At 25.6% G+C, this 57671-nt stretch carries 72 protein-coding genes (1 of these 72 running past the window's edge); 39 read left to right on the top strand and 33 right to left on the bottom strand.

Translation table 4 applies throughout. The annotated features are described in order from the left end of the window. Positions 1-125 precede the first annotated feature (125 nt). The 13 genes from AAHM88_RS01980 to AAHM88_RS01920 are packed head-to-tail and all read right to left on the bottom strand — an operon-like array spanning position 126 to position 6736. Complete coding sequence (locus AAHM88_RS01980) at positions 126-617, bottom strand: hypothetical protein (protein ID WP_342263081.1); 492 nt, start codon at positions 615-617, stop codon at positions 126-128. Positions 618-669: 52 nt separating this feature from the next. Further along, the gene (locus AAHM88_RS01975) at positions 670-2844 is read right to left on the bottom strand and encodes a hypothetical protein (protein WP_342263080.1); all 2175 of its coding nucleotides are present in this window, start codon (positions 2842-2844) and stop codon (positions 670-672) included. Between the two features lie 15 nt (positions 2845-2859). Then, positions 2860-3066 (bottom strand): hypothetical protein, encoded by a 207-nt coding sequence (locus AAHM88_RS01970; protein WP_342263079.1) that lies wholly within the window; start codon positions 3064-3066, stop codon positions 2860-2862. Positions 3067-3109: 43 nt separating this feature from the next. Next, entirely contained in the window at positions 3110-3730 is a 621-nt protein-coding gene (locus AAHM88_RS01965) for a hypothetical protein (protein WP_342263078.1), read from the bottom strand. 3 nt (positions 3731-3733) lie between these two features. Continuing rightward, positions 3734-3982 carry a hypothetical protein gene (locus AAHM88_RS01960; RefSeq protein ID WP_338968164.1) on the bottom strand — a complete coding sequence of 83 codons (249 nt, stop codon included), beginning with the start codon at positions 3980-3982 and terminating at the stop codon, positions 3734-3736. Positions 3983-3984: 2 nt separating this feature from the next. Continuing rightward, entirely contained in the window at positions 3985-4368 is a 384-nt protein-coding gene (locus AAHM88_RS01955) for a hypothetical protein (RefSeq protein ID WP_342263077.1), read from the bottom strand. A 3-nt stretch (positions 4369-4371) separates the two neighbouring features. Beyond that, entirely contained in the window at positions 4372-5358 is a 987-nt protein-coding gene (locus AAHM88_RS01950) for a hypothetical protein (RefSeq protein ID WP_342263076.1), read from the bottom strand. A 24-nt stretch (positions 5359-5382) separates the two neighbouring features. Continuing rightward, a complete protein-coding gene (locus AAHM88_RS01945; RefSeq protein WP_342262240.1) occupies positions 5383-5625 on the bottom strand; it encodes a hypothetical protein in 243 nt (80 codons plus the stop codon). 19 nt (positions 5626-5644) lie between these two features. After that, positions 5645-5779 carry a hypothetical protein gene (locus AAHM88_RS01940; RefSeq protein WP_338968593.1) on the bottom strand — a complete coding sequence of 45 codons (135 nt, stop codon included), beginning with the start codon at positions 5777-5779 and terminating at the stop codon, positions 5645-5647. Positions 5780-5790: 11 nt separating this feature from the next. Next, positions 5791-6021 carry a hypothetical protein gene (locus AAHM88_RS01935; protein ID WP_342263075.1) on the bottom strand — a complete coding sequence of 77 codons (231 nt, stop codon included), beginning with the start codon at positions 6019-6021 and terminating at the stop codon, positions 5791-5793. Positions 6022-6024: 3 nt separating this feature from the next. Beyond that, positions 6025-6186, bottom strand: a complete 162-nt coding sequence (locus AAHM88_RS01930) for a hypothetical protein (RefSeq protein WP_339024447.1) — start codon at positions 6184-6186, stop codon at positions 6025-6027. Beyond that, positions 6186-6407 (bottom strand): hypothetical protein, encoded by a 222-nt coding sequence (locus tag AAHM88_RS01925; protein WP_342262239.1) that lies wholly within the window; start codon positions 6405-6407, stop codon positions 6186-6188. Before AAHM88_RS01925 ends, AAHM88_RS01930 begins: the two co-directional genes overlap by 1 nt. Positions 6408-6409: 2 nt before the next feature. Beyond that, positions 6410-6736, bottom strand: coding sequence for a hypothetical protein (locus tag AAHM88_RS01920; RefSeq protein ID WP_342262238.1), 327 nt, complete (start codon positions 6734-6736; stop codon positions 6410-6412). A 581-nt stretch (positions 6737-7317) separates the two neighbouring features. Here AAHM88_RS01920 and rpmB point away from each other — a divergent pair. Then, positions 7318-7506: a 50S ribosomal protein L28 gene (gene rpmB, locus AAHM88_RS01915; RefSeq protein WP_342263074.1), complete on the top strand. Its 189-nt coding sequence runs from the start codon at positions 7318-7320 to the stop codon at positions 7504-7506. Between the two features lie 18 nt (positions 7507-7524). On the opposite strand, the gene AAHM88_RS01910 is transcribed toward rpmB, so the two are convergent. The 7 genes from AAHM88_RS01910 to rsmD form a co-directional block, all read right to left on the bottom strand. Continuing rightward, complete coding sequence (locus AAHM88_RS01910; protein WP_342263073.1) at positions 7525-8175, bottom strand: thiamine pyrophosphokinase; 651 nt, start codon at positions 8173-8175, stop codon at positions 7525-7527. After that, positions 8168-8839, bottom strand: a complete 672-nt coding sequence (rpe, locus tag AAHM88_RS01905) for a ribulose-phosphate 3-epimerase (RefSeq protein WP_342263072.1) — start codon at positions 8837-8839, stop codon at positions 8168-8170. Before rpe ends, AAHM88_RS01910 begins: the two co-directional genes overlap by 8 nt. Positions 8840-8842: 3 nt before the next feature. Then, positions 8843-9730, bottom strand: coding sequence for a ribosome small subunit-dependent GTPase A (gene rsgA / locus AAHM88_RS01900; RefSeq protein WP_342263071.1), 888 nt, complete (start codon positions 9728-9730; stop codon positions 8843-8845). Continuing rightward, positions 9718-10746, bottom strand: a complete 1029-nt coding sequence (locus AAHM88_RS01895) for a protein kinase domain-containing protein (RefSeq protein ID WP_342263070.1) — start codon at positions 10744-10746, stop codon at positions 9718-9720. Before AAHM88_RS01895 ends, rsgA begins: the two co-directional genes overlap by 13 nt. 13 nt (positions 10747-10759) lie before the next feature. After that, entirely contained in the window at positions 10760-11491 is a 732-nt protein-coding gene (locus tag AAHM88_RS01890; protein ID WP_342263069.1) for a protein phosphatase 2C domain-containing protein, read from the bottom strand. Between the two features lie 88 nt (positions 11492-11579). Beyond that, positions 11580-12161 (bottom strand): guanylate kinase, encoded by a 582-nt coding sequence (gene gmk / locus AAHM88_RS01885; protein ID WP_215826308.1) that lies wholly within the window; start codon positions 12159-12161, stop codon positions 11580-11582. Between the two features lie 9 nt (positions 12162-12170). Further along, positions 12171-12740 carry a 16S rRNA (guanine(966)-N(2))-methyltransferase RsmD gene (gene rsmD, locus AAHM88_RS01880; protein ID WP_342263068.1) on the bottom strand — a complete coding sequence of 190 codons (570 nt, stop codon included), beginning with the start codon at positions 12738-12740 and terminating at the stop codon, positions 12171-12173. Positions 12741-12822: 82 nt separating this feature from the next. Here rsmD and def point away from each other — a divergent pair, with 82 nt between their 5' ends. Then, on the top strand, positions 12823-13401 hold the full coding sequence (gene def, locus AAHM88_RS01875) for a peptide deformylase (RefSeq protein WP_342263067.1): 579 nt from the start codon (positions 12823-12825) through the stop codon (positions 13399-13401). A 159-nt stretch (positions 13402-13560) separates the two neighbouring features. Beyond that, positions 13561-15336 (top strand): ribonuclease J, encoded by a 1776-nt coding sequence (locus AAHM88_RS01870; protein WP_342263066.1) that lies wholly within the window; start codon positions 13561-13563, stop codon positions 15334-15336. A gap of 62 nt (positions 15337-15398) precedes the next feature. Here the strand turns inward: AAHM88_RS01870 and AAHM88_RS01865 are convergent, their stop codons facing one another. Both AAHM88_RS01865 and AAHM88_RS01860 read right to left on the bottom strand, forming a co-directional pair. Then, positions 15399-16961, bottom strand: coding sequence for a hypothetical protein (locus tag AAHM88_RS01865; protein WP_342263065.1), 1563 nt, complete (start codon positions 16959-16961; stop codon positions 15399-15401). 332 nt (positions 16962-17293) lie between these two features. Further along, entirely contained in the window at positions 17294-18049 is a 756-nt protein-coding gene (locus tag AAHM88_RS01860; RefSeq protein ID WP_342263064.1) for a UPF0236 family transposase-like protein, read from the bottom strand. A 353-nt stretch (positions 18050-18402) separates the two neighbouring features. Between AAHM88_RS01860 and AAHM88_RS01855 the strand changes: the two genes are divergently transcribed. From AAHM88_RS01855 to AAHM88_RS01760, 20 genes are all read left to right on the top strand, one after another. After that, complete coding sequence (locus tag AAHM88_RS01855; RefSeq protein ID WP_342263063.1) at positions 18403-18705, top strand: replication/maintenance protein RepL; 303 nt, start codon at positions 18403-18405, stop codon at positions 18703-18705. 481 nt (positions 18706-19186) lie between these two features. Then, positions 19187-19339, top strand: a complete 153-nt coding sequence (locus AAHM88_RS01850; protein WP_342263062.1) for a hypothetical protein — start codon at positions 19187-19189, stop codon at positions 19337-19339. A 258-nt stretch (positions 19340-19597) separates the two neighbouring features. After that, positions 19598-20026 (top strand): hypothetical protein, encoded by a 429-nt coding sequence (locus tag AAHM88_RS01845; protein ID WP_342262828.1) that lies wholly within the window; start codon positions 19598-19600, stop codon positions 20024-20026. A gap of 26 nt (positions 20027-20052) precedes the next feature. Continuing rightward, a complete protein-coding gene (locus AAHM88_RS01840) occupies positions 20053-20586 on the top strand; it encodes a hypothetical protein (RefSeq protein WP_342262827.1) in 534 nt (177 codons plus the stop codon). Between the two features lie 21 nt (positions 20587-20607). Next, positions 20608-21132 (top strand): hypothetical protein, encoded by a 525-nt coding sequence (locus AAHM88_RS01835; RefSeq protein ID WP_342262826.1) that lies wholly within the window; start codon positions 20608-20610, stop codon positions 21130-21132. Positions 21133-21135: 3 nt separating this feature from the next. Continuing rightward, entirely contained in the window at positions 21136-22038 is a 903-nt protein-coding gene (locus tag AAHM88_RS01830; RefSeq protein WP_342263061.1) for a DNA (cytosine-5-)-methyltransferase, read from the top strand. A gap of 590 nt (positions 22039-22628) precedes the next feature. After that, positions 22629-22955 carry a hypothetical protein gene (locus AAHM88_RS01825; RefSeq protein WP_338967359.1) on the top strand — a complete coding sequence of 109 codons (327 nt, stop codon included), beginning with the start codon at positions 22629-22631 and terminating at the stop codon, positions 22953-22955. 2 nt (positions 22956-22957) lie between these two features. Next, positions 22958-23179 carry a hypothetical protein gene (locus AAHM88_RS01820; protein WP_342223528.1) on the top strand — a complete coding sequence of 74 codons (222 nt, stop codon included), beginning with the start codon at positions 22958-22960 and terminating at the stop codon, positions 23177-23179. Next, entirely contained in the window at positions 23179-23340 is a 162-nt protein-coding gene (locus tag AAHM88_RS01815; protein ID WP_342262538.1) for a hypothetical protein, read from the top strand. Before AAHM88_RS01820 ends, AAHM88_RS01815 begins: the two co-directional genes overlap by 1 nt. 3 nt (positions 23341-23343) lie before the next feature. Next, positions 23344-23574: a hypothetical protein gene (locus tag AAHM88_RS01810; protein WP_342262537.1), complete on the top strand. Its 231-nt coding sequence runs from the start codon at positions 23344-23346 to the stop codon at positions 23572-23574. 11 nt (positions 23575-23585) lie between these two features. Then, positions 23586-23720 (top strand): hypothetical protein, encoded by a 135-nt coding sequence (locus AAHM88_RS01805; RefSeq protein ID WP_342262536.1) that lies wholly within the window; start codon positions 23586-23588, stop codon positions 23718-23720. Positions 23721-23739: 19 nt separating this feature from the next. Then, complete coding sequence (locus AAHM88_RS01800) at positions 23740-23982, top strand: hypothetical protein (protein ID WP_342262535.1); 243 nt, start codon at positions 23740-23742, stop codon at positions 23980-23982. A 24-nt stretch (positions 23983-24006) separates the two neighbouring features. After that, a complete protein-coding gene (locus AAHM88_RS01795) occupies positions 24007-24237 on the top strand; it encodes a hypothetical protein (RefSeq protein ID WP_342263060.1) in 231 nt (76 codons plus the stop codon). Between the two features lie 134 nt (positions 24238-24371). Next, entirely contained in the window at positions 24372-24989 is a 618-nt protein-coding gene (locus AAHM88_RS01790; RefSeq protein ID WP_342263059.1) for a hypothetical protein, read from the top strand. Between the two features lie 6 nt (positions 24990-24995). Next, entirely contained in the window at positions 24996-25280 is a 285-nt protein-coding gene (locus AAHM88_RS01785) for a hypothetical protein (protein WP_338968736.1), read from the top strand. Positions 25281-25282: 2 nt separating this feature from the next. Beyond that, positions 25283-25531, top strand: a complete 249-nt coding sequence (locus AAHM88_RS01780; protein ID WP_215826579.1) for a hypothetical protein — start codon at positions 25283-25285, stop codon at positions 25529-25531. A 21-nt stretch (positions 25532-25552) separates the two neighbouring features. Beyond that, positions 25553-25945, top strand: coding sequence for a hypothetical protein (locus AAHM88_RS01775; protein WP_342262533.1), 393 nt, complete (start codon positions 25553-25555; stop codon positions 25943-25945). A 43-nt stretch (positions 25946-25988) separates the two neighbouring features. Further along, positions 25989-26195, top strand: a complete 207-nt coding sequence (locus AAHM88_RS01770; RefSeq protein ID WP_342262532.1) for a hypothetical protein — start codon at positions 25989-25991, stop codon at positions 26193-26195. 15 nt (positions 26196-26210) lie between these two features. Beyond that, positions 26211-28391, top strand: a complete 2181-nt coding sequence (locus AAHM88_RS01765; RefSeq protein ID WP_342262531.1) for a hypothetical protein — start codon at positions 26211-26213, stop codon at positions 28389-28391. A gap of 47 nt (positions 28392-28438) precedes the next feature. Continuing rightward, positions 28439-28939 carry a hypothetical protein gene (locus tag AAHM88_RS01760; protein ID WP_342262530.1) on the top strand — a complete coding sequence of 167 codons (501 nt, stop codon included), beginning with the start codon at positions 28439-28441 and terminating at the stop codon, positions 28937-28939. Between the two features lie 240 nt (positions 28940-29179). Here AAHM88_RS01760 and AAHM88_RS01755 read toward each other — a convergent pair whose 3' ends face one another. Then, positions 29180-31144: a hypothetical protein gene (locus AAHM88_RS01755; RefSeq protein WP_342263058.1), complete on the bottom strand. Its 1965-nt coding sequence runs from the start codon at positions 31142-31144 to the stop codon at positions 29180-29182. A 195-nt stretch (positions 31145-31339) separates the two neighbouring features. Between AAHM88_RS01755 and AAHM88_RS01750 the strand changes: the two genes are divergently transcribed. Further along, positions 31340-32722, top strand: coding sequence for an Mbov_0401 family ICE element transposase-like protein (locus tag AAHM88_RS01750; protein ID WP_342262528.1), 1383 nt, complete (start codon positions 31340-31342; stop codon positions 32720-32722). A 163-nt stretch (positions 32723-32885) separates the two neighbouring features. Here AAHM88_RS01750 and AAHM88_RS01745 read toward each other — a convergent pair whose 3' ends face one another. The 6 genes from AAHM88_RS01745 to AAHM88_RS01720 all read right to left on the bottom strand — a co-directional run bounded on the left by AAHM88_RS01745 (position 32886) and on the right by AAHM88_RS01720 (position 36336). After that, a complete protein-coding gene (locus AAHM88_RS01745) occupies positions 32886-33302 on the bottom strand; it encodes a hypothetical protein (RefSeq protein ID WP_342263057.1) in 417 nt (138 codons plus the stop codon). Positions 33303-33317: 15 nt separating this feature from the next. Next, the gene (locus AAHM88_RS01740; protein WP_342263056.1) at positions 33318-33590 is read right to left on the bottom strand and encodes a hypothetical protein; all 273 of its coding nucleotides are present in this window, start codon (positions 33588-33590) and stop codon (positions 33318-33320) included. After that, positions 33568-33858, bottom strand: a complete 291-nt coding sequence (locus AAHM88_RS01735; RefSeq protein ID WP_342263055.1) for a hypothetical protein — start codon at positions 33856-33858, stop codon at positions 33568-33570. The genes AAHM88_RS01740 and AAHM88_RS01735 overlap by 23 nt, the downstream gene beginning before the upstream one ends. A gap of 789 nt (positions 33859-34647) precedes the next feature. Further along, positions 34648-35352 carry a hypothetical protein gene (locus AAHM88_RS01730; protein WP_342263054.1) on the bottom strand — a complete coding sequence of 235 codons (705 nt, stop codon included), beginning with the start codon at positions 35350-35352 and terminating at the stop codon, positions 34648-34650. A 23-nt stretch (positions 35353-35375) separates the two neighbouring features. Beyond that, positions 35376-35996, bottom strand: a complete 621-nt coding sequence (locus AAHM88_RS01725) for a hypothetical protein (RefSeq protein WP_342263053.1) — start codon at positions 35994-35996, stop codon at positions 35376-35378. A gap of 151 nt (positions 35997-36147) precedes the next feature. After that, the gene (locus tag AAHM88_RS01720; protein ID WP_342263052.1) at positions 36148-36336 is read right to left on the bottom strand and encodes a hypothetical protein; all 189 of its coding nucleotides are present in this window, start codon (positions 36334-36336) and stop codon (positions 36148-36150) included. A 47-nt stretch (positions 36337-36383) separates the two neighbouring features. On the opposite strand from AAHM88_RS01720, the gene AAHM88_RS01715 reads away from it, so the two are divergent. Together AAHM88_RS01715 and AAHM88_RS01710 are read left to right on the top strand one after the other, a co-directional pair. Further along, positions 36384-36731, top strand: coding sequence for a hypothetical protein (locus tag AAHM88_RS01715; RefSeq protein WP_342263051.1), 348 nt, complete (start codon positions 36384-36386; stop codon positions 36729-36731). Between the two features lie 38 nt (positions 36732-36769). Continuing rightward, entirely contained in the window at positions 36770-37015 is a 246-nt protein-coding gene (locus AAHM88_RS01710) for a hypothetical protein (protein ID WP_342263050.1), read from the top strand. A gap of 303 nt (positions 37016-37318) precedes the next feature. Here AAHM88_RS01710 and AAHM88_RS01705 read toward each other — a convergent pair whose 3' ends face one another. Both AAHM88_RS01705 and AAHM88_RS01700 read right to left on the bottom strand, forming a co-directional pair. Continuing rightward, positions 37319-39646, bottom strand: coding sequence for a UvrD-helicase domain-containing protein (locus AAHM88_RS01705; protein ID WP_342263049.1), 2328 nt, complete (start codon positions 39644-39646; stop codon positions 37319-37321). 24 nt (positions 39647-39670) lie between these two features. After that, a complete protein-coding gene (locus tag AAHM88_RS01700) occupies positions 39671-39805 on the bottom strand; it encodes a hypothetical protein (protein WP_342263048.1) in 135 nt (44 codons plus the stop codon). A gap of 580 nt (positions 39806-40385) precedes the next feature. Here AAHM88_RS01700 and AAHM88_RS01695 point away from each other — a divergent pair. Next, complete coding sequence (locus tag AAHM88_RS01695) at positions 40386-42257, top strand: hypothetical protein (RefSeq protein ID WP_342263047.1); 1872 nt, start codon at positions 40386-40388, stop codon at positions 42255-42257. Positions 42258-42309: 52 nt separating this feature from the next. Beyond that, complete coding sequence (locus AAHM88_RS01690) at positions 42310-42813, top strand: hypothetical protein (protein ID WP_342263046.1); 504 nt, start codon at positions 42310-42312, stop codon at positions 42811-42813. Between the two features lie 427 nt (positions 42814-43240). Here the strand turns inward: AAHM88_RS01690 and AAHM88_RS01685 are convergent, their stop codons facing one another. Together AAHM88_RS01685 and AAHM88_RS01680 are read right to left on the bottom strand one after the other, a co-directional pair. After that, positions 43241-44161, bottom strand: coding sequence for a ribosome-inactivating family protein (locus AAHM88_RS01685; protein ID WP_342263045.1), 921 nt, complete (start codon positions 44159-44161; stop codon positions 43241-43243). Positions 44162-44232: 71 nt separating this feature from the next. Then, positions 44233-46536, bottom strand: coding sequence for a hypothetical protein (locus tag AAHM88_RS01680; RefSeq protein ID WP_342263044.1), 2304 nt, complete (start codon positions 46534-46536; stop codon positions 44233-44235). A 244-nt stretch (positions 46537-46780) separates the two neighbouring features. Between AAHM88_RS01680 and AAHM88_RS01675 the strand changes: the two genes are divergently transcribed. From AAHM88_RS01675 to AAHM88_RS01625, 11 genes are all read left to right on the top strand, one after another. Next, positions 46781-47353 carry a hypothetical protein gene (locus AAHM88_RS01675; protein WP_342263043.1) on the top strand — a complete coding sequence of 191 codons (573 nt, stop codon included), beginning with the start codon at positions 46781-46783 and terminating at the stop codon, positions 47351-47353. Further along, positions 47262-47873: a DDE-type integrase/transposase/recombinase gene (locus tag AAHM88_RS01670; protein WP_342263042.1), complete on the top strand. Its 612-nt coding sequence runs from the start codon at positions 47262-47264 to the stop codon at positions 47871-47873. Before AAHM88_RS01675 ends, AAHM88_RS01670 begins: the two co-directional genes overlap by 92 nt. A gap of 35 nt (positions 47874-47908) precedes the next feature. Further along, entirely contained in the window at positions 47909-48304 is a 396-nt protein-coding gene (locus AAHM88_RS01665) for a hypothetical protein (protein WP_342263041.1), read from the top strand. Positions 48305-48639: 335 nt separating this feature from the next. Next, positions 48640-50013, top strand: a complete 1374-nt coding sequence (locus AAHM88_RS01660; protein ID WP_346350420.1) for a glycine--tRNA ligase — start codon at positions 48640-48642, stop codon at positions 50011-50013. Positions 50014-50037: 24 nt separating this feature from the next. Beyond that, on the top strand, positions 50038-51819 hold the full coding sequence (dnaG, locus tag AAHM88_RS01655; protein ID WP_342263039.1) for a DNA primase: 1782 nt from the start codon (positions 50038-50040) through the stop codon (positions 51817-51819). Then, entirely contained in the window at positions 51820-53178 is a 1359-nt protein-coding gene (locus AAHM88_RS01650; protein WP_342263038.1) for a sigma-70 family RNA polymerase sigma factor, read from the top strand. Between the two features lie 2 nt (positions 53179-53180). Continuing rightward, positions 53181-53858 (top strand): class I SAM-dependent methyltransferase, encoded by a 678-nt coding sequence (locus AAHM88_RS01645; RefSeq protein ID WP_342263037.1) that lies wholly within the window; start codon positions 53181-53183, stop codon positions 53856-53858. 2 nt (positions 53859-53860) lie between these two features. Beyond that, on the top strand, positions 53861-54418 hold the full coding sequence (efp, locus tag AAHM88_RS01640; protein WP_342190035.1) for an elongation factor P: 558 nt from the start codon (positions 53861-53863) through the stop codon (positions 54416-54418). A gap of 65 nt (positions 54419-54483) precedes the next feature. After that, positions 54484-55248: a pyrroline-5-carboxylate reductase gene (locus AAHM88_RS01635; protein WP_342263036.1), complete on the top strand. Its 765-nt coding sequence runs from the start codon at positions 54484-54486 to the stop codon at positions 55246-55248. A 132-nt stretch (positions 55249-55380) separates the two neighbouring features. Further along, on the top strand, positions 55381-56703 hold the full coding sequence (locus AAHM88_RS01630; RefSeq protein WP_342263035.1) for a hypothetical protein: 1323 nt from the start codon (positions 55381-55383) through the stop codon (positions 56701-56703). A 181-nt stretch (positions 56704-56884) separates the two neighbouring features. After that, positions 56885-57671 carry the 5' portion of an ankyrin repeat domain-containing protein gene (locus tag AAHM88_RS01625; protein WP_342263034.1) on the top strand. The gene runs 1964 nt beyond the window's last position, so only the first 787 of its 2751 coding nucleotides appear in the window; it begins with the start codon at positions 56885-56887; its stop codon lies off the right edge, out of view.

Here is a 57671-nt window from a genome sequence, read left to right as displayed (position 1 = left end):
ATTACTGGTTTCTTATTTTATTAAAATATAAAAAATGAAAAGTTGCTTAGTTGTTTAAGAGTATTGTCATCATAGAAAACCACCTTTTAATAGGGTGGTTTTTAACAATTTTTAAATTTAGTTATTTAAGGAGTTTCAATTTCAAAATTATTTGTTTCATTTAATCTGTAATTTGTTTTATCGAAAAAATCTTTGAAATTATATAAATCTGTGCCATGTGCTTTAATTGTTATTTTTTTATTAATTACTCATGTTTTATAAGTGCTATTTTCTTTTATTTTTTGTCCATGTGTTGTTATTAAGTTTCTAATTTTTTCTTGTTTATCCTGATTATTTTGCAATTCTTTTGTAAATTGGAAAGTAAAATCATTTAAGTTTTTTAATTCTGGTAATTTTTCATTTAGATTGCTATTATCTTTTTTATATATGTTAACCTCTGCAACACTATTTGTTGAATTCAAAATCCAAAAATTCACTTTTTCTAAGTCTATAATTTTAAAATCATAAGTTTTATTTTTGTTATTTTTTTGTTCTACTGATTCATTTGGTTTTTTAGAACACCCTATTATTGGTAGTGTTATTAATCCTAAAATAGCGGTTATATTTAAAAATTTCATAAAATTAACTCCTTTATTTTGTTTTTTCAATATATATATATATATATATATATTATACGAAAATCCTTAAAATCATTAGAAAAATGGCAAAGCCGATTAAAAACTGAAAGGTGTAATAAAAAGCTGGTACTGTTTTAAAGATTGGAAAAATGGCAGTTGAAAAGTTAACTGTTGCTTTTGCAATGATTGCTAGCGGCCGTAAAATGGCAATGATTTGTGACGCTGTTAATATTCAGTTAATCATTTTGATACCAGCATTTTGAATGGCACAACCAATATCATTAAAGGTTGGTATTCATCGTCCGGAATATTTGCAATTTGCTGGCGGAATTAAGTCGTCTCATTCACTATTATTTGAACCATCGGGGATAAATGCTGTAGAATTTAAAACATTAAAGTCGTAGATTTTAAAATTGTAGTCAGGAGTATTATCTTTGTTATAAAGTGGAAAAGTTAAGGTAAAAATATTAATACCGTAACGAATATCAATATCGGTATTGAGATAATTAATACTATTAACAGTCTTGTTGGTTGGCAAGGCGATGAGTTTATTATCATAAGATTTAAGGACATTAAATTCAATTTGATAGATACTGTTATTATTTTTAATAGCAGTATAATTCTCTTGGTGCGTTTTTTTGTCAAAAGTAAAAAAATAACTTCTTAGTAGTAATTCCGAATTACCAGTAACATTGATTAAATATTTTTTAGGATAAAAAGTAATTAACGAGCGATAAAAGAAACCGATTTGAATAAAATAATCCTTCTTATAGTTTTCTACACTTTTAAAATCAATTTCGGTATGAGTTTTTTCGTCCATATCAAAAGTAGCATAAAATAAACTAGCAAAGAAATTTCCAAGAATTTCGTAAATTTCATCAAAAGTATTTTTATAATTATTACTGTTAATACTAGGGATATTGTTTTTAAAATAAAGGTAAATATCGTTCCTTAATTCAGGGTCGTGGCGTAAAAAACTAAATTTAACATTGAGGTAATTTAAGGTTCCAAAAAGGTACTTAATTAGGTAATAATCGTTAGCCTTTTTGGTGTCATATTTTCAGATTTCGGTTTCACCGTGTAGTAATTGTAAATAATTATTTCCAGCAATTAGAGTTTTGTTAAATGCCTTAATTTTAAGGACATTATCGTTGGTGTCCTCTTGTTTTGGAATGACCATTTTAATTGTATTTGTTCCTTGCAATTGTGTACTTGTTTCAGTTGCAGTGAATTTAACGGTAAAGGTTCTGTCAGCGACATTGTCTGTTGTTAAATCAAAAGTAGCCCTTTCATCTAAGTAATTGTTGTCATTATCTTTAATTTCTGTATTATAGTCGATGCCTTCAATTGCATTATTTACTCCAGTAAGATTATTAATTGCTTCATTAAGTTTTTTTTTAATTTTTTTTATAACTTCAATTTTGGTTGCATTTGTAGGGTCAATTATTTCTGAGTCTGGTAAAATAGTTGAATTCTTGTGATAAAAATAGCTTTCATCTTTAAAGCCGTGATTTTTAATCATAAATTCTTTATAGTAACCTTTTTCTAAGGTGTCAATGAAATTAAATACCGGTGTTCAATAGAGATAAGAGTAATTAAATTTATCAAAATCACCACGGTGAATCATTAAATAGTCAAGATTATCAATAACATCACTATAGTTATGGTTACCGTCAAAATTAGTTATTGTTGTGGGTAATTCAATGTCTGTACTGTCTTTTTCAATTTTAATTTCAAAATTATTTGTTTCATTTAATCTGTAATTTGTTTTATCGAAAAAATCTTTGAAATTATATAAATCTGTGCCATGTGCTTTAATTGTTATTTTTTTATTAATTACTCATGTTTTATAAGTGCTATTTTCTTTTATTTTTTGTCCATGTGTTGTTATTAAGTTTCTAATTTTTTCTTGTTTATCCTGATTATTTTGCAATTCTTTTGTAAATTGGAAAGTAAAATCATTTAAGTTTTTTAATTCTGGTAATTTTTCATTTAGATTGCTATTATCTTTTTTATATATGTTAACCTCTGCAACACTATTTGTTGAATTCAAAATCCAAAAATTCACTTTTTCTAAATTTTTAATTTCAAAATTATAAACTTTATTACTTTCTATTTTATTTCTAATTAGTGATTGTGTTGTCATTTCATCATTGTTAATGTTTTGGGGAATGGTAAAAATGTTATTGAAACTAATAATTAACACGGTAAATATTTTCATAAACATTTTTATCACTCCTTTTTAAAATATTTTATTTTTCATTGTTCTTTTGGATTTGATTTTTTTAATAAGTCACTCAATGCTACAGTTTATAACTACCGCTATTGTAATGCATATATCTAGATATCCTAGTATCATAAGTGAAATTAATACTTCAAATTTTTCATATAATAATTTCAAATCATTAATTTCCAATTTTAAAAATGGAATGAAAAAGATAGTAATCATAAAAATGTAAGGTAAAATTCTCCATCAATATTTTTTTAAAGAATTAATGAGCTTGTGTGATTTCATTTTTTAACGCTCTTTTTGCTTTAATTTTTTGAATAATAAAGCGGATTAATTTTTCAAATTTAATTGCAAAATATATTGCTCCGCCTCATCAAAAAACAAATATTCCTGCTAGCATAATACCACTATTGAACTTGCCGAAGAAATCAACCATTTCTTTATTCATAAAATTATTAAACTCATCACTTGTTCCAGTTATTCATTTAGTATCGATTGCTGTTAATGCACAAATCAATAAGCTTATAAAAATGAAAATGATACTTAATACTATTTTTAACCACTGCTTTTTAAAAGAATTTTTAATTCTTAATTTTAATGGCATTTTTTCTTTTGAATTATCTTTTTTAAATAATTTTCCTAAAAGTTTTTTCATTTTTATTCTCCTTTTGTGTTTAAAAATTTTTAATTTTTGGTTTTCAATTATTAAGTCTGATTTTTGATTAATATGAATAGTATTTCACTTTTCTAGTTCTAAGATTTCTTTATTTTTTTCCATTATTATGTATTTAAGAGTATTAACACTATTTTCTAATATGACATTAGCAATTTTTAATTTGTCATTCTCTATTTCTAATTCTTGTTTTTTAGTTCATTTTTCCATTTTTTATCTACCTTTAATCACAATAAATAAAGCAATAAGTACACAAGTTACACCAAGAATGGTAAAAATTGGGTGTTGCGAAAATGTTCGTGCCATTGGTTTAAAAAGTTCTAAAATTGTTAAATTGCTAGTAATAAACTTTTTAAAATTGGCAAGACCCTCGCTAATATAGTTCGTTAAAGTTTCAAAATGACTACCAGCTAAAAGTCCAAGAACAGTTATTAAGATAAAAATAATAATTAGTTTGAACATATTTATTTACTCTTTTGATTTCACGATTTGAAATTTTTATTTTGTCTAACTGTGGTAATTTGACCGCTTTTTTTGTGGTGAAAATTACCGACTTGTTTGTCTTGTTTGTTGATTCTAGCGGATATCTCTTGGTGGTGTTTTTTAACTTTTCCTCACGCACTTAAACGCCCACTATTTTTAACGGCATATCGGCGTTCTCGTTCTAAATTAACTTGTTGACTACCAAATCCAAAAATAATTGCCATAAGAAATTCTACAGCCAGCATTAAGAATAAAGGAAATATTAGTTGAATATTTGTTCCCGGCACTTCAAGACTTCAAATTAAATCAAAAACTTTATAAAGCATTTGGGCAAGAAAGTCGGCCATTTTTGCGAGATTTTCCATTTTTTATTGTTCCTTTTCTTTCATTTTTCTTAAAAAGTTGCTAAATTTATCCATTTTTAAGTATTCTAAGTCTTCTAAATCAATTGCGGTGTCAGTATAGTATTTGTCTTCATAGTCAGGTTTTACTTTTGAATTTAAGTAATCTCTTAAAAATGCTAGGTAAAAAGAATTGTAAGTGTTAAGTATTGGTAAAGGAATTTTTAGTTTAAAAAAATAAATATCAAGTTCAGGAATATCACGGTATTTAATGCGACGACCCTTTTTACTATTTTTAGCATCAATTAAGGTGTTTCGTCAGCGTTCATATTCTTCAATGCTCGTAAAGGTACCATAGACAACTTTTAAGTAGGGGCGAAAAATATTAACGGGTTTTTTACGAATTCCCACAATTACATTATTGGCAATATCACGAACTTTAACTCAAATATGTTTATCTCTTTGACCGCTAGCCAGCACAATATGACCAAAATGTCGTGCCAGAGCGAAATATTCTTGGATACCGCTTTCTTCGTTTTTGGTATTATTTTTTTCTCAATCTGTTCCTTCTAAAAATAAATTGGTTTCATCTCACAAAAGTAAGGTTTTGTCTGGCAATACCGGATAATCAAAGTCTAATAATCCCATATGTCCTAAACTTAATTTTTGAGTTTCTAGTAATGGAAAGGTTGATGCGATATGATATTTCTTCTTTTTTAGTAATTTTGATGCGTATACTAGAAAAGCAGTTTTGCCAGTCCCTAATGAACCAATCACAATATTTAATGGTGAGTTTTTTAAGAAATTAATAACTTTGTTAATTTGTGTTAAATTACCGATTTTAAAAAGGAAAATTAAAATGCAACCTGCTAAAAATAAATAGCTCACAATGTTTTTAAAATAACCGTTGTAAATATATCAAATTGCTCCTCAATGTCATAAAATTAAAAATGAGGTGCGATTCAATTCAATAAAATGGTTATTTTTTTCTATTATTCATTTGCAAAATTTCATCTTGCACCTCACTTTATTTTTTTGTTAGCGTACCGCTCCAAGTAATTTTTCAAACATTTTAAAGCAAATAAAGAATATTGCCAAAATAAATGGGAAAATGAAGATTCAGTAGTCAGCAAAGAAGTTACCGACTTGTGGCATATTAACAGCAATAATTTCTCACATTTTAGTAAACGCTGTTATAATTGCGTTTCACAATTTAGTCATCGCGTCACTAGCTGTTATCTTTGTTACTGCTGGTGCATCAACTAAGAAAGTTCCAAACATATAATCACCCCCTTTCTTTTTAAAACATTCATCATTTATATTCAAAGTTTTTCTTAAATTTGTTAAAACCACGATTAACCTTAACACGATTGTATTTTTTCCTAATTAATTTTGAATTTCTTTGGGAATGCATCACAATGTAACTTCTTGACATTACTTTCTTCTCTATCTAAATACTGATATGGTTTTTCAAAGTAACATTAGAATAAATCACACCATAATCGCTGTTAGGAGTCAAAAAGCAATGTTTGCTATTAAAAGTCAAAGTGGTGCTTCGGTTAATTTAATTTCTTTACCACCAGTAATGTGTGCCGGAATAGTTGTAATTTGAATAAATAAATCTCAGAAAGTTTGTTTAATTTGTTCTCAATTAAATTCTTTTAAGTTTATTGTCATTTTTTATCTCCCAAAAATCATTTTTATTGGTAAATACATAATTGAAATTAATGCGAAAAGAAAAGTAATAATAATAATTAATCCGGCAATAAACGCAACCTGTGCAGGCATTTTTTCTATCGGAATAAACAGTTTTAAGAATTCCATAATAATTTCTCAAAACATTATTTTTTATTCTCATTATTTTCTTTTGAATTAGGAGCTTTAACTCATTCTTCAAAGCGGGCAATAAACACTTTTTCATCTTTTGTAAAATTACCAGTATTATTTTTAATGGCATTTTTATATTTAATTCTAATTTTTATTTTGGCATAAATTTTATAAGCAAAATATGCTAATAGCATTATGCAAATGATAATAAATATTATTCCAATCGCAATATTCATTTTTAAACTCCTTTAAAATAGTTATAATTTATATCTTTTTTGTTGTTTTCTTTTTCTGCAATGAAGAAACCTAATAATTCTTGCCCATTAATTAATTTGGTTTCATTTTCTTTTTGATTAATTGAAATTATTTGATATTTACTATCTTTTATTATTCCGATGCAAATAGAATTTTCATATTTTCCTTTATAAACAAATCGCTTTGGAAATCAAATGCCGATTTGTTTATTAAATCACGGTATTTTTGGTGCTTTAATAAACATTGCGTTTTGTGTTTCTTTTAAGAGATATTTTTTAGTATTTAAGAAAATGTTTTCAATGTTTTTCATAATAAATTACCTTTCTTATAAATAAACTAAGTTATATTAACTAAGTTAGTTAACTTAGTTTTTTAAACACTTATATATCGCAGATTTAAGTGTTTAACAAGCTTTGTTAGTAAATTTTGTTTTTTTAATTAGATAAAGATTTTAATAATTTTAAACTTAGCATACCCCTATATAGAAATTTCTACACTTTAATGTCCGCATCCTACCCTTGGAACTAATTTAATAGCGTGTATATTTTTAGGAAATCCACCCATTCATTTTTTTATTGCAAAACGAAACAAATTGCTATAGCTAATAGGATGTTATCTATTAACTGGTAAACTTCTTTTGGTTATGGCGACCACCCACAATTTATCGTGCTTTAATACATACCAACATTATTAACTCACTTGTATTTAATTTTCAAAGAACAAATTTTTAACACCTTATAAAATAAAAAGACAATCATTGCTGACTGTCTTAATACTTATTCAAATATTTTCCCACCTAACAAAACTTTATGCGTCCTTTTAATTGTTGAAAAGCTCAATAAGTATGATATTATTATTGTTGTGATATTGATTTTATAAAGGAGAACTAAAATGTCAAGAAAATGTGAAATAACTGGTAAAAGTGTTCTGTCTGGTAATAAGCGTTCTCATGCCATGAATGCATCAAGAAGAAAATGAAATGTTAATTTACAAACTGTAAAAATGGAAATTGATGGCCAAGTAAAAAAAGTTAAAATGTCAACTCGTGCTTTAAGAACATTAAAACGCAAAGGAATTTAATAGTATATGAAAAAATGACTAAATAATATTAGTCATTTTTTCATATACTTTACTAATTGTTAAAATACCACAACCTTGTTTAATATTAATTTCCCCTCTAAGAGCTTCTAATTCATTACTAATAAAATAATTATCATATGGTTTTAATTCATAATTTTCATTTAAAGGATATTTAAAACCTTTTAAATTTAATTTAGTATCCATCAACGGTAAAAAATCAAAATAACGATATTCAAGATATTCAGTTTTTAAAAAAAATGTGGTGGTATTAATAAATTTTAAAATATTCGTTTCATTATATATTTCTAAATTATAATCATGATACTTAATTAATAAGTTAATCAAACCATAAATCATTCCTCAACGATAACCATCCACTACTAAAATAAGCTTTTTAGCACCTAATGCAATCGCTTTTTTAATAGCATATTCGCTATCTAAAATATCTTTATCTTGTGGTAATATTTCAATATTTTTAACATGCTTTTTTATTATTTCTAACTGTTCCTTACTAGTGTGGTCAAAATCAGCACAAGCTAAAACAATCGGATAATTTTCATTAATTAGCTTTATGGCTCCTTGTTCAACACCAATAAATTGACAATCTTTTCACTTTGATAAATCAATATTAATATTTTGACAAACAATTACAAAACAATCTTTATTCATTATTTTTTAATTCCTTAACTGCCTGTTTCATATGTGAATGTTGCATTAAATAACTCCCAACAACAACAACATCAGCCCCTTGCTTTTGACATAATTTAGCAATATCATTATTAATACCACCATCAACTTGAATTAAACAATGATAGTTATTAATAACAATTTTGGTTTTTAAATTTTTAATCTTATCTAACGATGCCATTATAAATTTTTGTCCGCCTTTACCAGGAACCACACTCATTAAAAGAACGGCATCTAATTGTTCTAAATATGGCTCTAATACTTCAATTGGTGTTGTTGGATTTAAAGCTAAAACCTTTTTAATTTTATTATCTTGACAAAAACTAATGAATTCTTTTATTTGCTCTGGTGTTAATGCTTCATAATGCATCGTAATACTACTAGCTTTAGCTTCAATATATGGCATTAAATATGTTGCCATATTACAATTAACTTTTACCATCAAATGACAATCAATAAAAATATCAAAATATTTAGTAATATCTTGTAATATTTTAGCTCCAAAACTTAAATTATTAACAAAATTACCATCCATAACATCATAATGGATTCAATCAATATTTGCTTCTTGCAACTGTTGTAATTGCTTTTTTAAACACAAATAATTAGCATCTAAAATACTAGCAGCAATAATAAGTTTTTTCATTATTTAGTACCTTCCTTTTTCTTGTAATTGTTTTTGTTCTAAAACTTTAATATAATCATCATAAATAAATTGCGGAATATCTTTATTAATTAATGCTTGTTTAACACCACATTTTGGTTCTTTTCAATGTCGGCATTGCCGATAATGACAATTAACAAGAAATTTTTTAAAGAACCGGAATGAACTCGCTATTTCTGATAATGATATATCATTCAACGAAAATGATGAAAATCCTGGTGAATCAATAATTCTAATATTATTTGCCATAATTATTAATTCATTATGCGTTGTCGTATGTTTACCACGATTCAAAGCCTTAGATATTTCTTGCGTTCTAATTTTAAGTTGCGGATCTAACATATTTAAAATTGAAGACTTCCCAGCCCCAGTTTGGCCACTTAAAATTGAAATCTTATCAGTTGTAACTTCCTTTAACTTTTCTCATTGATTACTTGGCTGATTAATCGATAAAGTTAAACATTCATAACCTAATTTTTTATAACTAGAAATATAATCATAAACCTTATCACCAGATAATAACAAGTCGGCTTTAGTAAAAACTAAAACTACTGCCAAACTGTGAACTTCAACTCATATTAAGTACTTATTAAGTAAAAAACTACTAAAATTAGGTTGTTTTAAAGCACTAACAATAATAACTTGATCAATGTTGCTTACTGCTGGTCGCATTAATTGATTTTTTCGGGGGTGAATTTCAATAATTGTTGCTTGCTTTTCTTGTTCATTAATAACTTCAATAGTTACAACATCACCAACAAGAATTCTTTGATTAGATAATCTTAAAGCTCCTCTTGCTTGACAATGATAAATTTCATTATTGATAATAACATTACAAAACTCACTAATAACGCGAATGACTAAACCAATCATATACTATAAAATACCAATAATAAGAAAACAAGAAAAATAAAACTAGTAATAATAGCAATCATCATTAGAAACTTAGGAGTTAAAAAATATGACATTAATTGCTCACGATTTTTAATAAATATCTTTTGCTTTCGGTTATCGCGTGTTAAAACAATGCAATTTTTCAATTTTAAAGGTTTTATTTTAGCATTACTAATATCTTGTAATGCTTTAATATCTTGACTTAACGCTTTAATACTTTGATATCTTTCCTCACAATTTTTAGCCGTTGATTTAATAATAATGTTCTCCAATGCTTGTGAAATATTTGGATTAATCCCTCTTGCACTTGGTAACGGTTCTCTAACTTGCTTTACCGCTACTAATGTTGGATTTTGACCATTAAAAGGACAAGAACCAGTTAACAATTCAAATAACACAATTCCTAATGAGTAAATATCACTACGATGATCAATTTGTAATGACTGGACAGTTTCTGGCGATATATATTTTGCTGTTCCCACAATTTTAGTTGTTGTTGTCTTATCATAATCAGTAATAATTGCAATTCCAAAATCAGATACTTTAATCTTACCATCAAAAGATATTAAAATATTTTCTGGTTTTAAATCACGATGAACAATATTTCCTTGATGGGCAACAGCGACACCATCTAAAATGCTTTGAAAAATCTGTAAACATTCTTTAATTGATAATGGTCCGGTTCGTAGTAATCGATCTTTTAATGTATAACCTTCAACTAATTCTAAAACAATACATCAGCGGTTATCTTGTTCAAAAACATCATAAACTTCAACAACATTATCGTGGCGAATTCTCGTTGTTGCTTCCACTTCTTTATAAAATTTCTTTAAAACTTGTGAATTATTAGCTGCTTGTTGATTTAAAATCTTAATCGCTACAATCCGATTTAAAAAACTATCATTAGCCCGATAAACATCTGCCATCCCACCACTAGCAATTTTATTAATTATTTGATATCGTTGTTGTAAAATAATACCATTTTCTATTTGCATCCGTCATAACTCCTTATTTAATCTCAACAATAAGAATTGTTAAATTATCAGTTGAAACATTATCCAATGCTAAATCAACTAGACTCTTAGCTTTTTGTGACAACTTATTATTACTCTGTAAAATATCAATCATTTCATAATTTTCTAAATAATCATGCAATCCATCAGTAGTTAGCATAAAAGTTATGCCTTTAATATTACTAACTAAGAAAGTATCAATTTGCAATTTCTTATTTGGTCCTAAAGCACTAGTTAGTGCTTTCCACAATGTTTTTTCAATATTAGCATTAGTTTTATTATTATGTAACATATTAAGAACATTATGGTCAGTTGTTAATTGCTGAAAATTCTCTTGATAATACTCATAAATCCGCGAATCACCAATATTTAATAAATAAGCTTTGTTATTGGTTATTAATATTAAAGAAACAGTAGTTCCCATATCAGTTAACTGCGGATATTCTTTAACATAATTAATCATTGATTCTTGCACAAACATTGTTGCCTGCCGAAGTCAGTTATTAACTTCATAATCACCAAAATTACTAAAGTCAGTTTTAACAAATAAGCTAACATATAAATTAACAGCCATTCAACTAGCAGTTTCACCACCATTATGTCCTCCTAAACCATCACAAACAATACCAAAATATTGGCCATATTCATTTTTTACAAATTGAACTGCATCTTGATTATTAGCACGAAACTGACCAATATCGCTATTAAAATGGAAGCTAACTTTCATATCAAGTCATCCCCTTTACTTTCCTAATAATATAATTATATCGTAAATTAGTAAGAAAAAATCTAAGGAAAAATTCTTCCTTAGATTTTTAATTTTTATTAGCATTAATTTCATTCATAATAATAGTTTTAATTTCTGAAACAGTTTGTTGTAAATTATCATTAACAATAACATATTTATATTTACTAGTAATATTCATTTCCCCTTTAGCTTTTAATAATCGCTTCTGAACAATATCTTCTGGCTCACTTCGACGTGCAATAATTCTTCTAGTTAATTCTTCAAAACTAGGAGGTAAAACAAAAAACGATATCGCATCTGGTCTTTTTGCTAATACTTGTAACGCTCCTTGAACCTCAATTTCCAAAACAACATTTTTACCTTGTGATAATAATTTATCAACATATTTTTCTGGTGTCCCATAATAATTATCAACAAATTTAGCATATTCTAATAACTCATTATTAGCAATTTTCTCTTGAAAAACATTTTCATTAACAAAAAAATAATCCTTTTCATTTAATTCATTACTTCTTGGTTTTCTTGTTGTCATTGAAATAGAATAAACTAAATTTAAATTTTGGTCTTTAAATAATTCTTCTCTAATTGTTCCTTTACCAACCCCACTAGGTCCAGAAAGAATAATTAATAATCCCATTTTTTTATCCATTTTAAGATATTACTTCCGTTCCATAGTGTAGCGATAAAAATATAAGAATATTCTACCATATTTCTTCATTGTTAATAATTCTAAATGCTCATAATTAATATCTAATGTGGCATTAGATTCAAGGATAATAATACCATAGTTATTAACAATATTTTGTGTCAATAAATACTTTATTGTTTCATAATAATAACTAATTTCTTTATACGGTGGATTAATAAAAACTAAATCAATTTTAATATTATTATTAACTAAAAACTTTAAACATACCAAATATGATAAGTTAGTAATCATATAATTATGATCGGCAACTTTTAAATTAACAATATTTTTTTTTAAATATTCTAATGCCTGCGAATCATAATCATTAAAATAACAATAACTAATGTTTCTTGATAATGCTTCAAGACCAATACTACCACTACCAGCAAAAAGATCTAATGCCACTTTATTTTCATAATAAAAATAATTATTTAAAACATTAAAAAGATTCTCTCTAACTCTACTTAAAATTGGTCTTGTTGTTGTACTTTGTTGACTAATAAGATTTTTTTTATAATATTTTCCTGCAATAATTTTCATTTTCTCACCTATAAATAATATATTAATTATACTAAAAACTTATGCTATAATCTATAAAAATAAGCAAAATAAGGAGTAAATTATGTACCAAGACAACAATCCTAGTAATGAATGATTAGTTAAAGATAATAACATTAAATTACGCGAAAAATGTCAACCTGTATTATTTCCAATATCAAAAAACGATGAATTAATAATGCAAAAACTAATTGATTTTGTTATTACTTCCCAAAATGAAACATTAAACGCATCACTAAAACTAATTCCTGCTGTGGGATTAGCAGCCCCCCAAATTGGTTGTAATAAGCAAATGTATTACATTCATATTGAACAAATTGATAAAAATAATAAAAAAACTATCATTCAACATGCCTTAATTAATTCTAAAATTACAGCTCATAGTGAACAAATTATTGCTTTAAAAAGTGGCGAAGGTTGTTTAAGCGTTGATAATTACCATGAAGGGTTTGTTCCGCGTTATTTTAAAATTATTGTTACTGGTTATGATTATTTAAAGAAAAAAAATGTTACGATTACTGTTCGTGGCTATGAAGCAATTGTTTTTCAACACGAACAAAAACATTTAGAAGGTATTTTATACTATGACCTAATTGATAAAAATGAACCTTGAAAAAAGAATGACAATTGGTTATACTTATAAGCGAAGTACTAAATATTTCAACTGAGAAATAAATAAACTAAAATTGCCTAAATTTAAAGGCAACCAAAAATAAAATGTTTACAAAAAAATTTTGCAAAAATGATTTTTTAAAATTTTAAGTAAACCTTTCATTTAATAATGAGTGAGGTGTAAAAATTCATGACAACAAATCAAAAAAATAAACCAAATACCAAAATTGAAATCTTCAATGAAAATCAAACATCTAACAAAAATAATGAAATTATTATTGATGATATTAGAAATACTAAAGTATTTGCCCTTGGTGGCTTAGAAGAAGTTGGTAAAAATACTTATTGTATTGAACATGATGATGAAATCATTATCATTGACGCTGGTGTTAAATTTCCCGAAGGAATATTATTAGGAATTGATGCGATTATTCCTGACTATACATATTTAAAAGAAAATGCTAAAAAAGTAAAAGCAATATTTATTACTCACGGCCATGAGGACCATATTGGTGGTATTCCTTATCTTTTAAAAGAAATTGATATTCCTTTTATTTATGCACCAAGACTAGCAGCTGCCTTAATTCGTGAACGATTAAAAGAGTTTAATATTGGTCAAAAAACCAAAATTATTGAAATTGATGGTAGCAATGAAGATCAAAATAAAATGAAAGGTCTGCTAAAAAACTTTCAACTGAAATATTTTGCTGTTAATCATTCAATTCCTGATGCTTTTGGCATTGCTATTAATACTCCTAATGGTAAAGTCGTTACCACTGGTGATTATAAATTTGATTGAACACCATTAGGTCATAAAGCAGATTTAGAAGAAATGGCAAAAATGGGGCAAACGGGTGTTACCTTATTTTTATCAGACTCAACTAATTCTGAAATTGAAGGTTATACAATGACCGAAACAAAAATTATTAAAAATATTAGTGATTACTTTTTAAAAGCTAAAGGACGAATCTTAATTTCTACTTTTGCTTCTAATGTCCACCGGATTCAACAAATTATTGAAGTAGCACAAAAATATAATCGCAAAATTTTAATTTTTGGTCGCAGTTTAGAACGAATTATTAAAATTATTCGTGAAATGGGGCATTTAAAGATTTCTGACAAACAATTTATTAAACCTCACGAAACTGATCAATATCATAAAGATAAAATTTTAATTATTTGTACAGGTTCCCAAGGAGAACCAATGGCAGCACTTTCACGGATTTCAACTGGAACTCATAAAGCAATTTCTATTATTCCTGGTGATACCGTTATCTTTTCTTCTAGTCCTATCCCCGGAAATCAAGCTAGTGTTGAAATGGTTGTTAACCGCTTATCACGGTTAGGGGCTAATGTCTTAGAAAACTCCTCATTTAATTCTTTACATACATCAGGACACGCTTCACAAGAAGAACAAAAACTAATGCTAACCTTAATTAAACCAACATACTTTATGCCAATGCACGGTGATTATCGTATGTTAAAAGCACACGGACAAACTGCAGAAAGCGTTGGGGTTGCTAAAGAAAATATCTTTATTTGTGCCAATGGTGACCAAATTAATCTTTACAAAGGTAAAGCTATTCTTGGAAAAAGAATTGAAGCTAGTGCAATTTATGTTGACGGTAAAGATACTTCTGGTTTAACAACAAGAATAACTCGTGATCGCCAAATTCTTGCTAATGATGGTTTAATTGCTGTTGTTGTTTCCATTAATAGTCAGACTAATGAATTACTATGTAATCCAACAATTATCTCTCGTGGCTCATTTTATGTTAAAGATTCCAGTGCTCTTATTGCTGAATCAATTAACATTGTAACAAAGGCAATCAAAAAGGTATTAGCTAGTAACCACCCTACTTTTGGAGCAATCAAAAAAGAAATTAAAGAAACCCTAAGTCCTTATATTTCAAAAATAAAACGAAGAAATCCTTTAATAATTCCTGTAATTTTAAACAAAAAATAAAAAAATTTACTTAAGTAAACCTTAAGTAAATTTTTTTATATTATATTATTATTGTCTGTACATTAAATCTTTAAACCATATCAAAAATCAGCATTTTTGATAATATTTAAAATAAAAAAACCAACTTCTAATTGAACAGAAACACTACTTAACCCCGAATATCCTCGATAAGCACCTATTATTTGGCGGAAATTCCAATTAACAAGTATTTTAGTTTCATCAGTCAAAGTCTTAAAGACAGAACGCTTAAAGTTCCTTTCTTGCAATAATTTTTTATTATGCTCTTCAATTGTATCTTGAAAAATCTTATTCATTTTTTTTCTTACATTATAAACCTTTAAATCATCAGCACCATTAGTTAAGCTCATATATTTTTTTCATACAGTTAAAGGAACTATCAGATATACATATACAGAATTGCGAGAATTACTTCGGAATTTACTCTTTTCAGAAAAAACATTTGAAAAATAATAATTCAGAACTTCACTAATATTCAATAATTGTGTCGCAAATGCTCCTTTAGAAACTGTAATCTTATTATCTTTTAATTCAATTCTCTGCAATGGTAAATCAAAATAAGTAGAATTTCAAAAAGTAAAATCAAAACTTCCCAAGAAAATTTCTTTATTATCCGGTGCGCTAACAAAATCAGAATTATATTTCTGAAATTCATTATTTTTAGTAAAAAAATCACTTATTTTAGTATTTATTTCTACAGCATCAGAAATTTTCAAAAATTCCTTAATAAAATTTGTTGTTGAATTTAAAGAATTTATTAATAGTTTTGGTTTTAAACCCGCATTAGAAATACTTAATTTTTCTTCATTATTACTATTAATTTGGTTTAAGATTTGCTTTTTTATATTTGTTTCACTTAAAGCTTGATATTCCAACTTTTCTAAGTCAAAGGTAACATTCGCTTTGATATGTTCTCGTACTAACGGCGTTAACTCAGAAATCTTATTCTCAAAAGCAGTTTTATCCTGTGTTAAATAAATATCAAGATAAATATTATGGGTGGCTTGACCTTGCTTTAAAACCAAATCAAGTTCAATTAATAATTGTAGTTTATAAACATAATACTTATTACTATCATCAGATTGACTATTTAAATTATTTGATTTCCTATTTTTTAAATCGCTAAGAACTCTAATCATTTGGTCAAAAGATACTTTTGTTACTGTAAATCTAGCCCTATCTTTAGTAAAACTTGTCGGATTACTTATATTTGCAAAATAAGTCATTTTCTCTCTAAGTTTCATGTTAATAGAACCAATTAAATCATTTTGCAATATTTGCAAAATCTGTTCACTAATTTTCTCATTATTTTCCAAATACACAGCGGAATTTCCAGATTTTGCTTGACTAACTAATGGAGTCATAGTACTTCTAATTTGGGTATCACTTAACCCTAAACTATTAGCAGTATAAATTTTTTCTCGATGTTTATTCAATATTTCTTCATTAATTAAATTTTTAGCCTGAACAATGGGATCTACTATAACTTTTTCTTCAGAACTTTCAGATATATCATTATTATTTTTACTACAAGCAACTACACTTAAAACAGGAATAGCAGTTGACAACATTAACATTGTTATCAAATATTTTAAGATATTTTTCATCTTACCACCTTTCTACTCTTTTATTAATTTATAATATTCTCTAATTCTATATATTATATTATTAATTATATTTTATTTTCATTTTATTTCAATATTTATCATATTAGAGGTCGCGTTTAGTTTTCTTAGGTATTGCTTTGAAGAAGTAAAACAATCAGCTAATTATATTATTTAATTACTAAACTAACCATACCTTTCTTGTTATTGTCATTTTTATTCATTGCTATTTTATCATATTATTGAATTTTTACACAATGAAAAATTATTAATTTTATTAAATTTTAACTAATATTTTTACTTACTTAAATCTATTATATTTATTTGTTACAGCATTACCTTTTATAGTTAATTCAACTATCATCATTTTTATTATTATATTTATTTCATAATGAAGTTTTATATATTTCTTTTCTGATTGCTATTTCTGAATTAATATTTTCATTAATGTAATGTAATACATTTAATTTGTTTAAATTTGCCATTCTTAAATGTAATAAGTTATTTAAATTCTTATGATTATATATTTTTGCTCCATAGCCTAATTGTTGTTTTACCAAATGCGATACATCACTTTCAATGCTACAACCGATATTTCATTCTAAATTTTGGTTATGAATTCCATGCTTATTATTACTGAAATAATTACTCGCCTTCCTTAAATTTGTTTTAATATCTTTATTTAATTCATTTTTAGCATCATTACGAATGTTTTTTACCAATTCTTGATGATTTCCATTTTTATATAGTTCAATTCAACTATTTAGTGTTACTTTACGATTTTCAAAAATAATATTAAATGCCGTTTGTTTTAATTTTTTAATAGCATGATAACCATCTAAAATATATCTAACATTACCGAAACTATTGGCAATTTCTCTAATTCAAGTAGCACCATCGCCACAAACAATTATTCTGTCATAATTAATATTCACATAATGTTTTTGTAATTCCTTAATTAATAAATCACGATAATCCATTGTATTTATTCGTTTACCAACTTTTAACATTAGAAAATGACCTCGTTTGTTTTCTAATTCTCTACGAGCATTTTTGTAATTTTTTTCTTTATGCCCGGTATGAGACCGCATAAAGAAATCGTTTGGTGAGAATTTTAAAAAAACTACTAAGAAAAAGACTGAAATAAAATCAGTTTTTTTTAATTAGGTTAAAATTGTCGTTAATCTTGCTTAGTTTAACAAAATAACAGCAAAACCAACTAAATAAAACTCTCCTACTTGGAATGTCGTTAAACCAAGCAAGCGAGGATAAACAAGATAGGGGTGGCCGTACCGCTACGACACAATGAAGGCAATTCTTTTGGGCAATATAAAAGAGTTATCGTGGTTTGGGGATAAATCTTTAACTTGCAATAGTTAAAGGGTGAGTGTTCCACAATAAAAAAATTTTAGAAATCTTACTATTTTATAAGGAGGTTCTGCGAGTGTCTTTAAAAGAACTCTGTTGAAAACAATTAAAAATTAAAGTAAAAAATAAATCAACACTAATTAACAAATGTCAGTGTTATATCAATGAGTACTTTACAAAATTAACTAAAAACAGAAAAGGTGGTTGGTATTGTAAAAAGTATGCTCGGCATTGTTTAGCAAGATTAGAATTTATCAATAAACAAAAAATAAATGCTAAACTTTGATTTTTAAATTTGCAATGCCAAAATAATCATCAAATTATTAAAAAATTAATTTTTGAACAAAATAAATGGAAAATTATTAATATCAAAAATTAGGAAAAATAGGTATATATAGGTAAGAAATTTCACAAAGTGGTCAAGCTGGAACACTAAAAAATAAACGAAGTGGGAGGATATCTGATAAAGTTAATCAATTAATTAAATTAGTACTACATGGGGCAGAAGAGTAGTCGCGAGTGATTAACCAAACCAATGCCTAAGGGAAACTATGCCTAAAAGAGGAAAAAGAGTATAAGAAGATTGATTAATCTCTCTCTTTCTATCAATAAAAAATAAACGAAGTGGGAGGATATCTGATAAAGTTAATCAATTAATTAAATTAGTACTACATGGGGCAGAAGAGTAGTCGCAAGTGATTAACTAAACCAATGTCTAAGGGAAACTATGTCTAAAGAATAACAAGCAACAAAGTAATTTAACAAATAACTAATAATAAACAAAAAGAAAAAAATATAAGAAGATTGATTAATCTCTCTCTTTCTATCAATAAAAAATAAACGAAGAAGGGAAAATATATATGGTTGAAAATAATATCAAAAATACAATTAGCGATTTAATTAACGAAATTAAAACAATAACAGAAAACAATTTAAGCAATTTAGAACAAATTATGGAAGCTTTACTTGTTAAAGTTAACAATATTGAAAATATCTTAAATCAAATACGATAAAAGATAAATTAAACCAACTATTTATTAAAATTAGTTGGTTTTTTATTTATCAGAAATAAAAAATAATGGAGATAAAAATAAAGGGAGGTAATTATCATAAAAAAAGATTATTCAAAACCAAAAGCAAGATTTAATGGAAAAATAATTATTGATTGTATTAGATGCGAACAAGAGTTCACAATTTCAAATTCAGAATGATTAACGCTTAATAAATTTTATAAATGCCAAAAATGTAAAAAATAAAGTGAGGTGTTAAATATGATAAAAAAAATTTATTTAAACCAAAATTTAATTTCACAAGAAATAAATAATAAAACGCACATTTTAATAAATAAGAAAAAAGACTGTGTTGTTTGAAATAAAAATTACTTAGGTTTATCAAGTTATCAAAATTATTTTAGTTTAAAAATTGATGAAAATAAAAAATATGTAATCCATAGTAGCGTTAATAATAAAAGTGGTAATATTATGGGAAAAAATTTAATTTTATATTTTGAAAAATTAAAGCAAGAAAACAAAAAGCAGTTTACTTTGCAAAACAAAAATCATGCTGCTAATAATGATTTACTAAATGAATACAATAATCATTATGATAACAAAACAACACAACGAAAATTAACAGCAACAGAACTAAAACAATTACTAGAATATTTAGAAAATATTGATAATCCCAATTTATTGAAATAATGGTTTTTATTTAGGATACAACAAATATGAAAAAAATACTTAGTTTGTTGTCAATATTTTCGTTATCGTGTGGAAGTACAATGCCATTAATTGGTTGTGGCAATATTGCAAATAACAAACCACACTTGCCACCATCAAAACCAAAAAAACCAATAACCAAAGATTTTTTTTACTATGAAAAATTAAAACAAGAAATTACAGCAGAAATAAAAGAATATGACGAAGCAATTAAAGAAATTGAAAATAGTAAAAATGATTATGAAAACGAAGAAGACTATCAAACAGAACTAAAACAAACACAAGCAGAAAAATTTATCAAAATATCTGAACTAAATAATTGTGAATATCAAATTTTACTATGTCAAAAAGAAAATGAGTTTACAGACGAACAAAAACAACAAGCAATTAAGTTATTAGAAAAACAAATAAACAACTTAAATAGTGCTTTAAATTTACTAAGTGAAATTAAAAATAGTGATTTTGATCAGAAAGATTTAGAAAAAATTAAAACAAAGATTAAAAATACAAAAATTATTTTAGATGAAATTAAAAACAATTAAGAAAGGAATTGGTAGTTAATTATGTTAAATTCTAATTTATTAAATAAAATTAATGTTAATGATGAATGATATACACAGGAATATGCGATTAAACCAATTTTAGAATTTTTAAAACCTAATAGCACTATTTTATGCCCTTTTGATAATATTGATAGTGAATTTGTCCGTGTTTTAAAAAGAAATGGACATAAAGTTTGAAATAGTCATATTGATGATGGAATTGATTTCTTTAATTACATTAGAAGTGATGTGGGTAGATATGATTATATTATTTCTAACCCTCCATTTAGTAAAAGAAAACAAGTAATAGAACATTTATTTATTTTAGGAAAACCATTTGCAATGTTAATGCCATTAGTAAGTATTGCATTAAAACCAATTAGAGAAAAAATAGATCAGTGTGAATTATTAGTTTTTAATAAAAGAATAAAGTTTATTGCTTATAATGGTATAGTTTGTAAAAATCCTCCAAGTGAAACAGCATATATATGTCACAATATTTTACCCAAACAAATTATTTATAGAGAATTAAAAGAGTGTTATTAAAATATGCTTAAAATAATTGAATTATTTGCTGGGATTGGAAGTCAAAGAAAAGCATTAGAAAAGATTGGAATTAACCATAAAGTAGTTGCATTTTGTGATAACGATAAATACGCTGAAAAATCATATCGAGCAATATTTAATGATTATGACACACCAAATTTAGGTGATATTTCTAAACTAGAAACTTTACCGTATGCTGATTTAATAACTTGATCATTTCCATGCCAAGACATATCAAATGCCAATAATAATGGGCAAGGATTAAATGGCAAGCGAAGTGGTTTAGCGTACAAAGTTGTTGATTTAATAAGCACAATGCCAACAAAACCAAAATATCTTTTAATGGAAAATGTACCAAATTTATTAAGTAAAAAGTTTTTTGTCGGATTTCAAAATCTCCAAAATCAACTTAGTGAATTAGGATATTATAACCAATATTTTACAATGAATGCCAAGGATTATGGAATTCCCCAAAATCGGAAAAGATTGTTTATGATTTCAACATTAAAGCAAGATTTTAAATTTCAATATCCCCAACCTTGTAATTTAAAATTTTTGGTAAAGGATATTTTAGAAAATAATATAAATGAAAAATATTTTATTAGACAAGAATCAATGAAAAAAGCAATTGAAAACAATAAACTTAAAATCATTCAACAATGTGCTTATACAATTACAACAAAACAAATGCGATGAGGAAATGCTGGAATTATTGCAATTCCAAATGATATAAAATTTAATGTTCGTGGCAAAACGGAAATAGACTTTAACTCTTATAAACAAGAAAATAGAGTACATGATGCTAGTAATGAAAATATATATCTAGATACATTAACTATGGTCGCGTTTAGTTTTCTTAGGTATTGCTTTGAAGAAGTAAAACAATCAGCTAATTATATTATTTAATTACTAAACTAACCCTGCCTTTCTTGTTATTGTCATTTTTATTCTTTTTCATTTTATCATATTATTGAATTTTTACACAAGGACGCATAAAGTTTTGTTAGGTAAGAAAAGATTTGAATAAGTATTAAGACAGTCAGCAATGATTGTCTTTTTATTTTATAAGGTGTTAAAAATTTGTTCTTTGAAAATTAAATACAAGTGAATTAATAATGTTGGTATGTATTAAAGCACGATAAATTGTGGGTGGTCGCCATAACCAAAAGAAGTTTACCAGTTGATAGATAACATCCTATTAGCTATAGCAATTTGTTTCATTTTGCAATAAAAAAATGAATGGGTGGATTTCCTAAAAATATACACGCTATTAAATTAGTTCCAAGGGTAGGATGCGGATGTTAAAGTGTAGAAATTTCTATATAGGGGTATATTAAGTTTAAAATTATTAAAATCTTTATCTAATTAAAAAAACAAAATTTACTAACAAAGCTTGTTAAACACTTAAATCTGCGATATATAAGTGTTTAAAAAACTGAGTCAACTAACTTAGTTAATGTAACTTAGTTTATAACAAATAAGAAAGGTAATTTATTATGAAAAACATTGAAAACATTTTCTTAAATACTAAAAAATATCTCTTAAAAGAAACACAAAACGCAATGTTTATTAAAGCACCTAAAATTCCATGATTTAATGAACAAATCGGCATTTGGTTTCCAAAGCGATTTGTTTATAAAGGAAAATATGAAAATTCGATTTGTATTGGAATAATAAAAGATAGTAAATATCAAGTAATTTCAATTAATCAACAAGAGCAAGAAACCAAATTAATTAAGGGACAAGAATTATTAGGCTTCTTCATTGCCGAAAAAGAAAACAACAAAAAAGATATAAATTATAACTATTTTAAAGGAGCTTAAAAATGAATATTGCAATTGGACTAATATTTATTATTATCAGCATCATGCTATTGGCATATTTTGCTTATAAAATTTATGCCAAAATAAAAATGCGAATTAAATATAAAAATGCCATTAAAAATAATACTGGTAATTTCACAAAAGACGAAAAAGTGTTTATTGCTCGCTTTGAAGAATGAGTTAAAACCCCTAATTCAAAAGAAAATAATGCGGATAAAAAATAATGTTTTGAGAAATTATTATGGAATTTTTAAAACTGTTTGTTCCGATAGAAAAAATGCCTGCACAAGTTGCGTTTATTGCCGGATTAATTATTATCATTACTTTTCTTTTCGCGTTAATTTCAATTATATATTTACCAATAAAAATGATTTTTGGGAGATAAAAAATGACAATAAACTTAAAAGAATTTGATTGAGAACAAATCAAACAAACTTTCTGAGATTTATTTATTCAAATTACAACTATTCCGGCTCATATTAGTGGTGATAAAGAAATTGATTTAACTCAAGAAACACTTTGGCTTTTAATAGCAAACATTGCTTTTTGATTCTTAACAGCGATTATGGTGTGATTTATTCTAATGCTACTTTGAAAAACCATATCAGTATTTAGATAGGGAAAAAATTAATGTCAAGAAGTTACATTGTGATGCATTCCCAAAGAAATTCAAAATTAATTAGGAAAAAATATAATCGTGTTAAGATTAATCGTGGTTTTAACAAATTTAAGAAAAATTTTGAATATAAATGATGAATGCTTTAAAAAGAAAGGGGGTGATTATATGATTGGAACTTTCTTAATAGAAGCACCAGCAGTAACAAAAATAACAGCTAGTGACGCAATGACTAAATTATGAAATGCGATTATAACGGCGTTTACTAAAATGTGAGAAATTATTGCTGTTAATATGCCACAAGTCGGTAACTTCTTTGCTGACTACTGAATATTCATTTTTCCATTTATTTTGGCAATATTCTTTATTTGCTTTAAAATGTTTGAAAAATTACTTGGAGCGGTACGCTAACAAAAAAATAAAGTGAGGTGCAAGATGAAATTTTGCAAATGAATAATAGAAAAAAATAACCATTTTATTGAATTAAATCGCACCTCATTTTTAATTTTATGACATTGAGGAGCAATTTGATATATTTACAACGGTTATTTTAAAAACATTGTAAGTTATTTATTTTTAGCAGGTTGTATTTTAATTTTCCTTTTTAAAATCAGTAATTTAACGCAAATTAACAAAGTTATTAATTTTTTAAAAATTCACCATTAAACATCGTTATTGGTTCATTAGGAACTGGAAAAACTGCTTTTCTAGTATACGCATCAAAATTACTAAAAAAGAAAAAATATCATATCGCATCAACATTTCCATTACTAGAAACCCAAAAATTAAGTTTAGGGCATATGGGATTGTTAGACTTTGATTATCCAGTATTGCCTGACAAAACCTTGCTTTTGTGAGATGAAACCAATTTATTTTTAGAAGGAACCGATTGAGAAAAAAATAATACCAAAAACGAAGAAAGCGGTATTCAAGAATATTTCGCTCTGGCACGGCATTTTGGTCATATTGTGCTTGCTAGCGGTCAGAGAGATAAACATATTTGAGTTAAAGTTCGTGATATTGCCAATAATGTAATTGTGGGAATTCGTAAAAAACCCGTTAATATTTTTCGCCCCTACTTAAAAGTCATCTATGGTACCTTTACGAGCATTGAAGAATATGAACGCTGACGAAACACCTTAATCGATGCGAAAAATAGCAAAAAAGGTCGTCGCATTAAATATCGTGATATTCCTGAACTCGATATCTATTTTTTTAAACTAAAAATTCCTCTACCAATACTTAACACTTACAATTCTTTTTACCTAGCATTTTTAAGAGATTACTTAAATGCAAAAGTAAATCCTGATTATGAAGACAAATACTATACTGACACCGCAATTGATTTAGAAGACTTAGAATACTTAAAAATGGATAAATTTAGCAAATTTTTAAGAAAAATGAAAGAAAAGGAATAATAAAAAATGGAAAATCTCGCAAAAATGGCCGACTTTCTCGCTCAAATGCTTTATAAAGTTTTTGACTTAATTTGAAGTTTAGAAGTGCCGGGAACGAATATTCAACTAATATTTCCTCTATTCTTAACACTGGCTGTAGAATTTCTTATGGCAATTATTCTTGGATTTGGTAGTCAACAAGTTAATTTGGAAAAACAACGCCAATATGCGGTTAAAAATAAAGGTCGTTTAAGTGCCTGAGGAAAAGCTAAAAAACAAATAAAACCAATAAAAACAAAACAAGGGAACTAACAATGTTTAAACTAATTATTATTTTTATCTTAATAACTGTTCTTGGATTATTGGCTGGTAGTCATTTTGAAACTTTAACGAACTATATTAGCGAGGGACTTGCCAATTTCCAAAAGTTTATTACTAGCAATTTAACAATTTTAGAACTATTTAAACCAATGGCTCGGACATTTTCGCAACACCCAATTTTTACCATTCTTGGTGTCACTTGTGTACTTATTGCTTTATTTATTGTGATTAAAGGACGATAAAAATATGAAAGGAAAATTAAAATGAAGAAACTTTTAGGAAAATTATTTAAAAAAGATAATTCAAAAGAAAAAATGCCATTAAAATTAAGAATTAAAAATTCTTTTAAAAAGCAGTGGTTAAAAATAGTATTAAGTATCATTTTCATTTTTATAAGCTTATTACTTTGTGCATTAACAGCAATTGATACTAAATGAATAACTGGAACAAGTAACGAATTTAATGAGTTTATGAATAAAGAGATGGTTGATTTCTTTGGCAAGTTCAATAGTGGTATTATGCTAGCAGGAATATTTGTTTTTTGATGAGGCGGAGCAATATATTTTGCAATTAAATTTGAAAAATTCATCCGCTTTATTATTCAGAAAATTAAAGCAAAAAGAACCTTAAAAAATGAAATCAAACAAACTAATTAATTCTTTAAAAAAATATTGATGGAGAATTTTACCTTACATTTTTATGATTATTATCTTTTTTATTCCATTTTTAAAATTGGAAACTAATGATTTGAAATTATTATATGAAAAATTTGAAGTATTAATTTCACTTATGATACTAGGATATTTAGATATATGCATTACAATAGCAGTAGTTATAAACTGTAGCATTGAGTGACTTATTAAAAAAATCAAAACCAAAAGAACAATGAAAAATAAAATATTTTAAAAAGGAGTGATAAAAATGTTTATGAAAATATTTACCGTGTTAATTATTAGTTTCAATAACATTTTTACCATTCCCCAAAATATTAATAATGACGAAATAACAACACAATCACTAATTAGAAACAAAAGACAAAATAACCAAATTTACGAAAAAGAAGTTAAACTTGAAAATTTAAAAGAAGTTGAAATTGAGAATATTCAACAGCATCATGATGAATTAAAAATAATAATAAAAGTTCCTATAAATATAAATAAAAAAAATCTTGAAGAAGTACTTAAAGAAAGACCAAAACCAACAAATGATAAACTTGAATTTATAACTCCTGCTTTTTCAAAAAACAATGAAATAAGAAAAAATATTGAAGATTTAACAGGAAAATATGGCAAAATAATTAACCAAAATAACAATAGAAAAACATACAAAATCCAAAAGTTTATCCAATTAGAAATGACAATAAATTACTATGATCACTCAAGCGGATATAGAATAGAAATAAATCCTAGAAAAACATTTATCATTAAAACAGAAAAAGATACAACCGACATTGATTTGCCAGAAATAACCAAAAAATTTGATGGAAACCATAACTATAACGATGTTGTTGATAATCTTGATTATTTAATGATTCATCGCGGTGATTTTGACAAATTCAATTATTCTTATCTTTATTGAACACCAGTATTTAATTTCATTGACACCTTAGAAAAAGGTTATTACAAAGAATTTACGATTAAAAATCACGGCTTTAAAGACGAGAGCTATTTTTATCATAAGACTTCAACTATTTTACCAAATTCAGAAATAATCGACCCTACAAATGCAACCAAAATTGAAGTTATAAAAAAAATTAAAAAAAGACTTAATGAAAAAATTAACAATCTTGCTGGCGTAAATAATGCAATTGAAGGCATCGACTATAATACAGAAATTAAAGATAATGACAACAATTACTTAGACGATAGCACTACTTTTGATTTAACAACAGACAATGTCGCTGACAGAACATTTACCGTTAAATTCACCGCAATTGAAACGAGCACACAATTGCAAGGAACAAATACGATTAAAATGGTCATTCCGAAACAAGATGATAACAACGATAATGTCCTCAAAATTAAGGCATTTAATAAAACCCTAATTGCTGGAAATAACTATTTACAATTATTACACGGTGAAAATGAAATATGAAAATATGACACCACAAGAGCTAACGATTATTACCTAATTAAGTACCTTTTCGGAACCTTAAATTACCTCAATGTTAAATTTAGTTTTCTACGATATGACCCCGATTTAAAAAATGATATTTACCTATATTTTAAAAATAACATTCCTAGTATTAACAACAGCGATTACAAAAATGTTTTTGATGAAATCTATGAAATTCTTGGCAATTTCTTTGCTAGTTTATTTTATGCGACTTTTGATATGGACGAAAAAACTCATACCGAAATTGATTTTAAGGGTATAGAAAACTATAAGAAGGATTATTTTATTCAAATAGGTTTCTTTTATCGTTCATTAATTACCTTTTATCCCAAAAAATACTTAGTAAATATTATAGGAAACTCAGAATTATTACTAAGAAGTTATTTCTTTACTTTTGACAAAAAAATGCACCAAGAGAATTACAATGCTATTAACAATACCAATAGCATTTATCAAATTAATTTTAATGTCCTTAAATCTTACGACAATAAACTAATTACCTTGCCAACCAGCAAGACTGCTAACAGTATTAATTATCTCAATACCGATATTGATATTCGTTATGGTATTAATATTTTTACCTTAACTTTTCCACTTTATCACAAAGGTAATATTTCTAACTACAATTTTAAAATTTATGACTTTAATGTATTAAATTCAACAGCCTTTATCCCTGATGGTTCAAATAACAGTGAATGAGACGATTTAATTCCACCAGCAAATTGCAAATATTCGGGACGATGAATACCAACATTTAATGATATTGGTTGTGCCATTCAAAATGCTGGTATCAAAATGATAAACTGAATACTGACAGCGTCACAAATCATCACGATTTTACGACCATTAGCAATTATTGCAAAAGCAACAGTTAACTTTTCAACCGATATTTTTCCAGTTTTTAAAACAGTACCAGCTTTTTACTATACCTTCCAATTTTTAATCGGTTTTGCCATTTTTCTAATGATTTTAAGAATTTTCGTGTAATATATATATATATATATATATATAGAAAAAATAAAGAAGTTAAAATTATGAAATTTTTAAATATACTAACTCTCTTGGAATTAGCAACATTATTCATAACTGGTTGTAATAATAAAACAAATAAATCAATAACACCACCAATGATTAAAAATCAAATTTATGAAAAAGAAGTTAAACTTGAAAATTTAAAAGAAGTTGAAATTGAGAATATTCAACAACATCATGATGAATTAAAAATAATAATAAAAGTTCCTATAAGTATAAATAAAAAAAATCTTGAAAAAGTACTTAAAGAAAGACCAAAACCAACAAATGATAAACTTGAATTTATAACTCCTGCTTTTTTAAAAAACAATGAAATAAGAAAAAATATTGAAGATTTAACAGGAAAATATGGCAAAATAATTAACCAAAATAACAATAGAAAAACATACAAAATCCAAAAGTTTATCCAATTAGAAATGACAATAAATTACTATGATCACTCAAGCGGATATAGAATAGAAATAAATCCTAGAAAAACATTTATCATTAAAACAGAAAAATAAGTTAACTAAATTTAAAAACTGTTAAAATTACTACCCTAAAAGGTGGTTGTCTATGATGACAATACTCTTAAACAACTAAGCAACTTTTCATTTTTTATATTTTAATAAAATAAGAAACCAGTAATTAATTAAAATTACTGGTTTGAATATTTTTCTTATTTTTCACAAGAAATTAAACATGGTGTACTTGCTCCAATTAAAGTTATTGTTCTAAATAGCTAATATCGTTTTTATAAAACCTTATACTATAGTAGTAACTGTATTTGTTTTTACCGGCCCTTCTCTTTCTGATGAAAAAAATGCTTCACCGTTAAATGTTATGTTATCATTGTTTTTATCTATAGTAATTTCATTGGGTAATAAACTATATTTTTGTAAAATTTGCATTACTTCTGTAATTGATAATGTAACTACTTGTTCTTTATTGTTATCATCAATTATTTTGGCAGTAATATTTCCTGTAATTTTTTGTTTTAAATTTAATATAACTTTAGATGTAATTATTCTTACTGGATAAGTAATTTTTAATTTTTCATTGGGATTAAGTTCAAATTTATCAGCGGGTACCTTAAAAATACTTAAAATCATTTCTTGTTCTTGTTTATTTGTGTTTGATAAATCAAATTCATTTGATAATACATTAATGATTTTAGAATTTTTATTATTTATATTTGTAAAATCTGTTAATTTCATTTCATCATCAGAATTTATGTTTCAACCATTTAATTTATTTTCTTGTTTTGTTTTAGTTAATCCTGTTGTAATTTGAAATACTAATTTTGATTTTGAATTATATTCACAAGTGGGTACATTAAATGATCTTGTATTTGGAGTTTTATTGATAATTTCTCTATCAGAACATACATTTTTAGGAGCATTAGATCATAAAAATGAATTTTCTCTTTTTGTTATTTCAGTATTTGAAAAATTTAAATTATTAGTATCAATATATTTTATTTCTTTAAATTTTAAATTAGGGTTTTCATCACGAAACTTAAAAAATACTGCTCTTTTAATTAATTCATTTAAATTAATAGCATTAATTTCATCTTTATTTTTAATTTTATAATTAACAGTAACTTCACCAAAATATTTACCATTGTCTTTTGCTTTAATTGTAGCTGATGTATCTGTTTTATTAATAATTTCTAATTGTGATATATCTAAATTAGGATTTAAATAATTTAATTCATTTAAAATAATTTCATCATTAATAATGTTATTAAACCGTAAATTATTTATTTGAATAATAATATTTAAAAGCATTTTAGTTTTAGTTATTGCAAATACATTACCACTTTTTTGTTCAATTATAATAGAAATAACTGCTTCATTTATTCCATTAATTTTAATTAAGTTTGATGAAGGTCTTGATTTAAAATATAATCCATCATCTGTTGCAAAATAAGTAGCACCAGCAACTGTAGACTTAATATTTCTGTCATGGATTGCAATATCATTAACTTGCCCTTTTATTTCGCTAATTTCTATAGCATCATAATTGTTTGGTTTATCTTCAATCAAATAAATTTTTTTATTTGCAGATATTGCGTAAGCTTCTCCTGTTGATTGAGAAATTATAATGCGATTAACCTTGTTATTTATTCCATTAATTTTAATTAAGTTTGATGAAGGTCTTGATTTAAAATATAATCCATCATCTGTTGCAAAATAAGTAGCACCAGCAACTGTAGACTTAATATTTCTGTCATGGATTGCAATATCATTAACTTGCCCTTTTATTTCGCTAATTTCTATAGCATCATAATTGTTTGGTTTATCTTCAATCAAATAAATTTTTTTATTTGCAGATATTGCGTAAGCTTCTCCTGTTGATTGAGAAATTATAATGCGATTAACCTTGTTATTTATTGCATTAATTTTAATTAAGTTTGATGAAGGTCTTGATTTAAAATATAATCCATCATCTGTTGCAAAATAAGTAGCACCAGCAACTGTAGACTTAATATTTCTGTCATGGATTGCAATATCATTAACTTGCCCTTTTATTTCGCTAATTTCTATAGCATCATAATTGTTTGGTTTATCTTCAATAAAATAAACTTTTTTATCTAAATTTTTTAAATTATTTGTTTTTAAATAACTGATTTCACTTTTTGTTGAAGTTGGAGCGTTTCCGACAATTCCTGACATTCCGCTTCCGGCCATTGTTATTGTGCTTAATAAACTGAGTAATTTTTTCATATTAATTAAATTCCTTTCGTGAATTTTTACTAATTAATAAAATTTACAACACCTTTTCCTTTCTCCAAATCCTAATCTGCAATTTCTTTACTTTGGAATCTCATTATAAATCATCAAATAAGAATTTTTATCATTTTTTTCGGTTTATTGAATACTAAAATTTGTTAAAGTTACTATCAAGAAAGGTAATTTATTATGTTAAAAATTAATAATAATGTAAAAACCTCAGAAAACAACCATTGATTTAGTTTATTTACAACCCATAAAAATATGTACATCAATAAATGCGAACAATTGGCTAATGAATATGAAAAATTAGATGAATACTTATATAAATATCATTATCGGTTAAAACAAGGTTATAAAGTAGTTCATTTTGCACCAAGAACAATTATTACAATTTTTGGTGATGTTACTTTTAAACGACGCCGATATAAATATTGAAATCAAAAATCAGGTAAATTTGAATATGTATGTTTGTTAGATAAAGAAATTGGCTTATTGCCTAAACAACGCATTTATTTTGATGTCCAATTTAAAGTTTTAAGTCTTTTGGGAGATGGTAAACGGTATCGTGATGTTTTAGATGCTCTAAATCATTGTTATATTTCAAAAGCTAGTATTTCAAATATTTTAAATAAATACGATATTGCTGAATATTTTCAACTAGCAGAAAAAGAAACTAAAACTAGAATTGATGTCAAAAATAAGGATTTGTATATTCAACTAGATGAGACATTTTTAGCAACATTAGATCAGAAAGTTAAACAAGACCAAAGAATTCGTTTAGTTACTTTTCATACCGGACATAAAGAAAAAAATTACAAAAATGCTCGTAGAGAATTAGAAAACAAACGAGGTCATTTTTTAATGTTAAAAGTTGGTAAACGAATAAATACGATGGATTATCGTGATTTATTAATTAAAGAAGTACAAAAAAATTATGTAAATATTAATTATGACAGAATAATTGTTTGTGGTGATGGTGATTCTTGAATTAGAGAAATTGCGAACAGTTTTGGTAATGTTAGATATATTTTAGATGGTTATCACGCTATTAAAAAATTAAAACAAACCGCATTTAATATTATTTTTGAAAATCGCAAAGTAACACTAAATAGTTGAATTAAATTATATAAGGATGGAAATCATCAAGAATTAATCAAAAACATTCGTAATGTTGCTAAAAATGAATTAAATAAAGATATTAAAACAAATTTAAGAAAGGCGAGTAATTATTTCAGTAATAATAAGCAAGGTATTCATCATCAAAATTTAGAATGAAATATCGGTTGTAGCATTGAAAGTGATGTATCGCATTTAGTAAAACAACAATTAGGCTATGGGGCAAAAATATATAATCATAAGAATTTAAATAATCTATTACATTTAAGAATGGCAAATTTAAACAACTTAAATGTATTACATTACATTAATGAAAATATTAATTCAGAAATAGAAATCAGAAAAGAAATATATAAAAATTCATTATGAAATAAATATAATAATAAAAATGATGATAGTTGAATTAATTATAAAGGTAATGCTGTAACAAATAAATATAATAGATTTAAGTAAGTAAAAATATAAAATTAATATATATTAGTGAAAATTTAATAATATTAATAATTTTTGTTGTGTAAAAATTCAATAATATGATAAAATGAAAAAGAATAAAAATGACAATAACAAGAAAGGCAGGGTTAGTTTAGTAATTAAATAATATAATTAGCTGATTGTTTTACTTCTTCAAAGCAATACCTAAGAAAACTAAACGCGACCATCATTTTGTATTTATTTGTAATTCGTTAAGTTTTTTAATAATATTAACTTGATTTTGATTTATATAACTTTGAATTCGCCCTTTATTGTTCCATAATTCTTCTATAGGATTTATGGGTTTTATTCCTGATTGCTTCTCTATATCATTTAATAAAAATTGTAATTCTGTTTTTCACGCCGGTGCAGGTTTATAAGGAGTTTCATTTTTTCATATTGTAAATTCTGCTTTTGTTAAGTTAATTTCAGACACTTGATTGTTTTGTCTTTTGTTTCTAATTAATGATTGTGTTGTTATTTTGTCATTGTTAATATTTTGGGGAATGGTAAAAATGTTATTGAAACTAATAATTAACACGGTAAATATTTTCATAAACATTTTTATCACTCCTTTTTAAAATATTTTATTTTTTATTATTCTTTTAGTTTTAATCTTTTTTAATATAAAACGAATTAAGCAGTTTACTATTTCTGTTATAGTTACTCATACTAATGAATAACCTATAATCATTAACTTGCCAATTGCTCCAAAATTTTTAATAAATTGTTGCAAATTTTCAATATCTGTATGTAGTAATAAAACTATACTTAAAGATATGAATATAATGTAATTAAGTATTATTCATCAATATTTTTTTAAAGAATTAATGAGTTTGTTTGATTTCATTTTTTAAGACTCTTTTTGTTTTAATTTTCTGAATAATAAAGCGGATTAATTTTTCAAATTTAATTGCAAAATATATTGCTCCGCCTCATCAAAAAACAAATATTCCCGCTAGCATTATATTACATAATAATCCAAAAAGAGTAGCTCTAGTCGCCTTACCAGATTTAATTATATTTTGGTTACCCCCTTCACCATCTGGTACACATTCTATTCCAGTTTTCAATTTAAAATCTTCTATATATTGATCAAATTTACTATTTCATGCCATATAACTAAAATACCTCTAATAACTATCTTTCTCTACTACTTTTTTTTATAAACTTTCTATATTAAATGTATTTTTACATTTAGAGCCCCCATCACAACTATAAAATTCACCAAATTTACTATTTTTAAGATTAATATAACCGATACATAAATCATATTTCCTTTTTTCTTTAAACTGTTTTTTCAGAAAATAATTCTAATTTATGAGAAAAAATACTAATATCATTGTTTTCTAGTAATGGCATCAAACTATCATCTAATCCTAAATACATAAAGTCATAATTATGGCAAATTTTTTCACCAGAATATTCATGTTTATAAAAAACTTGTAATTGCTTAGATAAATATTACTTAATTACATATATAAATAAATCAACTCTAGAACTGTAGTGATTTGTTCAACTGCCAAGTTGTGAATCCTTAAGTTCGCCAATATGATTTTCAACTCGTTCTTCTCATTCTCATTTTCGTGTTCAGTTAATGTTCTTTTAGAATAATAAGACAAATCTTCTTTAAAGTCTTTTAACACAGATTAATAAATACTTAGATGCATAGTTTATTCATTAATATAAAATTCATTATTTTCTTTAAACAAAGCAAGACTTAAAAGTTCATTTTCACTTTGAACATAAAAAAATGCTATATCTAAAATTCTTTACTAATAGGAGCAAATTTTAATCATTTTTCTTTCATTTATCATAACTCCTTTCATCATGTTAAGTATAATTGCTTTTATTTTAACATATATTCTTAACTAAAAAGTATTCACTATATAATGTTTTAGAAAATATTAAATAGTTATTTCATCAATATATTCCATTTGACTAACTAATAAAATTAAACCAAAGATCGTTCCTAATAACATTGGAAAACCTAACATAATAATACTAATGGTAATAATTAAAAGCTTATTAGAACTAATTATTTTATTAGTTAAAACAATTGTTGTTAAAATAACACTAATAATTCCTACAATACAGAAAAATATTATAAAAATTAATGCTTGAGTTTCAAAATGAGCAATACTTTTTGCTAATCATGCAAAGTAATTACTAATGCTAAAAATAATAATTGCTTGTGCAACTGGCAAAATAGCCATTACTAAAGCTCCTTTTGAACCTATGGAAAACATTTTTTTGCTATTACGATTAATAAAAGTATTATTTTGTGATGATAATACAATCAATATTCCTGTAAAAATAAAAAATATTGTAAACATACTTGTAGCACTAATTAATATTCCGTGAATAATCCGAAAATATGAATATCTTAAGAAAAATCCAATAATGTTTACTAATAAGCTAATAATCATGGCACCAAAATTAATCATCAAAGAGACTCATATTCACTCAGTTGCTTTTCAATTTTCTTGAAAATAACCATATAAATAAGATAAATCAAATAAACAGAACGGTAAAAAAATAATAAGAAAGATTTGAATAGTTCCTGAAATAACTATCCCACTATAAAATAATTTATCTTTATCTAAAATCATATTTTATTTTCCCATCACATAGTCTATTTTCCAACAAAATAAAGCGGTATTAAAGCATAAAAATGAATAACCACGCCATTATTATTTGCTCAATAACTAAAATCTGCTCCCATTATAGAAATAATGCCAGAAACAATAGAAGTTACATTTCCCACAAAGTTTGGTAATTGATCACCAATTATACTACCAATATCTCCGCCATTATTTAAAACATGGGCAATATTTAAGCAATCACTAGCATCTAAATGTAATCTTCAATAACCAAATCAATATCAATAAAATTCTGATCAAACATACATAACGGTTTCATTCTTTTTTACATTTAAAATAATTTTATTATTTTCAATTGTTAAAACATTATTAATAAGTAAATATGAAATAATAGTTTTATAGTTTTTTTCATTAATAACACTTATAGCATTAATCGGTAAACTATTATATCATTCATTAAGATTATTAGTTAATTTAATATCACCTTTAATGTAAGAAAAATTTTGGAATAAATTTTGAAAACTTTGTTTTTTAATTTGATTACTTGATATACTTGATACTATTAATAAATTATTGTTCGTTAAGGGAAGCACACTACTAATTGCGGGTGCACTTACCATTAAAATATATGGTAATTTTACTAAATTTTTCATTTCTAAACTCCTTTAAAATAACTTTAATACATTATAATGTGCATATATGAACACTATATAAAAGGGTTCGTATTATTTAAATTTATTTTAGCACAACTAAATAAAATTAAATTAACAAAAATAAAAAATGAATATATATACAAATATTTGATTAAAAATGTAAAATGTTAGTAACACATAAAAATGAAAGGATTTTAATAAATGGCAAATTGATTTCACTTATTGCCTCACTAATTAGTTTTTGACTTTCTTGTTGATTAACATATTCACTTATTAAATTAATTGAAACCAAAACTAATGAATTATGATAAAGAACATTATTAAATAAAAATTTTAACAATGAGACCTTGTATGTCTCCTTAAATCTATTAGAAGGAAATTAAAATTATGGAAACTTTTTGAACTGTTATTGTAATAATAATTTTGGCAATAGTTTTTTGAATAAAATGAGAAAAAAAATTAAGAGAAAACATTTATAAAGAAATAACAAACTCTCTAAAAAATTTAGAAATTAATAATCCTGAAAATTATATATTTGAAGAAGAAATTGCTTCATCATTATTTAGCGAACTAAAAAAATTACTTTTAGACAATAGAACCAGCTTTAAATATAAAAAAACTTATTTAGAAGGCAAAAGAAAAAAAGAAATAATTAAAATAGTAAAAAGTTATTATGAATTAAATGAGAACGAAAAAAAGCAAATTTCACAATTAAATAAGGAAAGTGAACAATAACTATAAAATCAAGATTGCAAGGTATAAGGAAGTTTTTTATGGAACAAAATGATAATAAAAATTTGATATCTGAAATACTAGAAAAACAAAATGACAATAATATAATTAAGAAATTAATATTAACTATTTTTGGAATAATAATCATAGTGTGATTTTGCTTATTGTATTCTTTACTCCCAAAGCGGATGGATGATACAAGTTCTGGGGCTATAAAGTTCAATGTCGCAATGGAACTTATAGTAGTTCTAGTGGCAAGGGAACCTGCTCTCATAATGGTGGTGTAAGTAGATACTTAAACTCTGAACTAACAAGTGGAATTAAATACAATACAAATTTAAATTATTTTATAAACAGTAAAAAAGTAATAAGAAAGATTTGAATAGTTCCTGAAATAACTATCCCACTATAAAATAATTTATCTTTATCTAAAATCATATTTTATTTTCCCATCACATAGTCTATTTTCCAACAAAATAAAGCGGTATTAAAGCATAAAAATGAATAACCACGCCATTATTATTTGCTCAATGTAAATATGAAATAATAGTTTTATTTACTATTCACTAACCTATTTCTTAATGTATCAATTATATATATCTATCCTTAATTTTTTGATTAGAACTCATAAATTCAATGTCAGTCATTGTACCGGATTCAAAAAATTTGTTTCAAACTAGTAAATCCACAATTTTCTTAAGGTCACTAAACTCAAAACTAAGTCTGTAAATTTTATTTTTTAATATATTAAAAAGAAAAAAATTATATTTACTAGTAAAAGTTTTCCTATTAACATTAAACTTCTTCTCTAAAGTAATATTTTTTTGAAAATGTTTTAATTTAACCTTTTTTATCTTATTATCTTTTAAAATAATTATTTTATTTTGCTTAAATCTTTGAAAATTTGCAAAATATACTTGATTTCACTTACAAATTTCAATTATGTCATTAATTTCTATCTTATTTAAACTAAAAATATCATTTGCTTTTTTATTTAAAATAGAAACTCGTTCTTGTTGTTTAATTTCAAATAAATAAGCATATACAGCTAATTGTAAGAAATGAACATCAGTAACTCTGCTAACACATTTAAATTCCCAAACATTCTTACTTTTAAAATCAATGCAATCAATAAAACCATTTAAAGTTTTATCATATAATTCTGCAACTTTAGAATGAGTATATGGTTGTTCAAATGCACTACCAGTAGAAATATGATATTCCATCAGTTGCATAAAATTACTTAAATTTTCTTCTGTAATTCAATTATAATTTTCATTACTAATTTGATTTAACTTAAAATTAAACTTATCAACAATATAAATTCATATATTAGCTAACAGCAATAAATCTTTAACCGGCAATTTTTCATTTTCGTATAAACCTTTAATGAACTTTTCGTGTTTAAATAAATCAGGATATTCTTCTTTTGTGTAGTCTCTTCTTTCCTTTAAAAAATTTAATAATAAATTTAAAGAACTAACTTTTTTAAGATCCTTTTTACAATGTCACTCATAATAAAGTGGTATCGCTGTCCCCGTTATATTAGAAACTTGTTCAATAAAACCTTTTTCTTGAACATAATCTTTTAAATTTAACACAGTAGTTTGTGGAAAATCTTGATTAATATAATCTTCAACTTTTATTTTTTCCATACAATTCTTAACAATATTTGATGGAACATGCCTTACTAAATCAACAACACTAATACTTGAAGCTTGATAATTAAAATTATCATCATAATCTTGCATTTTTCTTTTAAAACAATTAGTCTCATAACTGTTTAAATAATTAATTCCTTGACAATATGAAAATAATTTTTTAACATCTAAAAATTTTAAAAATGATTGATTATAATTATGAATTAGAATTAATTTCTCTAAACTTCTTGTTATCGCTACATACAAAGGATTTGCTGGTATCATTGGATTAGACTCGTGATTATAATACTTATAATAACCATTATCAAAGTTAAAAACTATTACTAATTTTCTTTCCAAACCTTTTGCTTGATGAAATGTTGAAAATACTAATTTTCCTTTTAAAAATTTTTCTTCTAATTTTTCATCATCATTTGATGGAACATAAACCGGAATCCCATCCCTAGATAGTTTATTGGCAATACATTTTATTGGCGTTTTATCTTTTAATACTGACGGCGCTAAAAGAAAAATATTATCATAACCTCAAGTTTCAATTTCTTTTTTAATTTTTTTATATAATTCTTCACTTTCATATACATTAGCAATAATATATTCAGGTTTATATTGAGAAATTTTTGTTGATTTCATAAGTGGTTTTTGATAAAAAACTTCATTAATAAAATTAATGACTTTATCATTAACCCGAAAACTCTCTGATAATGTACATTGTTTTCAACTATATTCATTAAAATCAAATAATTTACTTGCCAAAGTAATATATCTGGAATCCGCACCTTCATAAGAATAAATTGACTGGTTCTTATCACCAAGTAAACATATTTTGGCATTAAGAATATTATCATTAATAACTTTACAAACGAACTCATAAAACAGAGGTTTAATATCTTGTGATTCATCAATAATAATAATTTGAAATCCAATGTTAACTTTAGGTTTTTGTTGTTGCTTAATAATTTCACTTAAACCATTATCCGTTATACATTTTGGTTCTTGATAATATTTCAAACCAAAAGCGTGAAAACTATGAACTTCAATATTTTTTAAACCAAGATTTCCAACTTTTTTTCTTGTTTCTGATTTTAAATGAGCATTATAAGTAAGTAATAAAATTTTACAATCACTAAAATATTTAGCAATATGAAGACTGGTAGTAGTTTTACCACTACCAGCAACCGCTTGAACAACAACATTATTTTCTTTTAAATGTAATATTATTTTTTTTTGTTCTTCAGAAGGTTCATGCAAAATACTCATCTTTAATTCCTTTATATCACTTTGTTATTCTCTTTCACATTCTTTTAATCACGCTTGTGCATGGTCTCATCGTTCTTGATATCGTGAATATTTTCTTACTTTTTTATTAGTTGGTAAATTACCAGCAACTTTATAATGTTCAAAAATCTTTAAGATCATCCATAGGTTCTTTAAACCATAATTCATTATCATACTCATGTCCAAATACTACTACCGATGAATAGGTGGTAGTTTTTACTCTCTTTCTTACTACTTTATTTTTGTCAATTTACTTGTTGATAATTAATGGCAATATTAAGATTAACGGTTCTTCCAGGAGTATTTTTTCAAACATCATCAATTGATGGAATAAAATATTCGTTTGGTGATGTCTTATTTTAACAAATATTTTATCTATTAAAATAAAACTAACTAAGGAAAAGACAAATTTATCTTTTTTAACCATCTTGATAATAACATAAAATCACAAAATTACAAAACAAAAATAATAATTGGTCGCATTTAGTTTTCTTAGGTATTTTTTAAAAAAGAAAAAATAATCATTTACTATAAATTATTTCAATATTCAAATTAAGTATATATATCCTATGTACGATTTTTGTTGTAAAAAATTATTTTAATATTGTTTTTGTAAGCATTTTACTTAGGTTTTATAACCTTTTATTAAGATTATGTTTGTTAATATTAAATATTTTGTTTTATTACTTATTTTTTAAATAAAAAGGTAATCAATTTTTAGTTGCTTTTCTTTCAAAATTATTTAAACCTTTTCCTACCTAACAAAACTTTATGCGTCCCAAAATGAACAGAAGTTGAAAAAGAACAAAAACAAAATATTAAAATAAAAAATATTAAAATAAAATTTGAGTATCAAAAAGATACTTTTGCGGGTGTAAGATGAAACTGGTGAAAAATGCTAGAACTTGATGCACAATTGAAAGTCAAACCTACGACTGATATTGATTTACCAGAAACGGCCACCAAATTTGATGGCAACCATAACTATAACGATGTTGTTGATAATCTTGATTACTTAATGATTCACCGTGGTGATTTTGATAAATTTAATTACTCGTATCTCTATTGAACACCTGTATTTAATTTCATTGACACCCTAGAAAAAGGTTATTACAAAGAATTTACGATTAAAAATCACGGCTTTAAAGATGAGAGCTATTTTTATCACAAAAATTCAACTATTTTACCAAACTCAAAAATATTTGGGCCTACAAATGTGACCAAAATTGAAGTTATAAAAAAAATCAAAAAAAGACTTAATGAAACAATTAATAATCTTACTGGCGTAAATAATGCAATTGAAGGCATCGACTATAATGCAGAAATTAAAGATAACGACAACAATTACTTAGATGATAGTGCTACTTTTGATTTAACAACAGATAATGTTGCTGACAGAACATTTACCGTTAAATTCACTGCAACTGAAACAAGTACACAATTGCAAGGAACAAATACGATTAAAATGGTCATTCCGAAACAAGAAGATACCAACAATAATGTCCTTAAAATTAAGGCATTTAACAAAACCTTAATCGCAGGTAATAACTATTTGCAATTACTCCACGCTGAAAAGGAAATCTGAAAATATGATACCAAAAGTACTAACGATTATTACCTAATTAAATATCTTTTTGGTACCTTAAATTATCTCAATGTTAGATTTAGTTTTCTACGCTATGACCCCGATTTAAAAAATGATATTTACCTATATTTTAAAAATAACATCCCTAATATTAACAACAGTGATTACAAAAATGTTTTTGATGAAATCTATGAAATTCTTGGTAATTTCTTTGCTAGTTTATTTTATGCGACTTTTGATATGGACGAAAAAACTTATACCGAAATTGATTTTAAGGGCGTAGAAAACTATAAGAAGGATTACTTTATTCAAATCGGTTTCTTTTATCGTTCATTAATTACCTTTTATCCCAAAAAATATTTAATCAATGTTACTGGCAATTCGGAATTATTACTAAGAAGTTATTTCTTTACTTTTGACAAAAAAATGCACCAAGATAATTACAATGCCATTAACAACACCAATAGTATTTATCAAATTGATTTTAATGTCCTTAAATCTTATGATAATAAACTGATTACCTTGTCAAGCAACAAAACCGCTAACAGTATTAATTATCTCAATACCGATATTGATATTCGTTATGGTATTAATATTTTTACCTTAACTTTTCCACTTTATCACAAAGGTAATATCTCTAACTACAATTTTAAAATTTATGACTTTAATGTCTTAAATTCCACAGCCTTTATCCCTGATGGTTTAAATAACAGTGAATGAGACGATTTAATTCCACCGGCAAATTGCAAATATTCTGGACGATGAATACCAACTTTTAATGATATTGGATGTGCCATTCAGAATGCTGGTATCAAAATGATAAACTGAATACTCACCGCTTCACAAATCATCACGATTTTGCGACCGTTAGCAATTATTGCAAAAGCAACAGTTAACTTTTCAACTGCTATTTTTCCAATTTTTAAAACGGTACCAGCTTTTTACTATACCTTTCAATTTTTAATTGGTTTTGCCATCTTTCTAATGATATTAAGAATTTTTATATAATATATAATATATATATATATATATTGAAAAAATAAAATAAAGGAGTTAAAAAATGAAAATTTTAAGTATAATGGCTATTTTAGGATTAACAATATTACCCGTATCTGCGTGCTCTAAAAAAATAAATGAACCAACTCTCTCAGACAGTAAAAAAAGTAATCAAGTGTCTGAAATTAACTTAACAAAAGCAGAATTTACAATATGAAAAAATGAAACTCCTTATAAACCTGCACCGGCGTGAAAAACAGAATTACAATTTTTATTAAATGATATAGAGAAGCAATCAGGAATAAAACCCATAAATCCTATAGAAGAATTATGGAACAATAAAGGGCGAATTCAAAGTTATATAAATCAAAATCAAGTTAATATTATTAAAAAACTTAACGAATTACAAATAAATACAAAATGAACAGAAGTTGAAAAAGAACAAAAACAAAATATTAAAATAAAAAATATTAAAATAAAATTTGAGTATCAAAAAGATACTTTTGCAGGTGTAAGGTGAAACTGGTGAAAAATGCTAGAATTTAATGCACAATCAGAAACAAATTAAAATACGGGGGGCTTTGTACAAAATTAACTGGAGCTGTATAATTAACTGTGTCTCTAAGTAATTAACTTAAATTCACTCTGTCTTCAAATTTTATCATTAAATGTGAAATTGCACTACCCTAATTTTGAATTGGCATCGTTCATTTCTTAACCATATTTTGAAATGCTAAATAGCATATTTTAAAAACTATAACTGCCCAAAGAAAGATGACTTTTTACGATAACAAACACTTTTGGGCAACTAAACAACTTTTTCATTTTTTGTATTTTGACAAAATAAAAACCAGTAATTAATTGAAATTACTGGCTTGAATAGTTTGCTTATTTTTCACGAGAAATTAAACTGATTATACTTTTGCCTTTGCCCCAATTAGACCTAAAATTAATAATAACTTTTTCATTTTTTGATTATTCTTTTGATCCGTCTCTTATTTTTGGTAATCTTTTGGAGCTAAAACGGCAATATTAATTATTTTTTCTTCTTCGTTTTTTGGAGTAATTCCTGTTTCTATCATTTTATAATATTTTTTGCTATATTTACCCCAATTGTTAAGAGTATCTTTATGATCTTGTCAAATAACTTTTTTATTATCATCAATTAAAATTTTCTTAATACTATCTCTAACAGAAAAAAACCGCATTGATTCTGATGTTATAAAAATAGTTCGTACTAAATCATTTTTAATAGTATGCCTATTTTCTTTGGTGATATTACTTAAATTACTAATAGAGTTATTAATATCTTTTCTACTAATTTCTATTGTATCTTCACCTACTAAACTGCTATAATTTCCTGAAAAATTAAGAGATTCTGAAGTAATGTTATTATCTAAATTTTTTATTTTTGAATCAGAGAAATATCAATATGTTTTGTTATGATTTTTATCAATATTAATAATTCCCTCTAAATATAAATTACTTGTATCAAAAACTAATTCAATTTCATGATTTTCATTACTTAATGGAATAATTTTATGTTTATTAATACCATTTTTTAATTTAAATACTTTTTTGTTTGGGTAATTTGTATTAATAACTCCTTCTAATTTTTCAACATTTTTAGTAATTTCAAAATAATTTGTGCTTTCTCTTAAAAAGTTTATATAAGTTCCATATTTTGAAGCCGGATGTGTTCTATTTTTAGAAGAAAAATTACTAGATTTTTTAATTTTAGCAAATACTTTTTTTAAACTGCTTGATCTTCTAGTTATATTAGAAATTGGTTTTTTAGCTTTTCCTTGGATGATTTTTTTTGAATTTTTATCATTATTTAAATTAACATCTAAATCAGTTTGCTTATTTTGATTTTTTAAAGATATTATTTTTACAGCCATAATTGGTATTGGCACAGTACTTAAGAATGTTATTGAACCAAGTATTCTTAATAGTTTTTTTATAATATAAACATTCTTCCTTCCTTTTAAAATGTTTCAATTTCTGTTAATTTAGTTTTTCCAATAGTAGAACCTTGATAAGACAAATTAGCTTTTCCATTAAAAGTTATATTGTTGTCGTTATTTATAGTAATTTCTTGTGGCAAAAGATTATATTGTTTTAATTTTTGCATAATTTCCTTAATTGAAATTTCAAATATAGTTTTTTCGTTATTTTCATTTATTATTTCTGCATTAATCTCACCATTAATATTTTGTTTTAAATTTAATATAATTTGCACTAAAACTTTATCTAAAAAAGTACTAACTTCAATAGTTTGGTTACCTTCAATATTAAGTTCTTGGAAAGGTAATTCTAATTCAAAAATTTTTATATTTTGCATTTCTTGACTATTTCCCAAGTCAAAACTATTTGATAATGAAATTGAATTTGAAAAAGAATTATGAATTGATTTAGTAATATCTTGAGTAGAGCTATATGATGTCAATGAACTTGTTTCACTTGTAGAAGACGTTTGGCCACCGCCGCCACCAGAACCACCTATACTAAAACCAAATAAACTAAAACCAGCATTACCTGATACTTCTGATGACTCTGATGATGAATCAATTTTACTATGTCCAACTTGTGAACTACTAGTTGAACTATTAGAATTAGTAAAACCAGAACTAACTTCTGAATTTGTTTGTGATCCAGTTGTTTTACTTAAACCTGTTGTAATTTGAAAGCTTTTTATTTCTTGGATTGTATATTTACAATTTGATGTTCTTAATTTTTGTTCTGTTGGTAAATTATTTTCTAAAATTGTTTTACCAGAACAAATATTTTCATTAGTTTTATTAATTATTGGTTCAATATTTTTTGTTACTGTTACATTTGAATATATTAAATTATTTATATTGATATTTTTAATTTCTTTTACAATATTTTCTTTATTTTTATCTCTAAAACTTAAAAATATTCCTTTTTTAATCAATTCATTTAAATTAATAATTTTATTTTGTTGATTATTTATAACATAGTATATTTTATTTTCACCAAAGTATTTATCACTATTGCTTTTAACTCTGATTGTTGTTGATGTGTTATCTTTTTCTTTAATTTCTAATTGTGAAATATCTAAACTAGGATTTAAATAATTTAATTCATTTAAAATAGATTTATCAGAATTATTATCAATTTTTAAATTATTTATTTTAATAACATCATTTAATTGATATTTATTTTTAATTTTAAAAATACCATCGTTATAAGTTAAAAAATACATATTAGAATTATTTTTATCAAAAATAATTCTATTAACTCCAATAATTTTATTGCCTTTTTCATTCATTTTGGTTGCTGACAACTCATTGTTCTTTAACACATAAGCACCGCTACTAGCTCCAAAATAAACATTTTTGTGACCCAAAACAATTGAGTGAACTTCTCCAGTTACACCATTAATTTTTTTAGATTTTGTTTCGCCACATTTTAGCAAGTAAAAACCATTATTTGTTCCAAAATAAAAATTATCATTATCATCAATTAAAACAGAACGAATATTATGTGGCATTCCCTCAAATGCTATAGCACTCATTTCACCATTTTTTATATACAAACCATTCTGTGTTCCAATAAAAACATTATTTTTTGAATCAACTACAAAATAATAAACATGACCATATACTCCAACTATTTTTGTGGCAGTAGTATGATTAGGTTTCAAAATATAGGCTCCATCGCTTGTTCCAAAATAAGTATTATTTTCTTTATCGTTATTAACGGTAAAAAATGTTTTATTAGACATCCCGTATATTTGTTTTGCTCTACTTTCACCATATTTTAAAACATAAGCACCGCTACCATTATTTGTCCCAAAATAAACATTATCATTACTATCAATAATTCCTACCATTCCATTATTAATTCCATCGATTTTTACTGGTATTATCATCCCTGGTTTTAATTTATATACACCCTGTGTTGTTCCAAAATAAACATTATTATTTTTATCAGCCATAATTAATCCACCGACGGTACTATCATTTATACCCACAACTTTTTCAGCGATTATTGTACCACTTTTTATTATATAAAACCCATTTCTTGTTGCAAAATAAAAATTACCCTCTTTATCGGTTGCACTGCCATAATATGATTCAATATCACTTATTCCAGTAATTTTTTGTTTAGAGTAATAATTTGTTAATAATACTTGTCTTTTAGTACGCATTGATGTTACTAAATTTTTATTTTCTTGTATTTTCACTGGAGCATTTGCCAAGACTATTGGTGTTATGCTTGAGAAGCTTGTAATTGTTGTCACCATAGAAAGTAATTTTTTCATATTAATCAAATCCTTTTCTTAATTATTTACTAAATTAATAAAATTTATTAAAAAATCAACACCTTTCTCTAAATCTTAGTCTGGAATCTTCTTACTTTGGAATTTCATTATATACCAACAAACAAAAATTTTTACTTTTGTAGGTCATTAAATATGAAAAAAATTAATAAATTTACAAGCAACGGTTGATTATAATAAAAATAAATTAACAAAAACAATTAAATAGAAAGCAGGGTTATAAACAATGAAATATATTATCGCTGAAAACCAATTATCAGATTTAGAAGCACGCTTACAATTCTGATTAAAGAGTTTTTACCGAGATAAAAACTATCATAAAACTAAAAAACGAATTAATAATTATTTAAACCTATGCAAACAATTTTATACCGAAAAAAATACTTTAAAATCATTAATTAAAAAACATTTTCACAATATTGACATAACTTTTTATCGTTGAGCTGAGAAAATTATTAGTAGTTATTATGCAAATGATTTTAGTAATTTACTAATTAAATCAACAAAACCATTAAATCCCCATTATCAATTTACCATTGAAAGTCGTAAAAAAGTATGTGATTTATTTTACAAATATAAAAACATTAAAGCTGGCGGTGTTTGGTCATTATATAACAACCTCCTTAGAGGCGAACATGACGCTCATAAATATGATTTACCAAGAAATATTAGAACCTTTTATCGTTGAATTAAAAATGACCCTCGTTATGATAAAATTAGACAAAAAATTAAAGAAAAAAAAACGCTATTACCGTCGTTATGAAGTAAAAGAAATTGGATTAATACAAATGGATGCTAAACACTTTCCCAAGTCAAAATATCCGGTAGAAAAAAATATGTATGTCTATGACTTTATTGATGAAAAAACAAGAATGGTATTTGGTTATGTTTATGATAGTTTGGGAACTAATAACGCGATTAATGCTGTGCAAAGAGCAATATATGATTTTAAGAAGTTTGGAATAGAAATTAAACGAATTAGAACCGATAATGCTCCAGAATTTACTACTACTAATTGAAGTAATAAAAATGAATATAAGATAAAAGAAAGACCCTTTAGTAAATATTTAAAAGATAATAAGATAATCCACGAAACCACACCAATAAGGTCACCGCAAAGTAACGGTAAGATAGAAAGATTTCATAAGAATTATAATAATTTATTATTGTTAGATGATAGCAAAAGATTTAATACTAATGAATTACAAAGATATTTAAATGAATATTATTACTTTTATAACTTCCAAAGGAATCATTGAACAATAAAAGACACCCCATTTAACTTTTTAAATAAACTTTTAAAAACCTCTTGAAACTAACATATGTCTGTGCTATAGTATAAAGGAGAAAAATTATGAAATTAAAATTATTAAAAATGCATTTTTATCGTCTTAAAAGAACAGATAGTTTAGATAAATTAGTATGATGGGGTACGACGGTATTAGGTAAGACTACTAAAGATAAACCAATAGCCGTAAATATCGGTGACAAGACAACTTATTTTTATAACCAAGGCATTGAAAAAGTAAATACTACTTGTTTAAAAAGTCGGTGAAAGGAGCCAATAACAAGAAAGGTTACAACACTATCTTTTGAGCAACAAAAAGAGTTAATTAGTAAATTTACTACAATGACTGAGCAATTAGATCCGTATGAAATGATAACTTTTTTATCTTTAGAAAATCAAATTTTAAAGGACGAAATTAAAAGATTCACAATTGAAAAAGAACAGCAATATGAAATGGAATAGAAAGAGGCAAAAAATAATGGCATATGAATTTCGTTCAGTACCGTCGATTATGACATTAAATAATAAGGATGCTTATAAAATTAATAAAACGATTCGCCATAACTTTGTAAGGTAACACACCCTTATAATGTAAAGTAATACACACTTATAATAGGTTGACAAAATATACGGTATATTCTATACTTGTTTGGTGCATTAGATATTGCTATTGCATATATAAAAATAAATAAAAATTTAATATAATTATTGTGAAGAACTCGGGTTTTATTTAAGTAGTATTTGAATGAATAATGTCTTGGGTCTTTGTTTTTTAGAGCGGGGTTGCTATGGCGGATATTAATAAGAGAATGGAATTGTTAGTTAATCATTTGAAGGAGTATGGCTTTGTTTTTCAGGGTTCGCAAATTTATGGTGGGTTAAGTAATAGTTGGGATTATGGTCCATTGGGAGCACAGTTGAAAAATCGTTTGCAACATTTGTGATGGGAACGGTTTGTGACGAAGCATCCTTTGAATGTTGGACTGGATAGTGCCATTATTATGAACAGTAGTGTTTGGGAGGCTTCGGGGCATCTTGATAATTTTTACGATTTATTTGTGGATTGTAAAAGTTGTATTAAGCGGTTTCGGGTGGATCATTTGTTAAGTAATGTGACTGTTGATTTTCAAAAATTGCGTGCTGATGAATTGCAAGCCTTATTAAAAGAACATCAAGTTGTGTGCCCTAATTGTAAGAATAATAATTTTACAGCGGTTCGTTCATTTGATTTGATGTTCAAAACTCAACAAGGGGTTTTAGCAAATGATCAAGGTGTTGTTTATTTACGACCAGAAACAGCGCAAGGAATTTTTGTAAATTTCAAAAATATTCAACGAAGTTTAAGAAAGAAATTGCCCTTTGGGGTTGGTCAAATTGGAAAAGCTTTTCGTAATGAAATTACTCCGGGACACTTTATTTTTCGGACAAGAGAATTTGAACAAATGGAATTGGAATTTTTTTTTAATCCTAATGATCAAACGGAGTGATTTGATTATTGATTAAGTTATTGTCAGCAATTTTTATTAGATGTTGGTATTAAACAGGGTAATTTTAGTTTAAATGAACACGAAGATAGTGTTTTAGCTCATTATGCGAAGCGAACTGTGGATATTGAATATAATTTTCCTTTTGGTAAGCAAGAGTTATGGGGTATTAGTAATCGTTCTTCTTTTGATTTAAAAACGCATAGTGAACATAGTGATGAAGATTTAAGTTATTTAGATTCAGAATTAAATGCGAAGATATTTGCGAATGTTATTGAACCGTCAGTCGGTGTTGGCAGATTAATGTTGGCCATTTTAAATGATGCTTATGATGTTGAGATTTTGCCAGATAATAGTAAACGCACGATATTGCGATTAAATCATAATTTGGCTCCTTATTATATTGCTATTTTACCTTTAAGTAAGCAATTAAATGAAGAAGCGTATAAATTATATGAAGAGTTAGCTAACGATTTTTTAGCAACTTATGATGAAACGCAAAATATTGGGAAAAGATATCGTCGTCAGGATGCTATTGGAACGCCTTATTGTATTACGGTTGATTTTAAAAGCTTAAGACGGTGAAGAAGAAGTGTAACGGTGCGTTTTCGTGACACGATGGTGCAAAAACGAGTAAAAGTTAGAAAATTAAGAAAGTACCTTAAACACTTGCAAGAGCAAAATTAAAGTGTAAGGAGAAATAAAGCTAGTATGGTTAATCCTGAAAAAATTTCTCTCATTAGAACGAGAACTAATATTACTGAAATTATTGGTCAATATTTAAAATTGCAAAAAAAAGGTCGTAACTATTGAACAGTTTGTCCTTTTCACGAAGACAATGCGCCTTCAATGAGTGTTTCTCCTGAAAAACAAATTTATCGGTGTTTTTCTTGTCAAGCTTCTGGGAATGTCTTTACTTTTTTGCAAAAATATAAAAAAATTTCCTTTTTAGAAGCTTTAAAAGAAGTAGCAGCACTTGTAAATATTGATTTACAAGAATTAGAGCAATGAACAAAAAATAAATATGATAGTGAAACTTTGAAAATATTTGCGATTAATGCTTTAGCTTGTGAATACTTTATGTATCATTTAGATAGCAAAATTGGTATTCAAGCAAAAAAATATTTAGAACAGCGAAATATTGATAATAAGTTAAGAGAACAATTTAGTATTGGATTGGCGCCTAGCGAAGATGGACTAGTAGCATATTTACAACAAAAAGGTTATAAACCTAGTGAATTAGTTATTTCTGGTTTAGTTGTTTATCAAAATAATCATTTTAATGATTATTTTAGAAATCGGATTATGTTTCCGATTCGTGATATAGAACATAATATCATTGGTTTTTCGAGTCGTTCATATTTGGAAAATCAACAACCAAAATATATGAATACCTTAGAAACTAATATTTTTAAAAAAAATCAATTATTGTATAACTTAAGTTTTGCAAAAAATCATTTGCATCAAGATAAGTATTTATTAATTTGTGAAGGATTTATGGATATTATTGCTTTAAGCAAAATTGGCATTAACAATGCCGTTGCCATTATGGGAACAAGTTTAAGTGCACAACATTGTTCAATATTAAAAAAGGTTACTAATGAAATTATTTTATTTTTGGATGGTGATGATGCTGGAATTATAGCTGCGTTTAAAATGATTAGTGAATTATGGTATCACAAATTTAATGTTAAAGTAATAAACAATCCAACAACATTGGATCCCGATGATTTAATTAAAAAAGAAGGTGCAGTAGCAGTTCGTGCTTTAATTAAAAATAGTATTCATCCTTTAGACTTTGTTTTAAATTATTTTCAAAATAATTTAGATTTAAAGAAAATTGATAATGTGACTGAACTTTTAAAAAAAGTTACTCCATTTTTTCAGTTATTACATAGTGCTGTTGAAGTAAATTTTTATTTAAATAAGTTGGAAACAATAACTAATTTGAATAAAAAAATCCTTGAACAAACATTGTTTGCTAAGCAAACAATAGGAACTACTGATAAAATAAATCCTAAAAATGCTGGGGCTAATAAGAATTTATATTTAAATCCGATTGAGAAATCGGAAAATATTATTATATTTTCGTTACTTTATACAAAAGAAACATTAACTAATAGCGAATTAAATAATTTTTCCTTAATTGATCCCATTAAAAAAGTTTTATTATCAGAAATTATTAGTTGATATGATAAAAATCCGCAAGCAGGAAAAGTAAATTATGAAGATTTTCTAAAATCATTACAACAAGAACAAGTAAAAAAGTCGTTAGAAATGATTTATAGTCTTTATAATAAACAAGAATTTGTTTATCGACCTAAGTTAATTAATGATTGTCAAGAAACTATTTATAATTATTTAATTAAATTAGAAAAAGATAAATGAGCAAAAAAATGATTAGCAACTAATAATGTTAATGAAAAAATAGCGATTGGGCAAAAAATTATTAGTTTGTCAAAAAATATTAAAAGAGAAAAGAGTGGTCAATAGATGCGAAAAAGAATATTTAAAAAAATAAAAACTTTTGATGAGATTAAGTATGACTTATTAAAAAAGATTAAAAAAAATGATAATCATATTAGTCAAGAAGAGGTTTTAAAAGCATTTGAAATGTTAGATATTGAAGATGGACTCTTAGAATCTTTTATTAATGAACTACAAAATGATGGTGTTGTTTGAACCGATTTAGTTGATGATGATGAAGTTGAAGTTGATATTGATTTAGAACATTCTGATTTTGAAGATGATGATATTGTTAAAGAGCGAGCTATTTTTGATGAAGATGATGATATTATTATTAACTTTAAAAATAATGGTCCAAGTATTTCTAATGAAACTAAAATTCATGACATTATTAAAGCCTACTTTAATCGTTTAGGTTCAAGTAAAATTTTAACAAAAGAAGAAGAAGTAAAATATGCAAGAATGTTGGATTCATCTGATCTTGAAATTAAACAATATGGACGAAATAAGTTAATTATTTCTAACTTAAAGTTAGTTGTTTCAGTAGCTAGAAGGCATACTAATCGTGGTTTAGATTTTTCAGATTTAATTGAAGAAGGAAATATTGGTTTAATGAAAGCAGTTGATCGTTTTGATTATCGCCGAGGATTTAAATTTTCTACTTATGCAACTTGATGAATTCGTCAAGCAATTACAAGAGCGATTGCTGATCAAGCAAGAACGATTAGAATACCGGTTCATATGGTGGAAACTATTAATAAATTAACAAGAATTGAACGCCAATTAACTCAAGAATTAGGTCGGGAACCAACCCACACTGAAGTTGCAGAAAAAATTGGTTTGGTGGGAATGACTGCTGAAAAAGTTCGTGAAATTAAACGATTATCAATGGAACCAGTTTCTTTAGAAAAGCCAATTGGCGAAGAAGATGATACACACTTTGTTGATTTTGTTGAAGACAAAGATATTTTTTCACCAGATGATTATGCTGAACGAGAATCATTACGAGAACAATTAGATAAGGTTTTTGAAGAAATCTTAAATAAACGCGAGGAAAAGGTTATTCGGATGCGTTTTGGTTTACTACCAACTAAAATTCGATCGCTAGTTGATTTAGCAGAAGAGGGAAGCGAAAAAGATGAATTAATTAGTGAAATAATGAATTTAGATTTTAAGTTTGATACGCCAATTGAAAAGGTAATTAATTTAAATGATTATGTTATTGATAAACATTTAACTAAGTATGATTCACCAAAAACATTAGAAGAAGTTGGTAGTGAATTTGGTGTTACCAGAGAAAGAATTCGTCAAATTGAAGCTAAAGCTTGTCGCAAATTAAGAAGTCCTTCAAGGTCAAGACTTTTGAAAGATTTTTATAAAGGTTAATAATGAAACTATCTCATCGTTTAGCAACAATTGCTAATTTAGTTAATCCTAATGATATTGTTGCTGATATTGCTTGTGACCACGGTTTAGTTGCTATTTATTTAGTAAAGAAAAAAGGAATGAATAATATTTTTGTTAGTGATATTAATCCTAAAGCATTAGCGCAAGCTCAGAAAAATATTATTCAAAATCAATTACAAAATAATATTTTTCCAATTTTAGGAGATGGCATTAAATGAATTAATGCTAGTGATAACATTAATTGTGTTATTATTGCGGGATTAGGTGCCAAGACAATTATTAATATTTTAACTAATGATTATCAATCAATTAATCGTTATATAATTCAAACAAATAATGAAATGTCTAAAATTCGTAAATGAGTGCAAGACCACAATTATTTTATTGAAGACGAATTATTAATTAAAGATAATAATTTTATTTATGAGATTATTGTTATTAATAAAACGCACGGTTGTTTAATTGTTAGTGATGAACAAATTATGTTTGGACTAAATTTAGAAAATAAATATGAGTTATTATTTAACAAAATGTGAACCGACAAACTTTTTCATTATGAAAATATTATCAATAAATTAACCCCAAATCAAATTAATGCCATAATGAATTTACAAGTTTTGTTAATTAGAAATAAATTGCAAAGGCAAAAGGAGAAATAAAGATGATTAATGTTAATGATTTACGCAATGGCATGACTTTTAGACATAGTGGTAATCTATTTTTAGTCTTAGATACTGGTCGTGCTCAAGCTGGAAGAGGCCAAGCAAATGTTAAAGCTAAAGTTAAAAATTTGCGAAGCAATGCAATTATTAATTTAACTTTTACTAGTGGTGATAAAGTTGAACGGGCGCATCTTGATAAACGCGTGATGCAATATTTATATAGTGATGGCAATAACTTGATTTTTATGGATAATGAAAGTTATGAACAAGTTGAAATTAATAAAACAAAAATGGCATGAGAATTAAAGTTTTTAACTTCTAATTTACCAGTTCAAGTATTACAATATGATAATGAAATTTTAACGATTTCGTTACCAGATAAAGTAACTTTAAAAATTATTGAAGCTGAACAGGCTGTTAAGGGTGATAGTAGTTCTTCGCCAAGCAAAAGAGCAGTTGCTGAAACTGGATTAGCATTACAAGTACCATTATTTATTAATACAGATGATTATATTGTTGTTTCCACAGTTGATGGTAAATATCAGCACCGAGCTTAAAATAACCTAAAAGGTTATTTTTTTTATGTCATAATTATTACAAACATATAAAGGAGTTAATTAAAGTGAAAATTGGATTTTTAGGTGCTGGTAATATGGGGAAAGCAATTATTGATGGGTTATTAAATACTAATGCTTTTACTAATGAAAATATTAAAGTTGTTATTAATAGTGATAAAAGTTTTCAATATTGAAATAATCGTCATATTAGTGTAAGTAAACAATGAGAATTTTTAAGCGATTGTGAAATAATTATCTTAGCATTAACCCCACAAGATATTTTAAAATTAAAAGAGCAATTAACAAATTTATTTACTCAGAAAATAATAATTTCTGTGGCATCGGGAATTAATATGACATTGTTAAAAACAATATTTAAAGATTGTGGGGTTACAAGAGTAATGCCCAATACTTCTTGTCAGTTTAATAATTCAATGACAATGATTTGTGAAGAGGGTAATGTTGAAGCTAATGAGCAAGCATTAAACATTTTTAATTATTGTGGTAAAACCATTTCATTAAGTGAAAAACAAATTCATTTGTTTATTGCTATTTGTGGTAGTGCTAGTGGTTATTTATATCATTGATTACAACCGTTAATAGAAATTGCTGAAAATAATAATCTTAGTAAAGATGAAGCCAAAACAATTGTTGGTGGTTTATTACTTGGTGTTGCGACAAATATTTTAAATAGTGATTTAGAGCTAAAAAAATTGCAAGAAAATGTAACATCGCCTGATGGTACAACAATGGCAGCAATTAAAGTTTTTGAAACTAATAACTTGCAAAATATTATTAGTGATGCTGTAAATGCTTGTATGTTGGAGTAAACAACTAGAAGAAATAGTATCTAAAATTAAAATTATCAAAAAAAAAATAAAAATTATCAAAAAAATAGTATAATATTTCTAATCCAAAATCTTAAAATTTATGGTAAATAATCATATTTAAGGAGCTGACAAATGAAAGTATTATTCTCTATTGCAAGTATAATGAGTTTAACAGCACCAACATTACCCGTCCCAACAAGTAATATCGAGACTGTTATTAATAATGATATTAAACCGCTTGGTGAAGAAATCATAATAAGTAATAAGGAGGAATTACTTCATAATGTGGGTACTATTGCAGTTGATAGTGTTAATAATAACATTTATTTTGGAACTTATCACGGTACTTATGTTATTGACCAAAAAACTAACAAAGCAAAATTAGTATGTAAGGATGCTTTAAATATTAATGAATATCGCCATATTCGTGCCATTGCTATTGATAGCAATAAGAATATTTATTTTGGTACTTTTAGCAATGGGGCATATGTTTTGAAAGTTGGTGCAACTACTGCAACTAAAATTGATGGTGTTGATGATGCTGTTCGTGTGATTGCTATTACTGGTAATGATGATGTTTATTTTGGAACAAAGAATAACACTTATATTTTAAAAGCAAACGAAGCAACAGTAAATAAATTCTCTTCTCTTACTGATCTTTTTTCAATTGCTATTGATAGTAGTAATAATATTTATTATTCTAAGTATGAAGCAGGGGCATATGTTTTGAAAGTTGGTGCAACTACTGCAACTAAAATTGATGGTGTTGATGATGCTGTTCGTGCGATTGCTATTAATAGTAATAATGATGTTTACTTTGGAACAGTTGCGGGGATAGAAGTTTTAAAAAGTGGTGAAACAACAGTGAGAAAAATTAATGGAATTAATGGTGCTATTAATGCCATTTTTTTTGATAAAAATAATAATATGTATTATTCAGTGGAGAAAAGAATTTTTAAATTATTATTAGATGCTAAAATAATAGCAAAGCCACATATAAAAACTGTTCCATTTAATTTACAACCATATAAAATAATTAACAGTAAAAATGTCAGCACAATAGAAGGTACAGTCATTAAAAATGATATTGTTCAAAAAATAAAAACACAATTAGAAAATAAATTTTCAGGAATTACTGAAAAAATTGATTATTATATTAACACTGATAATTTAAATGATAGCAATTGAACTGTAAATCGAAACATCATTGTTCAAGCAACTAATAATAGCAAATATATTTTTGGTTCCCATATTGAATCAATTCCTATATTAGAACAACCAAAATTAAATAATGGACCACAATTGTCAACAATAAAAAAATTAATTGAAGAAAAAAATAAAATTGGTATAAAAATAATTATTATCATTGCCTTTAGTTTAGTTGCAACTAGTTTAATATTTTGGTATTTACTATATTATTTTGTAATAAAACCAATTAAAAAAAATAAGAAATAATTACTAATTTTATTAGTGAACGAATTCATGTTTTAGGATTGTAAATTTTTAATTTTTATTACATAATTAAAAAAATAAATAAATATTGATTTATTAAAATTGAAATCAACTCATTACAATTAATGAGTTTTTTAATTTTAAATATTTGAATTATTATTTTTAATTAATAAGGAGAAGCCCGATGATTTTAAGTGAGTTAATAAAAAATAATCAAATAACAAAAAATAAAATTAAAAATGCTACGGTTGAAGAACTTAATTTTCAAAATGAGCAAGGATTTGATAGTCCTTTACACTTAGCAATTAAATTCGGTACTTTAGATATTGTTAGTGCATTTATTAAAAATGGCAAATGTAATTTAAATATTAAGGATGCAAATAACTGGACAGCTTTACATACGGCATTATTTAATGGTAAGTTAGAAATAGCTAATATGTTAATTAGTAATAAAAAATTTACTGCTATTAATGATTATAATAATAAAAATATTTTCCCCTTGGTTTATGCTTTAGAAAAAGATTACAAATCAGTAGTTATGACATTGTTACAACGCCTTGATATTAATATCAATATTATAAACAAAAATGGTTTTACACCGTTACATTTAGCAGTAAAAACAAATCATTTTGAAGCTGTTAATCTTATTGTTAATAAATGAAAAATAATGGATATTAATAATACTAATAATGGTGAGGGATTGGCTCCATTACATATAGCAGTAAAAAGAGAAAATATATCCATAATAAAAGTTCTTATGAAGTATTCTAATATTAATATTAATTGTCAATCTGTAAAAATAAAAGTTACCCCTTTGAAAATTGCAGTTGATACAAATAATTTTGAAATTGTCAACTTATTAGTAACTTCTGGTGCCAATGTTAATTTAGAAGATGCTGGAAAGATTAGTCCCTTACGGATGGCAGTAGAAAATGAAAAAGAAAAAATATGTAAGTATTTATTAGAAAATG

It is taken from the genome of Spiroplasma endosymbiont of Dromius quadrimaculatus, from assembly GCF_964031155.1.
GTDB lineage: Bacteria > Bacillota_I > Bacilli_A > Mycoplasmatales > Nriv7 > Nriv7.
This window is presented reverse-complemented; position numbering and strand designations above follow the sequence as displayed.